Origin of the sequence: Micromonospora sp. WMMD964 (assembly GCF_029581455.1) — a bacterium.
Classification (GTDB): domain Bacteria; phylum Actinomycetota; class Actinomycetes; order Mycobacteriales; family Micromonosporaceae; genus Micromonospora.
In genome coordinates this window covers 5,029,526-5,087,196 of the sequence record NZ_CP120860.1, presented here as the reverse complement: position 1 = coordinate 5,087,196, position 57,671 = coordinate 5,029,526, and the positions used below count along the sequence as shown (strand labels likewise).

At 70.9% G+C, this 57,671-nt stretch carries 40 protein-coding genes (2 of these 40 running past the window's edge); 29 read left to right on the top strand and 11 right to left on the bottom strand.

Going from position 1 to position 57,671, the window contains the following annotated elements; all coding sequences use genetic code 11:
- The 3 genes in view from fdh to nrfD are tightly spaced (at most 3 nt apart) and all read left to right on the top strand, a layout consistent with a single transcriptional unit that may run on beyond the window.
- Positions 1–2,471, top strand: the 3' portion of a protein-coding gene (fdh, locus tag O7616_RS23280; RefSeq protein WP_282303927.1) for a formate dehydrogenase. 805 nt of this gene lie to the left of the window's left edge; 2,471 of the gene's 3,276 nt are visible here — the last part of the coding sequence; its start codon lies off the left edge, out of view; its stop codon occupies positions 2,469–2,471.
- Positions 2,472–2,474: 3 nt separating this feature from the next.
- On the top strand, positions 2,475–3,518 hold the full coding sequence (locus O7616_RS23275; RefSeq protein ID WP_282303926.1) for a 4Fe-4S dicluster domain-containing protein: 1,044 nt from the start codon (positions 2,475–2,477) through the stop codon (positions 3,516–3,518).
- The gene (nrfD, locus tag O7616_RS23270; protein ID WP_282303925.1) at positions 3,515–4,480 is read left to right on the top strand and encodes an NrfD/PsrC family molybdoenzyme membrane anchor subunit; all 966 of its coding nucleotides are present in this window, start codon (positions 3,515–3,517) and stop codon (positions 4,478–4,480) included. Before O7616_RS23275 ends, nrfD begins: the two co-directional genes overlap by 4 nt.
- 56 nt (positions 4,481–4,536) lie before the next feature.
- Here nrfD and O7616_RS23265 read toward each other — a convergent pair whose 3' ends face one another.
- Entirely contained in the window at positions 4,537–6,096 is a 1,560-nt protein-coding gene (locus tag O7616_RS23265) for an OFA family MFS transporter (protein WP_282307704.1), read from the bottom strand.
- Between the two features lie 263 nt (positions 6,097–6,359).
- A complete protein-coding gene (locus O7616_RS23260) occupies positions 6,360–6,884 on the bottom strand; it encodes a winged helix-turn-helix domain-containing protein (RefSeq protein WP_282303924.1) in 525 nt (174 codons plus the stop codon).
- Positions 6,885–7,167: 283 nt separating this feature from the next.
- Between O7616_RS23260 and O7616_RS23255 the strand changes: the two genes are divergently transcribed.
- A complete protein-coding gene (locus O7616_RS23255) occupies positions 7,168–11,550 on the top strand; it encodes a S8 family serine peptidase (protein WP_282303923.1) in 4,383 nt (1,460 codons plus the stop codon).
- 131 nt (positions 11,551–11,681) lie between these two features.
- Here O7616_RS23255 and O7616_RS23250 read toward each other — a convergent pair whose 3' ends face one another.
- Positions 11,682–12,278 carry a winged helix-turn-helix domain-containing protein gene (locus O7616_RS23250; RefSeq protein WP_282303922.1) on the bottom strand — a complete coding sequence of 199 codons (597 nt, stop codon included), beginning with the start codon at positions 12,276–12,278 and terminating at the stop codon, positions 11,682–11,684.
- A 269-nt stretch (positions 12,279–12,547) separates the two neighbouring features.
- Here O7616_RS23250 and O7616_RS23245 point away from each other — a divergent pair, with 269 nt between their 5' ends.
- From O7616_RS23245 to O7616_RS23230, 4 genes are read left to right on the top strand one after another with little or no spacing between them, the layout of a single operon-like run.
- Positions 12,548–13,528: a phosphatase PAP2 family protein gene (locus O7616_RS23245; protein ID WP_282303921.1), complete on the top strand. Its 981-nt coding sequence runs from the start codon at positions 12,548–12,550 to the stop codon at positions 13,526–13,528.
- Positions 13,529–13,544: 16 nt separating this feature from the next.
- Positions 13,545–14,240 (top strand): response regulator transcription factor, encoded by a 696-nt coding sequence (locus O7616_RS23240; RefSeq protein ID WP_282303920.1) that lies wholly within the window; start codon positions 13,545–13,547, stop codon positions 14,238–14,240.
- Positions 14,237–15,694, top strand: a complete 1,458-nt coding sequence (locus tag O7616_RS23235; RefSeq protein WP_282303919.1) for a HAMP domain-containing sensor histidine kinase — start codon at positions 14,237–14,239, stop codon at positions 15,692–15,694. The genes O7616_RS23240 and O7616_RS23235 overlap by 4 nt, the downstream gene beginning before the upstream one ends.
- On the top strand, positions 15,691–16,248 hold the full coding sequence (locus tag O7616_RS23230) for a hypothetical protein (protein WP_282303918.1): 558 nt from the start codon (positions 15,691–15,693) through the stop codon (positions 16,246–16,248). The genes O7616_RS23235 and O7616_RS23230 overlap by 4 nt, the downstream gene beginning before the upstream one ends.
- 18 nt (positions 16,249–16,266) lie before the next feature.
- Here the strand turns inward: O7616_RS23230 and O7616_RS23225 are convergent, their stop codons facing one another.
- Genes O7616_RS23225 through O7616_RS23215 form a run of 3 tightly spaced genes read right to left on the bottom strand, consistent with a single transcriptional unit; the run spans position 16,267 to position 19,567 of the window.
- Positions 16,267–17,289 (bottom strand): D-alanine--D-alanine ligase family protein, encoded by a 1,023-nt coding sequence (locus tag O7616_RS23225; protein ID WP_282303917.1) that lies wholly within the window; start codon positions 17,287–17,289, stop codon positions 16,267–16,269.
- Positions 17,286–18,428 carry an alanine racemase gene (gene alr / locus O7616_RS23220; protein WP_282258906.1) on the bottom strand — a complete coding sequence of 381 codons (1,143 nt, stop codon included), beginning with the start codon at positions 18,426–18,428 and terminating at the stop codon, positions 17,286–17,288. Before alr ends, O7616_RS23225 begins: the two co-directional genes overlap by 4 nt.
- On the bottom strand, positions 18,425–19,567 hold the full coding sequence (locus tag O7616_RS23215) for an acyltransferase (protein WP_282303916.1): 1,143 nt from the start codon (positions 19,565–19,567) through the stop codon (positions 18,425–18,427). Before O7616_RS23215 ends, alr begins: the two co-directional genes overlap by 4 nt.
- Positions 19,568–19,716: 149 nt before the next feature.
- Here O7616_RS23215 and O7616_RS23210 point away from each other — a divergent pair, with 149 nt between their 5' ends.
- Complete coding sequence (locus O7616_RS23210; RefSeq protein ID WP_269679329.1) at positions 19,717–20,589, top strand: LLM class F420-dependent oxidoreductase; 873 nt, start codon at positions 19,717–19,719, stop codon at positions 20,587–20,589.
- Positions 20,590–20,967: 378 nt separating this feature from the next.
- Here the strand turns inward: O7616_RS23210 and O7616_RS23205 are convergent, their stop codons facing one another.
- A complete protein-coding gene (locus O7616_RS23205; protein WP_282303915.1) occupies positions 20,968–23,229 on the bottom strand; it encodes a catalase in 2,262 nt (753 codons plus the stop codon).
- 184 nt (positions 23,230–23,413) lie between these two features.
- On the opposite strand from O7616_RS23205, the gene O7616_RS23200 reads away from it, so the two are divergent.
- From O7616_RS23200 to O7616_RS23150, 11 genes are all read left to right on the top strand, one after another.
- Entirely contained in the window at positions 23,414–24,304 is an 891-nt protein-coding gene (locus O7616_RS23200) for an alpha/beta hydrolase (RefSeq protein ID WP_282303914.1), read from the top strand.
- A gap of 132 nt (positions 24,305–24,436) precedes the next feature.
- Entirely contained in the window at positions 24,437–25,222 is a 786-nt protein-coding gene (locus O7616_RS23195) for an ATP-binding cassette domain-containing protein (RefSeq protein ID WP_282303913.1), read from the top strand.
- 58 nt (positions 25,223–25,280) lie between these two features.
- Positions 25,281–26,003, top strand: a complete 723-nt coding sequence (locus tag O7616_RS23190; RefSeq protein WP_282258912.1) for an ABC transporter ATP-binding protein — start codon at positions 25,281–25,283, stop codon at positions 26,001–26,003.
- A gap of 30 nt (positions 26,004–26,033) precedes the next feature.
- Positions 26,034–26,912, top strand: a complete 879-nt coding sequence (locus O7616_RS23185; RefSeq protein ID WP_282258913.1) for a branched-chain amino acid ABC transporter permease — start codon at positions 26,034–26,036, stop codon at positions 26,910–26,912.
- On the top strand, positions 26,909–28,009 hold the full coding sequence (locus O7616_RS23180) for a branched-chain amino acid ABC transporter permease (protein WP_282303912.1): 1,101 nt from the start codon (positions 26,909–26,911) through the stop codon (positions 28,007–28,009). Before O7616_RS23185 ends, O7616_RS23180 begins: the two co-directional genes overlap by 4 nt.
- 111 nt (positions 28,010–28,120) lie before the next feature.
- Complete coding sequence (locus tag O7616_RS23175; RefSeq protein WP_282303911.1) at positions 28,121–29,407, top strand: ABC transporter substrate-binding protein; 1,287 nt, start codon at positions 28,121–28,123, stop codon at positions 29,405–29,407.
- A 359-nt stretch (positions 29,408–29,766) separates the two neighbouring features.
- Entirely contained in the window at positions 29,767–30,378 is a 612-nt protein-coding gene (locus O7616_RS23170) for a TetR/AcrR family transcriptional regulator (RefSeq protein WP_282303910.1), read from the top strand.
- Positions 30,379–30,460: 82 nt separating this feature from the next.
- A complete protein-coding gene (locus O7616_RS23165; protein ID WP_282303909.1) occupies positions 30,461–33,253 on the top strand; it encodes a LuxR family transcriptional regulator in 2,793 nt (930 codons plus the stop codon).
- A gap of 47 nt (positions 33,254–33,300) precedes the next feature.
- Positions 33,301–34,449 carry an acyl-CoA dehydrogenase family protein gene (locus tag O7616_RS23160; protein ID WP_282303908.1) on the top strand — a complete coding sequence of 383 codons (1,149 nt, stop codon included), beginning with the start codon at positions 33,301–33,303 and terminating at the stop codon, positions 34,447–34,449.
- A 17-nt stretch (positions 34,450–34,466) separates the two neighbouring features.
- Positions 34,467–34,931 (top strand): MaoC family dehydratase, encoded by a 465-nt coding sequence (locus tag O7616_RS23155; RefSeq protein WP_282258922.1) that lies wholly within the window; start codon positions 34,467–34,469, stop codon positions 34,929–34,931.
- A gap of 565 nt (positions 34,932–35,496) precedes the next feature.
- The gene (locus tag O7616_RS23150) at positions 35,497–39,141 is read left to right on the top strand and encodes a hypothetical protein (protein WP_282303907.1); all 3,645 of its coding nucleotides are present in this window, start codon (positions 35,497–35,499) and stop codon (positions 39,139–39,141) included.
- Positions 39,142–39,244: 103 nt separating this feature from the next.
- Here the strand turns inward: O7616_RS23150 and O7616_RS23145 are convergent, their stop codons facing one another.
- From O7616_RS23145 to O7616_RS23130, 4 genes are all read right to left on the bottom strand, one after another.
- A complete protein-coding gene (locus tag O7616_RS23145; protein ID WP_282303906.1) occupies positions 39,245–40,387 on the bottom strand; it encodes a cellulose binding domain-containing protein in 1,143 nt (380 codons plus the stop codon).
- Positions 40,388–40,668: 281 nt separating this feature from the next.
- On the bottom strand, positions 40,669–41,964 hold the full coding sequence (locus tag O7616_RS23140) for a vanadium-dependent haloperoxidase (protein WP_282303905.1): 1,296 nt from the start codon (positions 41,962–41,964) through the stop codon (positions 40,669–40,671).
- Between the two features lie 109 nt (positions 41,965–42,073).
- Positions 42,074–43,081, bottom strand: a complete 1,008-nt coding sequence (locus tag O7616_RS23135; protein ID WP_282303904.1) for an acetylxylan esterase — start codon at positions 43,079–43,081, stop codon at positions 42,074–42,076.
- A gap of 21 nt (positions 43,082–43,102) precedes the next feature.
- Positions 43,103–44,140, bottom strand: coding sequence for a LacI family DNA-binding transcriptional regulator (locus O7616_RS23130; protein WP_282258928.1), 1,038 nt, complete (start codon positions 44,138–44,140; stop codon positions 43,103–43,105).
- 314 nt (positions 44,141–44,454) lie between these two features.
- Between O7616_RS23130 and O7616_RS23125 the strand changes: the two genes are divergently transcribed.
- The 9 genes from O7616_RS23125 to O7616_RS23085 form a co-directional block, all read left to right on the top strand.
- Positions 44,455–46,818: a glycoside hydrolase family 3 N-terminal domain-containing protein gene (locus O7616_RS23125; RefSeq protein WP_282303903.1), complete on the top strand. Its 2,364-nt coding sequence runs from the start codon at positions 44,455–44,457 to the stop codon at positions 46,816–46,818.
- A 9-nt stretch (positions 46,819–46,827) separates the two neighbouring features.
- Positions 46,828–47,811, top strand: coding sequence for an ABC transporter permease subunit (locus O7616_RS23120; RefSeq protein ID WP_282303902.1), 984 nt, complete (start codon positions 46,828–46,830; stop codon positions 47,809–47,811).
- Complete coding sequence (locus O7616_RS23115; protein ID WP_282258933.1) at positions 47,808–48,716, top strand: carbohydrate ABC transporter permease; 909 nt, start codon at positions 47,808–47,810, stop codon at positions 48,714–48,716. Before O7616_RS23120 ends, O7616_RS23115 begins: the two co-directional genes overlap by 4 nt.
- A gap of 52 nt (positions 48,717–48,768) precedes the next feature.
- Entirely contained in the window at positions 48,769–50,406 is a 1,638-nt protein-coding gene (locus O7616_RS23110; protein WP_282303900.1) for an extracellular solute-binding protein, read from the top strand.
- 118 nt (positions 50,407–50,524) lie between these two features.
- Positions 50,525–51,214: a YesL family protein gene (locus tag O7616_RS23105; protein ID WP_282303899.1), complete on the top strand. Its 690-nt coding sequence runs from the start codon at positions 50,525–50,527 to the stop codon at positions 51,212–51,214.
- Entirely contained in the window at positions 51,211–53,244 is a 2,034-nt protein-coding gene (locus tag O7616_RS23100) for a beta-galactosidase (protein ID WP_282303898.1), read from the top strand. Before O7616_RS23105 ends, O7616_RS23100 begins: the two co-directional genes overlap by 4 nt.
- Positions 53,241–55,379, top strand: coding sequence for an alpha-glucuronidase (locus O7616_RS23095; protein ID WP_282303897.1), 2,139 nt, complete (start codon positions 53,241–53,243; stop codon positions 55,377–55,379). Before O7616_RS23100 ends, O7616_RS23095 begins: the two co-directional genes overlap by 4 nt.
- Positions 55,380–55,641: 262 nt before the next feature.
- Positions 55,642–56,967 (top strand): PHB depolymerase family esterase, encoded by a 1,326-nt coding sequence (locus O7616_RS23090; protein WP_282303896.1) that lies wholly within the window; start codon positions 55,642–55,644, stop codon positions 56,965–56,967.
- Between the two features lie 39 nt (positions 56,968–57,006).
- A protein-coding gene (locus O7616_RS23085) for an endo-1,4-beta-xylanase (protein WP_282258940.1) crosses the window boundary here: on the top strand, positions 57,007–57,671 show its 5' portion. It continues 718 nt past the right edge of the window; 665 of the gene's 1,383 nt are visible here — the first part of the coding sequence; it begins with the start codon at positions 57,007–57,009; its stop codon lies beyond the right edge, outside the window.

Sequence of the window (57,671 nt, the reverse complement as noted above, 5' to 3'; positions counted from 1 at the left end):
GGGCGGGCACCGACATCGCGCTGCTCGGCGGGGTGATCCGCTACATCCTGGAGAACGAGCTGGACTTCCGGGAGTACGTGGTCTCCTACACCAACGCCGCGACGATCGTGACCGAGGAGTTCGCCGACACCGAGGACCTGCACGGGCTCTTCTCCGGCTTCCAGGAGGAGAACGCCTCGTACGACCAGACCAGTTGGCGCTACGAGGGCCACGGGCAGAACCAGACGACCCGGGACACCGAGATCCAGCGGGAGACCGGCGCCGGGCTGGAACACGAGTCACACGGCGCTCCCGTGGGCGGCGAGACCGAACGCGACGAGACGTTGCAGCACCCGCGCTGCGTCTACCAGATCCTGAAGCGGCACTACGCCCGCTACACCCCGGAGATGGTGGAACGGGTCTGCGGGATCCCGCAGGAGAAGTTCCTCGAACTGGCGCAGGCCTGGACGGAGAACTCCGGCCGGGACCGCACCGGCATGCTCGTCTATTCGGTGGGCTGGACCCAGCACAGCGTCGGGGTGCAGTACATCCGTACCGGCGCGATCATCCAACTCCTGCTGGGCAACATGGGTCGCCCGGGTGGCGGGGTGATGGCGCTGCGCGGGCACGCCAGCATCCAGGGTTCCACCGACATCCCGACGTTGTTCAACCTGCTGCCGGGCTACCTGCCGATGCCGCACCACGCCAACCACCCGACGCTGGACGCGTGGGTGGACAGCATCCGGCACCCGGGGCAGAAGGGTTTCTGGGGTAACGCCCGCACCTACGCCGTCAACCTGCTCAAGGCGTACTGGGGTGACGCCGCCACCGCCGAGAACGACTACTGCTACGGCTACATGCCGCGGATGACCGGGGACCACGGCACCTACCAGCAGGTGCTCAACATGATCGACGGGAAGGTCAAGGGTTACTTCCTGTTGGGTCAGAACCCGGCGGTCGGTTCGGCGCACGGCCGGGCGCAGCGGCTCGGCATGGCCAACCTCGACTGGCTCGTGGTCCGCGACCTGTTCGAGGTCGAGAGCGCGACGTTCTGGAAGAACGCGCCGGAGATCGAGACCGGCGAGATCGTGCCGGACGAGTGCCGTACCGAGGTGTTCTTCCTGCCGGCCGCGTCGCACGTGGAGAAGGAGGGCACGTTCACGCAGACGCAGCGGTTGTTGCAGTGGCGGGAGAAGGCCGTCGAGCCGCCGGGCGACGCCCGCTCCGAGCTGTGGTTCTTCTACCACCTGGGCCGGGTGATCCAGGAGCGGTTGGCGACGTCGACGAAGGCCCGCGACCGGGCGCTGCTCGACCTGGCCTGGAACTACCCGACGCACGGTCCGCACGCGGAGCCGAGCGCCGAGGCGGTGCTGCGGGAGATCAACGGGTACGACGTGGCGACCGGCCGCCCGCTGTCGTCGTTCACCGAGATGACCGACGACGGCTCCACCGTCGGCGGCTGCTGGATCTACACCGGGGTGTACGCGGACGGCGTCAACCAGGCCGCCCGTCGCAAACCGGGTGCGGAGCAGTCCCTGGTGGCTCCGGAATGGGGTTGGGCGTGGCCGGCGAACCGGCGCATCCTCTACAACCGTGCGTCGGCCGACCCGGACGGCAACCCGTGGAGTGAGCGCAAACGCTACGTGTGGTGGGACGCCGACAAGGGCGAGTGGACCGGCTACGACGTGCCGGACTTCGAGAAGACCAAACCGCCGTCCTACCGACCGGAGCACGACTCCTCAGGCGTGGCGGGCATCGCCGGCGACGACCCGTTCATCCTTCAGGGCGACGGCAAGGGCTGGCTGTACGCGCCCACCGGCGTCCTCGACGGCCCGCTGCCCACGCACTACGAGCCGGTCGAGTCGCCGGTGCGGAACCCGCTCTACCGGCAGCAGGCCAACCCGACCCGCAAGGTCTACACCCACCCGATCAACACGCTCAACCCGAGCCCGCCGGAACCGTACAGCCAGGTGTTCCCGTACGTGTTCACGGTCAGCCGGCTCACCGAGCACCACACCGCCGGTGGGATGAGCCGGACGGTGTCGCCGCTGGCCGAGTTGCAGCCGGAGATGTTCGTCGAGGTGTCCCCGGAATTGGCGGTCGAACGCGGTCTCACCCATCTGGGCTGGGCGCACCTGATCACCGCCCGGGCGGCCATCGAGGCGAAGGTGCTGGTGACGGATCGGCTCACCCCGTTGCGGGTGGACGGGCGGATCATCCACCAGCTCTGGCTGCCGTACCACTTCGGTTTCGAGGGTCTGGTGACCGGCGACTCGGCCAACGACCTGTTCGGCATCAGCCTGGATCCGAACGTCCTGATCCAGGAGAGCAAGGTCGGCACCTGCGACATCCGATCCGGGCGTCGCCCGAGAGGCGCGGAGCTGCTGGCGCTCCTCGTCGACTACCGGCGGCGATCCGGTGACCTCAACCCGCACTACCCACCGATGGTCACGACCGACTCCGCGGACAGCGGCTTGGACCAGGAGGTCTGACCCATGCCCCACGCCAACGCCCTGTACGGCCCGTTGGACCCGGCGCCGGACGCGGGCTATGTGAACGCGCCGCCGCGGATGGGGTTCTTCACCGACACGAGTGTCTGCATCGGGTGCAAGGCGTGTGAGGTGGCGTGCAAGGAGTGGAACGGGGTGCCGGAGAGCGGGTTGGACCTGCTCGGCATGTCGTACGACAACACGGGTGCGTTGACCGCGAACTCGTGGCGGCACGTGGCGTTCGTCGAGCAGCCCCGCCGTGCCGGTCTGGCGTCCCCGGCGTTCGCCGACACCCCGGACGGGCCGCCGGTCAGCCCGGTCACCGCGGCGGCCGGTGCGTCGACCAGCGCCGACACCGGTACCGACCCGGGCCTGCCCACCGGTTCACCCGAGGCGGCGGCCCGGATGTCGGCCGGACCGGAGTTCCTGGGGATGCCGGGTGCGCAGCCGCCCGGTCGAGGGTCCGGTGCGGAGGGGCGTACCGATTTCCGGTGGTTGATGATGTCGGACGTCTGTAAGCACTGCACTCACGCGGCGTGTCTGGACGTGTGTCCGACGGGGTCGTTGTTCCGGACGGAGTTCGGGACGGTGGTGGTGCAGGAGGACATCTGCAACGGGTGTGGGTACTGCATCTCGGCGTGTCCGTACGGGGTGATCGATCAGCGTAAGGGTGATGGTCGGGCGTGGAAGTGCACGTTGTGCTACGACCGGCTCGGTGCGGGGATGACTCCGGCGTGCGCGCAGGCGTGTCCGACGGAGTCGATCCAGTACGGGCCGCTTGACGAGCTGCGGGAGCGGGCCGCCACGCGGGTGGCGACGTTGCGGGGGCGGGGGGTGTCCGAGGCGCGGTTGTACGGGCACGACCCGGACGACGGTGTCGGCGGTGACGGGGCGTTCTTCCTGCTGTTGGACGAGCCCGAGGTGTACGGGCTGCCCCCGGACCCGGTCGTGACCACCCGCGACCTGCCGAAGATGTGGAAACGCGCCGGGCTGGCCGCCCTGGTGATGACCGCCGCCACGGTGGTCGCGTTCCTGGGCAGGCGGTCATGACCCGCGGCGGCGAGCACCTGACGGTGCCGGCGGCCGACTTCACCTCCTACTACGGCCGCCCGATCCTCAAACCGCCGGTGTGGAAGCGCGACATCGCCGGTTACCTGTTCACCGGAGGGCTCGCCGCCGGGGGAGCGCTGATCGGCGCGGGCGCCCAACTGACCGGGCGGCCCGCTCTGCGGCAGGTGGGGCGGTGGACGGCGCTGGGCGGCGTCGGCGCCAGCGCGTACCTGCTGGTGCACGACCTCGGACGACCGGCCCGGTTCCACCACATGCTCCGGATCGCCAAGCTGACCTCGCCGATGTCGGTCGGCACCTGGATCCTCACCGCGTTCGGCCCGGCAGCCGGCGTGGCCGCGGTCGCCGAGCTGGCAACCCGACTCCCCGATCACGGTGTGCTCGGTCTCGCCCGCCGCCTGGCCCCACCGGTCGGCGACATCGCCGGCCTGGCCGCCGCTGCCACCGCCCCGGCACTCGCCACGTACACCGGGGTGCTGCTCGCCGACACCGCCGTACCGGCGTGGCACGACGCGTACCCCTTCCTGCCGTTCGTCTTCGGTGGCAGCGCGCTCGCCGCCGCCACCGGGGTCGGTCTGATCGCGACGCCGGCCGCCCAGACCGCCCCGCTGCGGCGACTCGCGGTCGTCGCCGCGACCGTCAAGTACGCCGGCGGTCGCCGGATGGAGCGGTTGGGCCTGACCGGTGAGCCCTACCGGCAGGGGCGCAGTGGTCGGCTGGTCCGGGCGGGAGACGTGCTGCTCGGCGTGGGCACCGTCGCCGCGCTGTTCAGCCGGCGCAGCCGGGTCCTGGCCGCGCTCTCCGGCGCCGCTCTGGTGGCGTCGTCCGTCGCCACCCGGTTCGGCGTCTTCGAGGCCGGCATGGCGTCGGCGCGCGACCCGAAGTACACGGTCGTGCCGCAACGGGAGCGACGCGACGAGAAGGGGTCGGCGACCCGGCTCTGAACGGAGAGGACGGCGCCCCCTGCGTGGGCGCCGTCCTTCCGAGCCGCTTCGCCGCGTCAGCCGGTGAACAGCTTCGCGGCGGTGATCAGGGTCTGGACGATGCCGTACCCGAGGAGCACCGCGATCAGCAGCCAGGACAACCAGAGCCGCCCGGTCTGGCTACCGACGCGCGGCGGCGCGGGCGGCTGGCTGTCCCGCCCGAGAGCGACCGGCTCGGTGACAGTTGCCTTCGCCACGGGCGAGGTCGGCCCTCGGTTCGGTTCGTGGAACCGCTCGGGCACGGAGCGGACCAGCAGGTTCGCGATGAACCCGATGGCGAGGATGCCGACCATGGTGAACAGGGCGGGCCGGTACGCCGCCGCGGTGAGGGTGCCGGGCTTGCCCTGCGTGTCGAGGATCCCGTTGACGATCAGCGGGCCGGCGACACCCGCGGCCGACCACGCGGTCAGGATCCGGCCGTGGATGGCCCCGACCTGGAAGGTGCCGAACAGGTCACGCAGGTAGGCGGGCATGGTGGCGAAGCCACCGCCGTAGAAGGAGATGATCGCGGCGGCGATCAGCACGAAGACCGCGGTCGCGGAGTGGCCCGCGACGGCGAGCAGCAGGTACAGCACCATGCCGACGCCGAGGTAGACCATGTAGATCGGTTTGCGGCCGATGAGGTCGGACGTCGTCGACCAGACGAAGCGCCCCGCCATGTTGAACAGCGACAGCACCCCCACGAAACCGGCCGCCGCCGTCACCGAGACCGTGGTGGCGGTCCCGTTGTCCCGGAAGAAGTCCTGGATCATCGGGCTTGCCTGCTCCAGGATGCCGATGCCCGCGGTGACGTTGCAGAACAGCACGATCCACAGCAACCAGAACGATCGGGTACGCACGGCATTCGACGCCGACACGCTCGCCGTCGTCACGAGAGGCCGGGTGGCGACGCTCGCGGGGTCGAACCCGGCGGGCCGCCAGTCCGGCGCCGGTACCCGGACGTTGAAGGGGCCGAACATCATGATCACGAAGTATCCGATGCCGAACGTGACGAAGAGCGCCACGAGGGCGTGTCCCGAGGCCACCGCCGCGGGGTTGTCGGGGTTGTAGCCGGAGTCGTAGAGGGAGAGCAGTTGGCGCGCGAGCGGGCCGGCGACGAGGGCGCCGCCGCCGAACCCCATGATGGCCAACCCGGTGGCGAGGCCGGGCCGGTCCGGGAACCACTTGATCAGTGTGGAGACGGGCGAGATGTAGCCGATGCCGAGCCCGATGCCACCGATGACGCCGTAACCGAGGTAGAGCAGCCAGAGCTGTTGGGTCGCGATGCCGAGCGCGCCGACCAGGAACCCCGTGGCCCAGAAGCACGCGGAGACGAACATCGCCCGCCGCGGTCCGTTCCGCTCCACCCAACGGCCACCCACCGCCGCGGACGAACCCAGCATCACGATGGCGATACTGAAGATCGCCCCGATCGCCGTCTGACTGACGTCGAAGTGCGCGATGAGGGAGTTCTTGTAGACACTCGTGGCATAGACCTGACCGATGCACACGTGCACGGCCAGGGCCGCGGTCGGGATGAGCCAGCGGCTGTATCCCGGGGGAGCGACAGTGTGCCGGGGATCGAAGACCGACAGCATGGGCATCCCACACCTCCTGCGGCTGAGTAGGCCGGCGGCGGTGCAGGGCTGTCCGTCCGGTCGTTGACCGAGCGGCACCGCCACGGTGGCGGCCCGGTGCACGCCTGCGGCAGCCGTAGTCCGGCTGCATCCTCACGTTACGTGTCAGTGAGTTCACAGCCTGTCATTACCGTAAAACGCAGGTGCGGAGACGTCAGCCCGCCCCGTGTCCCTGCTGATCTTCAGGTCGTACCCGACCCTTGATCAGTTCATGGGTCGGGGCGTCAGGCGCGTTCGACCCGGGCCTGCTGGTGGTCGGTCAGCCGCAGCCCGACACCTCGAACGACGTCGATGGTGGCCCGGGTGCCGAGGTCGTGCAGCTTGCGGCGCAGCCGCTTCACCAGCGACTGCACGTCCGCCTTGCGCTCGCGCCCCTCGTCGCCCCAGACCGACCGGTGCAGCTCCGCGTAGCTCCAGACCCGGACCGGCTCGGTGATCAGGCAGGTCAGCAGGTCGTGTTCCAGCCGGGTGAGGTCGACCTCGCGCTCCCCGCAGCGGGCGCTCGACCGGGCGGAGTCGATGACCAGCGCGGTGGCCGACTCGGCTGCGGCCGCGGCCATCTGCCGCGGGGTGGCGATCAGCCGGCGTAGCTCGTCGAGGTCGGCCACGAGCAGCAACGGAGCGATGCCGTCGAGGCGCTCCGCGAGCCGGATGCGCTCGGCCGGCGACGACGTCACCGCGATCAGTAGCGGGAACGGCTCGTCGGCCGGGCCCTCCCTGTTCGACGTCGCATCGTCGTCCTCGGCCACAGCACCGCCCGGGATCGATGGGCATCCCTGCCCGGCTCTCGTCATGGTCCTGACAATGATTGGCAAAGCGCGTCACCGGATCAGCAACTCTTAGCGACAAGTTGCTCACGGCAAGTTCTTGATCGTCCTTTCTTCTCGATCATAGTGTCCACTCGGGCAACCGGCGTGACCCGCGCGGTGCATGGGGAGGTCCACCCATGGCCCATCTTCACCCTGGGTCGTTCTGAGGGAGGCAGCACCGATGTTCAGACGTCCACAATGGCGGCGCACAGCCAGATCACTGGTGAGCGCCGGTGCGGCGGCGATCCTCGCCGCGACATGCTTCGCCACCGTCGGGTCGGCAGCGCAGGCGGCACCGGGCGGCGGCATGCAGGCGGGCGCCCCGACCGGCGACAAGATCCGACCCGAGCTCGCCAAGCAGCTACAGGCCAAGAGTGAAGGGGACTTCTGGATCCGGTTCAAGGACCGGGCGGACCTCAGCAAGGCCAGCGCCATCAAGGACTGGTCGAAGCGCGGCACCGCGGTCGCGGACGCCCTGCGCAAGACCGCCGCCGCGAGCCAGGGCAAGATCCGGGCCGACCTCGACAGCTCCGGCACCCGGTACCAGACCTTCTGGGCCACCAACGCGATCAAGGTGAGCAGCGGCTCCCTGGCGATGGCCCAGAAGTTCGCCGGTCACTCCGAGGTCGAGGGCCTCTACGCGCCGGTCGCCTACAAGGTGCCGGAAACCACCAAGGGCACGGACGAGAAGACAGTGAACGCCCTCGAGTGGGGCATCGCCAACATCAACGCCGACGACGTGTGGGCCCAGTACGGCGTCAAGGGCGAGGGCATCACCGTCGCCAACATCGACACCGGCGTGCAGTTCAACCACCCGGCGCTCGTCAACTCCTACCGTGGCAACAACGGCGACGGCACGTTCGACCACAACTACAACTGGTTCAACGCGGCCGGCGCCACCGGCGCCTGTGCGACCGCCCCCTGTGACGGCGACGGCCACGGCACGCACACGATGGGCACCATGGCCGGCTCCGACGGCGCGAACCAGATCGGCGTCGCGCCCGGGGTCACGTGGATCGCGGCGAACGGTTGCTGCCCCAGTGACGCCGCTCTGATCGAATCCGGCCAGTGGATGCTCGAACCGCTGGACCTCAACGGCCAGAACGCGGACGCGAGCAAGCGTCCGAACATCATCAACAACTCGTGGGGCACGCGGGACCCGTCCAACGAGCCGTTCATGGAGGACGTGACGGACGCCTGGGCCGCGTCCGGGATCTTCGGCACCTGGTCCAACGGCAACAGTGGGCCGGCGTGCCAGACGAGTGGTTCGCCGGGCAGCCTCGCCAGCAACTACTCGACCGGCGCGTACGACGTCAACAACAACGTCGCCGGCTTCTCCGCCCGCGGCGTCGGGCAGAACGGTGAGATCAAGCCCAACATCTCGGCCCCGGGCGTGAACGTCCGGTCGAGCATCCCGGGCAGCGCGTACGGCAGCATCAGCGGCACCTCGATGGCCGCGCCGCACCTCGCGGGCACGATCGCGCTGCTCTACTCGGCGGCGCCCTCGCTGATCGGTGACGTCGACGCCACCCGTGCGCTGCTCAACGGCACGGCGATCGACAAGGCCGACGACCAGTGCGGCGGCACCGCCGCCGACAACAACGTCTACGGCGAGGGCCGCCTGGACGCCCTCGCGCTGCTCGACGCGGCCCCGACCGGCGACATCGGCACCCTGGCGGGCACGGTCACCGACGCGGCCACCGGCGCCCCGATCGCCGGCGCGACGGTGACGCTCACCGGACCGGCCGCACGGGAGTTGACCACCGGCGCCGACGGCAAGTACTCGACCCAACTGCCCACCGGTGACTACCAGGTCGCCGTGGCGGCCTTCGGCTACGGCGGCACCACGAAGACGGCGACCGTCGCCAAGGGCGCGATCACCACGCTCGACGTCGCGTTGACGCCGGTGCCCAGCGTCAACGTCACCGGGTCGGTCACCGACGGCTCGGGCCACGGCTGGCCGTTGTACGCGAAGGTGACGGTGACCGGCGTGTCCGGCGTCTACGACTACACCACCCCGTCGAACGGCCGCTACAGCATCAAGCTGCCGGCCGGGCAGACCTACACCCTGAAGTACGAGTCGCAGTACCCGGGATACCAGACCGTCACCAAGCAGGTGGTGGTCGGCGCGGGTAACGCCACCGCGAACGTCGCCGTGCCGGTGGACACCGACACCTGCACCACCGCCCCCGGCTACACGTTCGGCTCCGACGGTGAGTACGAGACGTTCGACGCCCCGACCACCCCGGCCGGCTGGACCGTCGTGGACAACGCGGGCAGCGGCCAGGTCTGGAAGTTCACCGACGACGGTGACCGGGGCAACCTGACCGGCGGCAGCGGCGGCTTCGCGATGATCGACAGCGACGACTACGGTGCGGGCACCAGCCAGGACACCTCCCTGGTCAGCCCGGTGGTCGACCTGACCGCCGTCACCGCCCCGGTGATCCGGTTCAACCAGGACTTCAACCAGCTCAACGACGACACCGCCGACGTCGACCTGAGCATCGACGGTGGTGCCACCTGGACCAACGTGCTCCGGCAGGAGACCGACGTCCGGGGTCCGAGGGTGACCGAGATCCCGATCCCGCAGGCGGCCGGCCAGGCGCAGGTGCAGGTCCGGTTCCACTACTACGACGCCTCGTACGAGTGGTGGTGGGAGGTCGACAACGTCCTCATCGGCAGCCAGATCACCTGTGTGCCGCTCGACGGCGGTCTGGTCGTCGGCAACGTCCGCGACAAGAACGACGACAGCTACGTCAACGGTGCGACGGTCACCAGCAAGGACCGGCCCGCCGAGAAGGCCGTCACCGTGGCGACCCCGGACGACCCGGGGCTGGCCGACGGCTTCTACTGGATCTACTCGTCGCTGACCGGCGCGCACGATTTCACGGCGACCGCCGGCAACTACGTCAGCCAGACCAAGTCGTTGGACGTCGAGGCCGACTGGGCGACCACCGCGAACTTCCAGCTCGCGGCCGGCCGGCTGTCGGTGACGCCGACCGAGCTGAGCGCCACGCTCCAGATGCCCAACGGCAAGGCGAGCAGGACGTTCACGGTGACCAACACCGGTGGCGCGCCGGTCGAGGTCAAGTTCAGCGAGCGGGACAACGGATTCGAACTCCTGCGGGCGGACGGGTCCACCGTCACCCGGCAACAGGTGCTCGGCGGCAGCGGCGCTCCGGAGCAGCGGCTCACCGTACCGACGTCGTTCGCCGCCAAGGCGTCCGGCAAGGAGGCCAAGGCCACCGCCGCCGCGACCGGCCCGCAGGCCGCGCCGTGGACGGACATCGCCAACTACCCGGCGAACGTGATGGACAACCGGGTGGTGAACCTGGACGGCAAGGTGTACTCGATCGGGGGTGGCGACGGTAGCGCCTCCACCACCAAGAACTACGCCTACGACCCGGCCGCCCAGACCTGGACGGCGATCGCCGACCTGCCGGGCGCACGCAACGCCCTGACGGTGGGCGTCGTGCAAGGCAAGATCATCGCCAGCGGCGGCTGGGGCGACGAGGGTCCGGACGCCGCCACCTGGTCGTACGACCCGGGGGCCGACACCTGGACCGAGCTGGCCGACAACCCGGCACCCCGGGCCGCGGCCGGTCAGGGCGTCGTCGACGGCAAGCTGTACGCGGTCGGTGGCTGCACCACGGCCAACTGCACGCCGATGTCGAACAGCGTCGTCCGGTACGACCCGGCCACCGACACCTGGGCGACGATGGCCAACTACCCGAAGTCGGTGGCCTTCGCCTCCTGCGGCGGGATCGACGGCATCCTCTACTGCACCGGTGGCAACGACGGTTCCGCCGCGCAGAAGTCCAGCTACGCCTTCGACCCGGGGGCCGACACCTGGACCGCGATCGCCGACGCGCCGGCCGACAACTGGGCCAGCTCGTACGCCGTGGCCAACGGCAAGCTGCTCGTCGTCGGTGGTTCGCAGGGTGGGGCCATCAGCAACGCCGGCTTCGCCTTCGACCCGGCCGCCGGCTCGTGGTCCAACCTGCCGAACGCCAACACCGCCCGTTACCGGGGTGGCGCGGCTTGCGGCTTCTACAAGATCGGCGGTTCGTCCGGCAACTTCAACGCGGCGGCCAACAGCGAGGTGCTCCCGGGCTTCGAGGGTTGCGCCGAGTCGGCGGCCGACGTCAGCTGGATGACCATCGACAAGTCGTCGGCGACCCTCGCACCGGGTGCGAAGGTCACGGTCACCGTCGGCCTGACGGCGGACGTGGACCAGCCGGGCACCTACTCCGGCTCGATCGGGATCACCGAGAACACGCCGTACTCGGTGGCGCCGGTCGCGGTGACCATGACCGCGAACCCCCCGAAGACCTGGGGGAAGCTCATGGGAACGGTCATCGGCAGCAGCTGCCAGGGTGCGACCTCGCCACTCGCCGGGGCGGTCGTCCAGGTCGACTCGTGGGCGGCGTCGTACACCTTCGCCACCGACGCCGAGGGCAAGTACGCCTACTGGGTGGACCGCCGCAACAACCCGCTCACGATGATCGTCGCCAAGGACGGGTGGAAGCCGCAGACCCGCCAGACGAGGATCAACACCACCACTCCCACCGTGGAGAACTTCGGGTTGGTGCCGATCAAGTGCTGACGCCCGAGCGGTAGCGCACAGTCCGGCCCGCCTGGTTTCGACCGGGCGGGCCGGACCCTGTTCGGGGATCAGACGGACAGGGCCGGACTTGAGAGGATCAGACCGGACAGGGCCGGTCCGCGTTGAGAAAATCAGACCGGGGCGAGCCGGAAGCCGACCCCGCGTACCGAGTGGATGGTCGTCGCGGCGTTGAGTCTCGCGAGCTTTCCGCGCACCCGGCGGACCACCGAGTGCATGTCGGAGCCCCGGCCGAGGTGCCGGTTGCCCCAGACCTCCAGGTGCAGACGCTCGTAGGTCCAGATCTGCCCGGGCGCGTCCACCAGACAGAGCAGGACGTCGTGCTCCAACCGGGTCAGGTCGATCTCCTGGTCACGCCACCGCAGCACCCGGCGGTCGGAGTCGACGGTCAGGTCCGGTGGCGGCTGCTGCGGGCTCGGCACCACCTCGGCGAGCACGGCTGCGGGCTGCGGGGCCGGGCCGAGCGCGGCTGCGGATCGTGGGGCCGGGGCGAGCGCGGTTGCGGACTGTGCGGCATCGGCGAGCACCGGCCCGTCCTGCGGGATCACCGCCGGAGTCGTCTCGACCACGCCGAGAAACTCTCGGGCCTGCCGGACGGTCGAGACGATCAGAAAGGCGTCACTGCCGCCGAGTAGCCGCGCCAGTTGTCGGCGCTCAGCCGGTGAGGACGCGATGCCGATGACCAGGCTGTCGACTGGAATTCCCTGCATTCCCCCAACCCCTTCCGGTTCCCCAGCTCACTCCGGATGGATTTCTCGCACCGACCACCGAGACATCGATCGGTGTCCTGACCCTAGTGGTGGCTGATCTCGGCGGGGTAAAACATAGTTGCATGTAAGCATCTGAATGCTTCTGCTCCGTCGAGGCCCACCGGCCCTTCCGACGACGATCCGCCTCCCGCAGGCGGCGCGGGCAGTTGTGACAGAACCAAGACAATCCCAGTACGGCACCCGGACGTGCCGGGACGAGCATGGCCGACATGACCATCGGATCGTCGTACCCCGTGGGGCGGTCGACGCCCGGCCCGCCGCCGGCGCGACCCCGGCCACCCGCCGGCGCGGCGGTGACGTCGGGTCTTCGGCTGCTCGCGGCGGCGCTGGGTGGTCTGCTCGCATTGGCGCTCACCGCTGCCGTCTTCGTCCGGACGTACCCCGGTCAGTGGCTGGACGGTCTGCTCCTGCCGCGCGCCGAGCGGGGTGGGGGATACGAGCAGCAGACCGTCCTGGTGGGGCCGGCCAAGGCCGTGCTGGCCGGCTTCGGCAGCCCGAGCCTCCTCGTCGCCCTGCTCGGCGCGGTGCTGCTGGTGGGTGTGCTCCGCCGCCGACTGGTGGCGGGGGTCGTCGGTGTGGGAATGGTGGTCGGCGCGGTGGTGGCGGCCGGCGCGCTGAAGTCGGCGCTGCCCCGCCCGGATCTCCAGATCGAGAGTTCGACGACCCACAACAGCTTTCCCAGCGGCCATGTGGCGGCGGCGACGGCGCTGCTGCTGGCGTTCATGCTGGTGCTGCCCGGTTGGGCTCGACGCTTTCTGGCGGTGCCCGGTGCCGCCGGTGTCTCGGTGATCGCCTCGGCCACGATGATCGCGGGCTGGCACCGGTTCAGTGACGTGCTCGGCGGCGTACTGCTGGGGGTGGTGTTGTTCTGCCTGGCCGCCGCCGCGTTGACGGGCCTGCGGGGGGACCGGGACGTGGATGCCGGACCGGACGGCGGGAGCCTGTGGCGCCGGTTGGGCGAGATGGCGGTGAGCCTGGCCGCGCTGGTCTGGGCACTCGTGGTCGTGGTGCCCTCGCTGGCGGCCTCGGTGCAGCGCGGCGCGCTCGTCGCCATCGTGGCGGCGGGTGCGACGACGATGTTCCTGGTGGGTTCGGTGGTGTTCCTGGTGCGGTCGGCGGACTTCGTGGTACCGCTGCGAGCCGACCGTGCCGGGCGGCCGTCGCCGACCGATCACCAGAAGATCTCATGATGGGATACTTGACGACATGTCCCAGGTCCTGCTGATCGAAGACCACCAGACGGTGCGCGACGGGCTTCAGTTGGCGCTCACCCGACAGGGCCACACGGTGCACGCGGTGGAGACCGGGGAGCAGGGGTTGGAGCGGCTGCGCACCACCGCGTCCGACGTCGTGGTCCTCGACCTGATGCTGCCCGGGATGGACGGGTTCGAGGTCTGCCGCCGGATTCGGCAACTCGGCGACCTGCCGATCATCATGCTGACCGCGCGCAACGACGACATGGACGTGGTGGCGGGGCTGGAGGCCGGCGCCGACGACTACGTGGTCAAGCCCGTGCAGGCCCGGGTGCTCGAGGCGCGGATCCGCGCGGTGCTCCGACGGACCGGCGGCGAGTCGCGCCGCGCCGGTGGCGAGCGGCCCGGCCTGGAACAACACGGCGCGCTGACGATCGACCGGGCCGCGCTGGTGGTCAGCAAGGACGGCGTGCCGGTCGGCCTCGCCCCCACCGAGCTGCGTCTGCTGCTCGAACTCTCGCACACGCCGGGCCAGGTGCTCAGCCGCCAGCAACTGCTGGAGGCCGTCTGGGAACACGGGTACCTCGGCGACTCGCGGCTCGTGGACGCCTGTGTCCAGCGGCTGCGCGCCAAGATCGAAGTCGACTCGTCGACGCCGGTCTTCATCCAGACCGTGCGTGGTTTCGGATACCGGTTCGGGCCGCTGTGACACTGTGGCGCCGCGCCGGCACCCGGGTCTCGGGCTTGCGGGTCCGACTGCTCCTGGCGTTCGTGCTGCTCGGCGTGACCACCGCGGCCGTCGTGGCCAGCGGCAGCTACGTCCAGGCCCGGACGGTCATCCTGCAACAGGCGCAGGACGCCGCGGTGAGGTCGCTGACCGACCAGCTCAGCAAGTACTACCCGATAGCCCAGTTGCCGCCGACCCAGGACGACCTCGACATCCTGGCCCAGCGTCTCTCCGACCGGGACACCACCACGGTGGTCGTCTACCGCGACCTGCGGTCGCCGAATTTCGAGGTGGCCGACGCGCTCACCCCGGAGCTGCGGCAGGAGGTCGGCGACGGCCGGATCGCCTGGCAGCGGGTCGCGCTCAACGGGGAACCCAAGCTGCTCATCGGCACCCAGTTGGCGCTCGAACGACCCGACGGCACCTCCCGACCGTCCGGGCTGGAGGTGTACTCGATGCGCAGCCTCCTGCCCGAGCAGCAGAGCATCGACCAGCTCGCCACCCGCGCCTGGCTGACCGGAGGGCTGTCGCTGGTCCTCGCGGTCCTGCTGGCCCTGTTGGCCGCCGGCAGCGTGCTGCGACCCGTACGCGAGTTGGGCCGGGCCGCACGCCGCCTCGGCGAGGGCGACCTGACCACCCGGCTGACCGTCCGGGGCGTGGACGAGCTGGCCGATGTGGCACGGACCTTCAACGACACCGCCGGGACGCTGGAACGGCAGGTGGGGGAGCTGCGACGGATGGAGTCCGACGCACGCCGGTTCGTGGCGGACGTCTCGCACGAACTCCGTACGCCGTTGGCGGCGATGACCGCGGTCACCGACGTGCTCGACGAGGAGGCGGAACACCTGCCCGGGGACGCGGGCCGCGCAGCCCGGCTGGTCAGCCGGGAGACGCAGAACCTCACCCAGCTGGTCAACGACCTCATCGAGGTCAGCAGGTTCGACTCCGGAACCGCCCGGCTCGCCCTGGACGACGTGGACGTGGCCGCCGCGGTGAGCGCGACCCTGCGCATCCGCGGCTGGACCGACCGGGTCCGCGCGGAGCTGCCGCCCGGTGTCGTGGCCCGGCTCGACCCCCGCCGGCTGGACGTCATCGTCGCCAACCTGGTCGGCAACGCCCTGCGGCACGGTGCCGAGCCGGTGTCGGTGCGCCTGAGCGCCGACGAGGACTGGGTCACCGTCGAGGTGGCCGACCGGGGGCCGGGACTGGACCCTGAGGTGTTGCCGCACGTCTTCGACCGTCTGTACAAGGCCGACACCGCCCGAACCCGGTCTGAGGGCAGCGGCCTCGGCCTCGCCATCTCCTGGGAGAACGCGCGCCTGCACCGCCACGGTGAGCGGCGGGGAAGTCTCGTCGCCGGAAACGACCCCGGAGGCGGCGCGGTGTTCACCCTCCGCCTGCCCCGGGACACGGCGGACGACGGCGGTGCCCGGTGACCGGCCGGCGGACGGGCCGCGCTCTGGTCGTCGGCGGGCTGCTCGTCGCGGTGCTCACGGCGGGGTGCGGGGTCCGGCCCAGCGCCGTCATCACCGGTCGCGCCGCGGTCAGCGGCCCCACCGAGGGCATCGGGGTCTACCTGCTCGCACAGGGCGAACTCGCGCTGGTCCTCCGCCAGCCGAAGGCGACCCAGGCCGGTGCCGCGCCCGTGGTGACCTGTTCACCGGCATCCTCGGACGGCTCGTCCTGCCAGCCGGCCCAGGCCGTCGCCCTGCTCGCGGCGGGTCCGAGCGGGGAGGAGCGGGCCAGCGGCCTGACCAGCGAGGTGCCCGCCGGGCTCGTCCCGGTCACGGTGACGCCGGACGGGCGGGGATTCGGCCTCACCGTGACGACGACAGCAGCGGTACGGACGTTGTCGGCCGACGCGGTCGACCAGATCATCTGTACGGCGACCGACGCCGCCGCCCAGGTCGGCCTGATGAGCTCTCTCGTCCCGGTGACCATCGTCGGACCCGACGGCACCCGGCCGCCTCGGCGGTGCCCGGTCAGGTGACCGGGCACCCGCCACCGCTCACACCAGGTCGGCCACCCGCGTCGGCCGGGGAAGACCGCCGTGACGGCCCCGGTCCTCGTCGGCCAGCGCGCCGTCGATCAGGATGTCGATCAGGTCGACGAACCCGAGGCCGGCCTTCTGCCAGATCTGCGGGAACTGCGACGCGGCGGTGAAACCGGGGAACGTGTTCACCTCGTTCACGATGGGCTCGGGCGACCCCTCGGCGGGCAGGAAGAAGTCCACCCGTAGCAGCCCACGGCAGTCGAGGGCGTGGAAGGCGCGGATCGCGCGGTCCTGGAGGACCTCGGTGGTCGCCGCGTCCAACGCGGCGGGGATCTGGAAGATCGCGCCGCCGTCGTACTTCGCGTCGTAGTCGAAGAAGCCGGCACCGGTCACCCGGATCTCCAGCGGCGGACCGGCCTCCACCCGGCCGTCCGGGTGCTGCAGGACCGCCACGTCGATCTCCCGACCCCGGGCCCCCTGCTCGACGAGCACCTTCGGGTCGACCTGTCGGGCCCGCTGCAGCGCGGCGGGAACCCCCGACCAGTCGTCCACCTTGACGACGCCCAGGCTGGACCCGGCCCGCGCCGGCTTGACGAAGACCGGCAGGTCCAGACGTCGCCGGTCGTCAGGCGACAGGTCCTCGCCCGGCCGCAGGGTCACCCCCGGGCTGACCCGCAGCCCCTCGGCGGCGAGGAGTCGTTTGGTGACGCCCTTGTCCATACCGGCGGCGCTGGCGAAGACGCCGTTGCCGACGTACGGAACCCCGAGCCACTCCAGCAACGACGCCACCGTGCCGTCCTCGCCGTACGGGCCGTGCAGGGCGGGGAACACCACGTCCTGGGCGCGCAGCACGCGCAACGCCGCAGGCAGTGGCGTCGGGCGTCCGTCGACGTGCCAGCCGCCGGCACGGTCGATGAGCACCTCGGTGACCTGGTACCGCTCACGGTCCACGTGGGCGAGGATGCTCGCCGCCGAGCGGCAGGACACGTCGTGCTCGCCGCTCTGCCCGCCGTACAGCACTGCCAGTCGGGTTGTCATGAAATCCGTGCCCTTCCGTGGTGGTGGTCGCGGGCCACCCGGGCCCCGATGCCGGTCAAGATCTCGTGTGGGTTGGTGTCGGCCCAGCGGGCCCATTCGACGACGGTCGGTGGGTTCCGGTCTGCCTCGGTCGGACCGAACACCACGACCGGGTCACCGATCGCCACGGGGAGGTCCCCGACGTCGACCACGCACTGGTCCATGGCGATGCGCCCGACGATCGGGCACCGCCGACCGGCGAGCCACACCCAGGCGCGGCCACCCGCGGCGCGGGGGAGGCCGTCGGCGTACCCGAGCGGCAGCAACGCCAGGGTGGTCGGTGCGCCGGTCACGTGCTCGGGCCCGTAGGAGACGCCGGTGCCGGCCGGCACCCGTTTGACGTTGACCACGCTCGTCCGCACCGTCATCGCGGCGTGCAGCCCGAACTCGCCCGGTCCGGTCGCGCCGAACGGGTCCACGCCGTACAGCGCGATCCCGATCCGGCAGATGTCGAAGCGGGTCCGGGGCGCCGACAACGCGGCCGCCGAGTTGGCCAGGTGGACCAACTCGGGGTCGAGGCCGGCCGACCGCGCGACCCGCAGCGCGTCCTCGAAGGCCGTCACCTGGCGGTTCAGCTCGGGAGCGCCCGGCACGTCCGCGTCCATGAGGTGGGACCACACCCCACGCACCCGGATCCCGCCCTCCCGTTCGTACTTGCGAGCCCAACCGACCAACTCGGGCCAGTCGTCCCCGGCGGCCCCGTTGCGGGACAGACCGGTGTCGGCCTTGAGCTGCACCATCGCCGGTACGCCGAGCAGGTGGACCGCGTCGGCGACGGCGTGCAGGTGCGTCGTCGTCGACACGCCGACGTCGACACCAGCGTTGATCAACTTACCGAAGTCGTCGGTCGGGCTGTGCAGCCAGCTCAACGTGGGCGCGGTCACACCCGCCTCGCGCAGGGCCAGCGCCTCGCTCGCCGACGTCACCCCCAACCAGCTCGCGCCCGCCCGAAGCGCCGCCCGGGCCACCTGCACCGCGCCGTGGCCGAACCCGTCGGCCTTCACCACCGCCATCAGGTCGGTGCCGGTGACCGACGCGATCGTCCGCACGTTGGCGGCGATCGCGTCGAGGTCGACGAGCGCCTCGGCCAGCGCGCTCATCGGGCCGCCTGCGCGCGCCGGGGGCCGGGCAGCGCGAACAGCCAGCCCGCCCGGACCGCCAGCAGGCCACGGTGCACGGCCAGGCTCAGGCCGATCACCAGGCCGGTCAGCAGAATCGGGTATCCGAGCACGATCAGGTCCTGAGCGGACGCGCCCAGCTCGGAAACCGGTACGAGCGTCAGCCGGTGCAGCAGCGCCAGGACCGGCATGTGGACGACGTAGATCGGCAGGGTGATGCGGCCGAGACTAGCCAGCGGTCTGCTGAGTGCCGACCAGCGAGCCAGCCTGGCAGCGGCGGTTATGCCGAAGATCACTGCCACGACGGAGACCGCCGGCCACACACCGAACCACTGCTGCGCGCCGGCCGCCGCCATCGCGGCGAGCGCGAGGACGTAGGCCCCCGAGGTCAGCAGCAGACGGCGTCGGCTGGCGGTGTCGGCCCACCGCTGGATCTGCGGTCGCAGGTACAGGCCGGCGAGGAAGAACACCAGGTTCTGGTAGAGGCCGCCCCGGTTGCCCGGTGTGTCGAGCAGGCCGGCGGCGGCGACCGTGGACAGCACCGCGGCGGGTACGAGCACCAGCGCCCGGGGGGCCCGACGGGTCGCCTTGGCGATGGTGAAGTACACCGCCAGGGCGTACAGGTACCAGAGGTTGGACGGCGTGATGGTGAGCTGCTCCAGCACACCGAGGGCGGAGGTGGCGCGGTCGGTCGGGAGTTGCGGGGCGGCGGCGAGGATCGCGGTGTGGATCAGCAGCCAGAGGGTGTACAGGTAGAGGAACCCGGCGACCCGGCTGCGGGCCACGACCCGCCAGGGTCGTCGGGCGGCGTTCGCCGCGAAGACGCCGGAGATGGTGAAGAACAGCGGCATCCGCAGCGGGAGGAACTGCTCACCCAGCGTCCCCCACAGACCCGGCACCGGTACGCCGACGTGCCAGTCGATCTGTAGGTAGTCCTTCACGATGACGTGCCACAGGACGACGAGAACGATGCAGGCGCCCTTCGCGGCGTCGGCCCACTCCGCCCGCTGCGATCGTCCCTCCGTGCGGGTCGTCCCGGTCCGGTGCCGGTGGCGGAACCGGACGCGCGTCTCGTCGGGCGGCAGCTCGGCGACCCGGGACCCGGTCAGCTGTTGGATCATTCATCGCAAGGTGCCAGCCGGATATCCGCACGTGATCCACGGATTGTCATGAACCGGTAATAGAGGCTGCCGGACCCGACTCGCAGGCAGCTCCGAGCCGCCCCGTGCTGCCGCCGGACGGGACTAGGCTCGTTTCGGAGGTGCCGACCATGAAGCTCGGACTGCACTACTGGAACTACTCGACCCCGGCCGACCCGACCGCCATCGCACCGACGTTGGCGGAGACGGCCACCACCGCCGAGCAGGCCGGCGTCGCGTCGTTCACGGTGATGGACCACTTCTTCCAGATGGACGCGGTCTTCGCGGCCGAGGAGCCGATGCTGGAGGCGTACACCACGTTGGGTTTCGTCGCGGGGCAGACGCAGCGGATGACACTGGGTGTGCTGGTCACCGGCGTGATGTACCGCTACCCGGGGTTGCTCGCCAAGACCGTCACGACCCTCGACGTGCTCTCCGGCGGGCGGGCCCGCCTCGGCATCGGCGCCTCCTGGTACGAGCGGGAGCAACTCGGGCTGGGTGTGCCGGTAGTCCCGGTGGCCGAGCGGTTCGAGCGGTTGGAGGAGACGCTGCGCATCTGCCGGCAGATGTGGAGTGCCGACGACGGCCCGTTCAACGGCAAGCACTACCAGCTCGCCGAGACCATCAACTCGCCGCAGCCGTTGAGCCGGCCGCACCCGCCCATCATGATCGGTGGTGGGGGTGAGAAGAAGACACTGTTGCTGGTGGCCCGCTATGCCGATGCCTGCAACCTGTTCGGTCGCGGTGGGATCGACGACGTCGCCCGCAAGCTGGACGTGCTGCGCGGGCACTGCGCCGCCGAGGGCCGTGATTACGACACCATCGAGAAGACTGTGGTCGCCTCCCGGGCACCGCTGGACGACGTCGACGCGTTCCTCGCCGAGGTGTCCGAGTACGCCGCGCTCGGCGTGAGCGAGGTGCAGGTGACACCGGATCGGCACCCGGTCGAGTTCGCCCAGCGCCTCGGCGACGAGGTGTTGCCGCGGTTGGCCGACGTCGGCTGATCCCGCTCGACCGCCCCGGCCCCGAATTGCTTCCGGTCTAGCGTTGCCCGCCGTGCTCTCCGACGCACAGATCATCGAACAGGCCCTGGACCGGACCGAGGCAGGGTACGTCTTTCCGGAGAAGGTGGTGGACGTCGACGCCGCGATCCGGCGCCGTCTCGCGGCAGGTGAGTACGACGACCTGGCCGGGCCGATTCCCGTGGACCATCGGTGCCTGAGGTTCCGGAGTGGACCCTTGATCCACACGGGTGCGGCGAAAAGGCGGTATCCGAGTGCCGGGGACACCCCCACATCGGCGAAACGGAGTGGATCAACCCGCAGACGGGCGAGGGCTGCCCTCCCGCTGGAAGGCAGCCCTCGCTGGTGCTCGGCGCTGGGTCAGGCCACCGAGGCCGGGAACCGTTCCCACACCCGGTGTGCGGCCATCAACTGCTGCACCGCCGTCAGGGCCTCGGCGCCGGAGCCCGCCGCGACGACGCCGGGGGTGCCGGCCACACCTACCTGTTCCAACACGCTGACGCCGGCGCCCCAGGCGCCGATCGCCTTGGCGTGCCGCCAGCACTCCTCGACGAGCAGCAGCACGCGGGGATCCACGGCTGCCGGGCCGGGACGGCCGGCCTTGTCGTCGCGGGCGGGGAGGGCGTCCGGTGCGGGCACCGGCGCCCCGGCCAGCAGGACCGCGTCGAACTCGACCGAACGGCCGGTGGCGAAGGTCCGCTGCACCGGCAGGTCGGCCACCATGCCACCGCGCGGGGCGATGAGCAACGGCACCATGCCGGCCTCGAACACGGCCCGGCGGACCTCGTGGACACCGTCCAGGTCACCGTCCGGGTCGACGACGATCCCGACGGTACGACCGTCGCTCGGCCACTCCCGGCCGACCTGCGACAGCGCCGGGCTGGGCGGCACGTCGGCGAGCGGCACGCTGGGCTGCGGCGCGGGCAGGCCCAGACCGGCGGCGACCTGCTCGCACAGCACCGGGTCGATGTTGGCGAGGCTCCGCAGTTGGCGCTCCTTGATCGCCTGGTGGTAGCACTTGCCGAGCTCGAAGGTGTACGCCCGGATGATGTGCTCCTTCTCGACCGGCGACATGCTCGCCCAGAACAGGCGTGCCTGGCTGTAGTGGTCGTCGAACGAGGCCGGGTTCGCCCGCACCTTCGGCGCCTGCGCCACGGTGACCGGCACGTCGACGAACGCCTGCTCGGCGTCCCCGGCGGGGAAGGGGTTGCCGCCGTCGAGCGAGTTGGGTCGGTACGGCGCGACGCCCGCGTGCACGGCGTGCTGGTGGAACCCGTCACGCAGCATGTCGTTCACCGCCGCGTGCGGGCGGTTGATCGGGATCTGCGAGAAGTTCGGCCCGCCCAGGCGGGTGAGCTGCGTGTCGACGTACGAGAAGAGGCGGCCCTGCAACAGCGGGTCGTTCGTGACGTCGATGCCCGGCGGGAGGTGACCCAGGTGGAAGGCCACCTGCTCGGTCTCGGCGAAGAAGTTCGTCGGCGTCCGGTTCAGGACCAGCTTGCCGACGGGCTGCACCTCGGCCAACTCCTCCGGCACGATCTTCGTCGGATCGAGCAGGTCGATGCCGGCGAAGGTCTCCTCGGGAGTGTCGGGGAAGACCTGGATGCCGAGCTCCCACTCCGGGTACGCGCCGGCCTCGATGGCGTCGTAGAGGTCCCGGCGGTGGAAGTCCGGGTCCATGCCGCTGAGCATCTGGGCCTCCTCCCAGGTGAGGGAGTGCACGCCCAGCTTCGGCTTCCAGTGGAACTTGACCAGCACCGTCTCGCCGGCCTCGTTGACGAGGCGGAAGGTGTGCACCCCGAAGCCCTCCATCGTCCGGTACGAACGAGGGATGCCGCGGTCGGACATGTTCCACAGCGCGTGGTGCTGCGCCTCGGTGTGCAGGGAGACGAAGTCCCAGAAGGTGTCGTGGGCGCTCTGCGCCTGCGGGATCTCCCGGTCCGGGTGCGGTTTGCCGGCGTGGATGATGTCGGGGAACTTGATGGCGTCCTGGATGAAGAACACCGGCATGTTGTTGCCGACCAGGTCGAAGGTGCCCTCGTCGGTGTAGAACTTCGTCGCGAAGCCACGGGTGTCGCGGACCGTGTCGGCCGAACCACGCGAGCCGAGCACTGTGGAGAAGCGTACGAAGACCTCGGTCTCCCGCCCCTTCTTCAGGAAACCGGCCCGGGTGACCGCCTCGGCGGTGCCGTACGCGGTGAACACCCCGTGCGCGCCGGCGCCCCGCGCGTGCACGACCCGCTCGGGGATGCGCTCGTGGTCGAAGTGCGTGATCTTCTCGCGTAGGTGGTGGTCCTGGAGCAGCACCGGGCCCCGCGGCCCGGCCTTGAGCGAGTGGTCGGTGTCGCGCAGCCGCGCCCCGTTGGCGGTCGTGAGGTAGGCGCCCTGCTGACCCTTCGCGGTGGTCGGCGCGCCGGTCTCCGCGCCGGTCGGCGTACGCGTCTGCGGCGCACCCTGTTCCGGCTTCGGCGGCAGCGGGTCGTGCGGCGTCGTCGGTTCCTCGACGGTCGGCGGCGCACTTCCGGGCGCGCCCGGGACATCCGGGGTCAGGGCGTCGGCGATCTTGCCCGAGGCGGTCTTCACGGCGTTCTTGACCGCCTCGGCGGGCTTGCTGGAATCCACGTGGCGAACCTCTCCATGGCACGGATGCGGGCGGGCGTCTGCCCTGCTACCCCTGGTCAGGGGGCCGAAACACGACTGATCACGGCAAATGCCGCCACGACTGGTGATTTTGCCGATGCGGCGACCGGCTGAGCGGCCAAAACTGACACACGTCGATATCCCTCGACCCTAGGGAGTGCCCGACGTGTCCTCACCAACCACCACCCGTCCCCGTTCCGTCGCCGCCCGGCTCGGTCTGGCCGCCGCTCTGGTCGCCGGCGTCGTCCTGGCCGGACCGTCCGGTGCCGCCCAGGCCGCCGGCCCGTACGAGCGGGGCCCCGCTCCGACCACCGCGATCCTGGAAGCCAGTCGCGGCCCCTTCGCCACGGCGTCGCAGAGCGTGTCCTCGCTCAGCGTCACCGGCTTCGGCGGCGGTGTCATCTACTACCCGACCAGCACCAGCGAGGGCACCTTCGGCGCCATCGCCATCTCACCCGGCTACACCGCCTCGTGGTCCAGCATCAGCTGGCTCGGGCCACGGATCGCCTCGCACGGTTTCGTGGTGATCGGCATCGAGACCAACACCCGCCTGGACCAGCCGGACAGCCGGGGCCGGCAGTTGCTCGCCGCGCTGGACTACCTGACCCAGCGCAGCTCGGTGCGCAGCCGGATCGACAGCAGTCGGCTCGCGGTGGCCGGTCACTCGATGGGCGGCGGGGGCAGTCTGGAGGCGGCCTCGTCGCGGCCGTCGTTGCAGGCCGCGGTGCCACTGGCGCCGTGGAACCTGGACAAGAGCTGGTCCGAGCTGCGGGTGCCCACGCTGATCATCGGCGGCGAGAGCGACAGCGTCGCGCCCGTCGCGACGCACTCGGTGCCGTTCTACAACAGCATCCCGTCGTCCGCCGAGAAGGCGTACCTGGAGCTGAACGGGGCGAGCCACTTCTTCCCGCAGACGACGAACACGCCCACCGCCCGGCAGATGGTGGCCTGGCTGAAGCGGTTCGTCGACGACGACACCCGCTACGAGCAGTTCCTCTGCCCGGGCCCGAGCGGCTCGGCCATCCAGGAGTACCGCAACACCTGCCCCAGCGCCTGATCACGGTCCCGGGGCGGTCGCCGACGGCGGCCGCCCCGTCCGCGTGGTCGGGCATCGAAGGTCTTGACGCGATACCCGAGAAACGTACACTGCGAGTGTAAATAAACACCCGCCACGACAGAGGGATGGGTGATGGAGCGCGGCCTCGAACTGCACCACATCGGCGTCCGTTTCGGCGGCCTCACCGCCCTCGACGACGTCTCGCTGCGGGTGCCACCCAACCGGGTGGTCGGCGTGATCGGGCCCAACGGCGCGGGCAAGACCACCCTGTTCAACGTGATCTGCGGTTTCGTCGCGCCGGAGACCGGTTCGCTCACCCTCGACGGTCGGCCGCTACGCCCGCGCCCGCACCGGTTGACCCGGCTCGGCATCGCCCGCACCCTCCAGGGCACCGGGCTCTTCACCGGTCTGAGTGTGCTGGAGAACGTGATGACCGGCGCCTCGCACACCGCCCGTGCGGGGTTCGTCCCGGCGCTGCTCGGGCTGCCGGCCAGCGACCGTGACGAGCGCCGGCTGCGCCGACACGCCCTGGACATCCTCGACGGCCTGGGCATCGCCGCGCACGCCGAGGCCGCACCGACCACACTGCCCTTCGCGGTACGCCAGCGGGTCGCCCTGGCCCGCGCGCTCGCCGCCCGGCCCCGGCTGCTGCTGCTCGACGAGCCCGCCGGTGGCCTCGGCGCCGACGACATCGCCGACCTCGCCGAGCTGATCCGAGAGCTTCCCCGCCGGGACGACGAGCCCTGCGCGGTGCTGCTCGTCGAGCACCACATGGACCTGGTGATGGCGGTCTGTGACGAGCTGGTGGTGCTCGACTTCGGCCGGGTGATCGCTTCCGGCACCCCGGACGAGGTCCGCGACGACCCGGCGGTCACCGACGCCTACCTCGGCGCCACCGTCGAGGAGGTCACCCTGTGAGCGCGAGGAGTGAGCCGGGTTTGCGAGCCCCGCAGTCGCGAACGAAAGGTGGCTCAGCGTGACCGGCACCGATCTGCTCGTCGTGCGAGGGCTGGTGGCCGGGTACGGCGCCGCGCCCGTGTTGCAGGCCGTCGACCTCACCGTGCCGGCGGGCACGATCGCCGCGGTCGTGGGCGCCAACGGTGCCGGCAAGACGACCCTGCTCCGGGCACTCTCCGGCATGATCCGTCCGGCCGCCGGTCAGGTGCTCCTGGCCGGGGAGGACCTGCGGGGTACGCCGGTGGAGCAGCTCGTCCGACGGGGCATGGCGCACGTGCCGGAGGGGCGGGGTGTGATCAGCGAGCTGACCGTCGACGAGAACCTGCGGCTCGGCGGGCTGTGGCGGCGCGACCGGGCCGATGCCGGGCGGGCGCTCGACGAGGTCTACCAGCTCTTCGAGCCGCTGGCCCGACGCCGCCGGCACCTCGGCCACCAGCTCTCCGGCGGTGAACGGCAGATGCTCGCGCTCGGCCGGGCCCTGGTGGGCCGGCCCCGCCTGCTGCTGCTGGACGAGCCGTCGCTGGGCCTGGCGCCCCGGGTGGTCGCCCGGACGATGGCCCTGCTCCGCCAGCTGCGCGACCGCACCGGCCTGACCGTGTTGCTGGTCGAGCAGAACGTCCGCAGCGCCCTCGCCGTCGCCGACCAGGGTGTCGTGATGTCCCTCGGCCGGGTGGTGATCGCCGCCCCGGCGGCGAAGCTCCGCGACGACGTCGACCTGCGCCACGCGTACCTCGGTTTCTGACCACCACCTCGTCCCCCGGAGGGAGGACTGTTGGACCGCTTCGTCTTCCTCACCGTCGACGGCCTGTCCCGGGGCGCGGTGTACGCCGCGTTCGCGTTGGCCCTGGTGCTCATCTGGCGGGCGGCGCGGGTCGTCAACTTCGCCCAGGGGGCGATGGCCGTCGCCGCCGCCTACGTCGCGTACAGCGTCGCCGCCGCGACCGGCTCCTACTGGCTGGGTTTCGGGGTCGCGATCGTCGCCGGCCTGCTGCTCGGTGCGCTGGTGGACCGCGTCGTGATGCGACACGTCGACCACGCCTCACCGCTCAATCCGGTGATCGTCGCGCTCGGGCTGGTCCTGTTGATCCAGGCCGTGCTGGGCATGGTGTACGGCAACGAGTTCCGTCCCGCCGAGGCGCCCTTCAGCAGGTCCGCTCTCAGCGTGGGTGGCGTCGCCGTGCTGTCGCCGTACGACCTGTTCGTCTTCGCCGCGATCGGGGTGGTGGTCAGCGGCCTCGCGTGGATGTTCGCGCGTACCCCGGTGGGGTTGCGGATGCGCGCGGCGGCCTTCGCACCCGAGGTATCCCGGCTGCTCGGGGTGAACGTCGGTGGCATGTTGACCCTCGGGTGGGCGTTGGCCTCCGGGGTGGGCGCGTTGGCCGCGATGCTGGTCATTCCGACCGAGCTGGGCCTGCACCCGCACGCGATGGACCTGGTGTTCGTCTCGGCGTTCACCGCGGCGGTGGTGGGCGGGCTGGACAGCCCACCGGGTGCGGTGGTCGGCGGCCTGGTGGTGGGTCTGCTGCTCTCCTACGTGAGCGGTTACGCCGGCAGTGACCTCACGCCGCTCGCGGTGCTGGTCCTGCTGCTGGCGGTGCTGCTGGTCCGGCCCGGCGGGTTGTTCGCCCCGGTCGCGGCGAGGCGGGTGTGAGCGCCACGAAGGCGGCGGTGCCGCCGAAGCACCGGCCGGACGGCGCCGCCGAACGTCCCGTTGACCGGCGACGTGGCTCGACCCTGCTGCGCCACCTCGCGGTGGTGCTCGCCGTCGGCGTGGTGGTGGTGGGGGTCAGCTACGCCGTCGAGCCGTTCCGCAACTACCAACTCGCCACGGTGGCGGCCTACCTCTGCGCGACCGCCGGGCTGACCGTCCTCACCGGCCTCAACGGTCAACTGTCGCTGGGGCACGGGGCGTTGATGGCGACCGGCGCGTACACCGTGGCTCTGTGTCAGAACGCGTTCGCCGACCGGGGGATGACCGGCGGCTGGCTGTTGCCGCTCTCGCTGGTCGCGGCGATCGTGAGCACCGTCGCGGTCGGCGCGGTGGTGGGTGTGGCCGCAGCCCGGCTGCGGGGCCCCTACCTGGCCGGGGTGACCCTCGCGGTGGCCGTCGTCGTGCCGGCGCTGGCGGTGACCTTCGACGGTGTGTTCAACGGCGAGCAGGGGCTGTCGGTGCCGGTCGAGCCGCCACCGTTGGCGCTCGGGCCGTATTTCCCCTACGAGCGGTGGCAGCTCTGGCTCACCGCCGCGGCGGCACTGCTCGCCCTGTTGCTGCTGGCGAACCTCATCCGCAGCCGGTACGGGCGGACCTTCCGGGCGGTCCGGGACGACGAGGTGGCGGCCCGTCTCGCCGGCATCCACGTGGCCCGCACCCAGGTCCTCGCGTTCGTGGTCAGTGCCGCCACCGCCGGGCTCGGCGGGGCGTTGCTGGCGGTCCTCGCGCAGAGCGTCTCCCCGGGGGCGTTCTCGCTGACCCTGTCGCTCTTCCTGTTGATGGCTGTGGTGATCGGCGGTCTCGGCCGTCTCACCGGCGCGTTGTGGGGGGCCGTCCTGCTGGTCGCGCTGCCCGATATCACCCACTCGGTGACGGAGTTGTTCACGCTCTCGCCCGCTGTGGCGCAACGGCTGGAGGGCAACCTCCCGCTGGCGATCTTCGGCCTCACCCTGATCGTCGTCATGATCGCCGCGCCCGGCGGCTTGCAGGGACTGCTGTCCCGTCTCGGTCGGCGCCTGCGGGCCCGGCGTTCCTGAGCTGTTCTCCAGCCGGCCCCGGTCGGCAGCGTTCCCCAGCCCGGCCCCGGCCAGGCGTCCCACCACCCACACCGTTCCCGCAAACCGGACCGAGAAAGGTCGGTGTTCTCCATGCACCGTTTGGCACAACGTGGTCTCGCGCTCGCCAGCACCATCGCCCTGTTGGCCGCCGCCGCTGGTTGCAGTGGTGACGACGGTTCCGGCCCCGGCGGGGCATCGGTGCCGGGCGTCACCGACACCGAGGTCGTCGTCGGCACCCACATGCCGCTCACCGGGCCGGCCTCGGCCGGCTACTCGAAGATCGCCCCGGCGACGAAGGCGTACTTCGACTACGTCAACGCCAACGGTGGTGTGCACGGCCGGAAGATCACCTACAAGATCATGGACGACGGCTACAACCCGGCCAACACCCAGCAGGTGGTCCGTCAGCTCGTCCTGCAGGACAAGGTCTTCGCCATCCTCAACGGCCTCGGCACGCCGACGCACACCGGCGTGCTCGACTTCCTCAAGAGCAACCGGGTGCCCGACCTTTTCGTCGCCTCCGGCAGCCGCAGCTGGGACCAGCCGGACAAGTATCCCGGCACCTTCGGGTTCAACCCGGACTACACGGTCGAGGGCAAGATCCTCGCCGACTACGCGAAGCGGGAGCTGGCCGGGCAGAAGGTGTGCTTCCTCGGCCAGGACGACGACTTCGGCCGGGACAGCCTGGCCGGTGTGGAGAAGGTGCTCGGCGCGGGTGCGGTGGCGGTGAAGCAGACGTACGTCACCAGCAACACCAACGTCGCGCCGCAGATCGGCGCGTTCAAGGCGGCCGAATGCAAGGTCGTCGTGCTCGCCACCGTGCCCGGCTTCACCGCGCTGTCGATCGGCACCGCCTCGCGGCTGGGCTACAAGGCGCAGTGGCTGGTCTCCAACGTCGGCGCCGATTACCAGACCCTGGCCAAGCAGCTCGGCGCCGCCGCTCCGATGCTGGAGGGCATGGTCGGCACCAACTACCTGCCGATGCAGAACGACACGGCCAACCCGTGGATCCAGCTCTTCACGAAGGTCAACAAGGAGCACAACGGGGACGCCCCGTTCGACGGCAACACCGTCTACGGCATGTCGGTCGGCTACCTCTTCGTGCAGGCGTTGCTCGCCGCCGGCAAGGACCTCACCCGGGAGAAGATCATCGACGCCGTGCAGAAGGGCGGTTTCCAAGGCCCCGGTCTGGTGCCGCTGCGCTTCTCCGACAAGGACCACTCCGGGTACGGCGGGCAGCGCCTGAGCCGGGTGAGCGGGGGAGTGCAGAGCTACTTCGGGCCGGCGTACGAGACCGACGAGGCGGACGGGCCGGTCAACGAGTACACCGTCACGCCGGCCGCGCCGCCGGCGAACGGGGTGCCGACCGTCTCCTGAGGACCGGTGAGCAGCCGTTCGACCGGGCGTGGTCTCCAGTTGACCGTGCCCGGTCGGACGGCTGTGCCCGCGCCTTCCGGCTGATCGTCCGGAACGTTGACCGTCACCGATCCGCCCTCCTACTATCTGCACTGTGGATGCATATTCGGGACGGCTCGTACGCCGTGGCGTGATCGTTCTCCCGGCCTCCGTCGACGCCACCCGGGTCACCGGGGCGGCCGTCGCCCGCGGCGGCGGCGTCCCGCCTGCCGCTCGGGTCGGATGACCGTGCCGCCGGTCGGCCCGGAACCGCTGATCACCGCCTGTCTAGACTCGGCGGTGCGTCAGGAGGCGCCGTGGTGGTGAGGAGGCGGGGGCGGATGGACGGGGTCGAGGTAGCGAGTCGGGTCGACGGGCGCACCGCCCGTGCCGAGCGCACCCGTGCGGCCATCGTCGAGGCGCACCTCGCGCTCATCGGTGAGGGTGACCTGCGCCCGACGGGAGAACGCATCGCCGAGCGGGCCGGGATCTCGCTGCGGACGCTGTGGACCAACTTCAAGGACATGGAGACCCTCTTCGAGGCGAGCGGCGCGGAGGTGCTCCGCCAGCAGGACGCCGCCTACCGGCCGATTCCGACCGGGCTGCCGCTGGCGAAGCGGGTCGACGCGTACTGCCGGCAGCGGGCCCGGCTGCTCCAGCTCATCACGCCGTCGGCGCGGGCCGCCCAGATGCGGGAGCCGGTCTCCGACCAGTTGCACCGCAACCGCCTCAAGCACATCGACCGGGTGCGCGACGAGGTCGAGGAGCTCTTCGCCCCCGAGCTGGCCCAAGCCGGTGGCGGGCGGCAGCAGCTGCTCAACGCCCTGGTGGCGGCGAGCATGTGGCCGGCCTGGTCGATGCTGCGCTACGGCCTCGGCCTCGGCGTGGACCAGGCCCGCGCGGTGATGACCCGGACGGTGGGCGCCCTCTTGGCGGAGGTCGCGGCCGACTGACACCGGCCCGGTCCGACATCGCCGGCTCTTTCCATCCGGTTACCGATGGGTGACACTGGCAGGCATGGTTACTGCATCAAGAGTGCAACTAACCGTGCTGCGTGGCCGGGACGACGAGTGCCGGTCGGTCCGGAGCCTGCTCGACGACGTGACGAACGCCGGCGGTGCCCTGCTGCTGCACGGCGAACCCGGATCGGGTCGTACGGCGCTGGTCGGGTACGCCCACCGGTACGCCCCGCGCTGCACCGTGCTCGCCGGGAGCGGGCTCGCCGAGGAGGCCGGCCTCCCGTATGCCGGTCTGCAACGTCTGGTCGACCCGGTGCTCGACCGGTCCGCCGCCCTGCCGCACGAGCAGCGCCGGTTGCTGCGACGCGCGCTGTCCGGCGACGGATGCCCGGCCGACCGTCGACTCACGCTGTCGATGGCGGTGCTCGGGTTGGTCACCGCGGCCGCCGGGGACCGTCCGCTGCTCGTCACCATGGACGACGTCGACCGGGGCGACCCGCAGACCGCCGAGGTGCTGGCCTTCGTCGCCCGCCGACTGCGGCACCTGCCCGTCGCCGTCCTGCTCACCGCAGGCGTCGCCGCCACCGTCGACGGGATACCCGCGTACCGACTGCGCGCGCTGACCGAGCAGGAGAGCGCCGCGCTCCTCACCGACCGGCTGCGGTCGTCGACCGGGCCGGGGAGAGCCGAGTGCCCCGCCGCGTCGGTTCTGACCGCCCTGGCCGGTATCGGCGGCGGCAACCCGCAGGCACTGGCGGACCTGGCCGGAGTCCTCACCCCGGGTCAGTGGCGAGGTGAGGAGCCGCTGCCCGCGGCACCGCCGCCGGACGGCGCTCTGGGCCGCGCGTACCGGGCGCGGCTGGATCGGCTGCCACCGGAGACCCGGCGGGTGCTGCTGCTCGCCGCGCTCGACGAGGGCGGCGAGCCGGGCACGCTGATCCGGGCCGCCGCAGTCGCCGGCGCCGAGATCGAGGCGCTCGCCCCGGCGGAGGTGGCCGGCCTGGTCCGGGTCGAGGCCCGCGGCGTCACCTTTCCCCAGCCGCTGGTACGCACGATGATCGGGGCCACCGCGCCGCTCGCGGAACGGCGCGCGGCGCACCGACTGCTCGCCGGGGTGATGGTCGCCGACGGACAGCGGTTGCGCCGGGCGATGCACCTCGCCGCCGCCGCGGCGGGTGTGGACCCGGTGCTCGCCGACGAACTGGAGGAGGCCGCGCTCGGCGGCGTCGGCGGCTGGGCCACCGCGTCGGCGGCGTTGTGCCGGGCCGCCGAACTCAGCGACGAACCCACCCGGACGGCTGCCCGGCTGCTGACCGCAGCCCGCTACGCCTGGGCCGGGGGCCAGCCCGACGTGGCGCGACTTCTCCTCGATCGCCTCCGCCCGGTGTGCACCGACCCGGACGTCCGAGGTCGCGCCGACCTGCTCCGCGGTGAGCTGGAGCTACGGTGCGGCACCGCGACACGTGCGTCGGCCCGGCTGCTCGCCGCCGCCGAGGCGGTGACCGACACCGACCGCGCGCTGGCGCTGTCCGGGCTGGTCCGAGCCGGCGAGGCGGTCTGCTTCGCCGGTGACCAGTACCGGTACGCCGAGGTCGGCCGCCGGGCGTCGGCGATGCGGCGGCCGGACGACCCGCCCGCCATGGAGCTGATGAGCAGTCTGGTCGCCGGAGTGGCCGCGACCCTGCGGGGTGACCACGAACGAGCCGGACCGGCCCTGCGTCGCGCGGTCGTGCTGGGCGGTCGGCTGACCGGCCCGGCGATGACCCCCACCGCGCTCAGCTGTGCGGCGGCAGCCGGGCTGGTGGTCGCGGTGGACGGCGCGGCCCACCGACTCGCCGACCGGGCCGTCGCGGTGGCCCGGGAGCGGGGCGAACTGTCCATGCTGTCCCGCGCGCTGGAGCTGCGGGCGGTCGCCGAGTACTGGTTGGGACGCCACGAGGCGGCGGCGGAGACCTCCCGCGACGGGCTGCGGGTCGCCCGCGCCACCGGGCAGGTCAACTGCGCCGACGTCCACCTCGGCATGCTCGCCGTGCTCGCCGCCGTACGGGCCGACCGGGACACCAGCCTGCGACGGATCCGCGAGATGGGCGAGGCGCCGACGCCGGGCAGCCGCCCGCACGCGCTCGCCGGTTGGGCCCTGGCGGTGCTCGACCTGGTCGACGGTCGGCACGCCGAAGCCGCGGACCGGTTGGCGTCGTTGGCCCGGCTCGGCACCGGGCGCGGTCAGGTGCTCGTGCAGGTGATGGCCACCCCGTACCTGGTGGAGGCGGCGGCGCACCTGCCCTGCCGACCGGCGGCGACGGCGGCGCTCGCCGTGTTCGACAGGTGGGCCAGCAGCACCGCGAGCCCGTTGCGTCGGGCCCTGTCCGCCAGATGCCACGCGCTGCTCGCGCCTCGCGGCGGCCCCGAGGCCGAGCAGGAGTTCCAGCGGGCGCTGCGACTGCACCCGACCGAGGCCGGCACGTTCGAGCGGGCACGCACCGAGCTGCTCTTCGGTCAGGAACTGCGCCGCATCCGACGCCCGCGCGACGCGCGTACGCACCTGCACCAGGCGCGCGAGATGTTCACGCTGCTCGGGGTCGGCTGCTGGGCCGAGCAGGCCACCACGGAGCTGCGGGCGGCCGGTGAGTCGGTCGGCCCACCGGATTTCCCGGCGGCGCGGCTGCTGACCGGGCAACAACTGCGGATCGCCGAGATGGTCGCGGAGGGCGCGACCAACCGGGAGGTCGCCGCCCGGATGTTCCTCTCCACCCGTACGGTCGACCACCACCTGCGCAATGTGTTCCACCGGCTGGGCATCCGCTCGCGTACCGAGTTGGCCCGCGCGTTCGCGACCGGGCGCCACGTCGGGCTGGCCTCCGACCGCTGACCCGTCCGGTCTGGACGCCATTAACTATCACCGCTAGTTTATTGGCCATGGAGCTCACCCTCTCCACCGAGCAGGCGGCGGTCCGCCAACTGGCCGCCGAGTTCGCCGACCGGGAGCTGTTGCCGCACGCGGCCACCTGGGACCGGCGCGAATCGGTCGACCCCGCCATCGTCGGCATGCTGGGTGACCTGGGCTTCCTCGGCTTGACCATCGCCGAGACCGACGGCGGCTCCGGTGGCGACCACCTCGCGTACTGCCTGGTCCTGGAGGAGCTCGGCCGGGGCGACTCGGCGGTGCGCGGCATCGTCTCGGTCTCGCTCGGCCTGGTCGCGAAGTCCATCGCCGCCCACGGCTCGACGGCGCAGCGGGCCGAGTGGCTGCCCCGACTCTGCGCCGGCACCGCACTCGGCTGCTTCGCGCTGACCGAACCGGACAGCGGCTCGGACGCGGCGGCACTGCGCACCCGGGCCGTCCGCGACGGCGCCGACTGGTTGCTCACCGGCACGAAGACGTTCATCACCAACGGCACCACCGCCGACGTCGCGCTGGTCTTCGCCCGCACCGGCGGCCCCGGGCACCGGGGCATCACCGCCTTCCTGGTGCCCACCGACAGCCCCGGGCTGACGCGACGGGAGATCCACGGCAAGCTGGGCCTGCGTGGCCAGGCCACCGGCGAGTTGCGCTTCGACGAGGTACGCGTGCCCGACGCGGCCCGCCTCGGCGTCGAGGGCAGCGGGTTCCGCCTGGCGCTGTCCACCCTCGCCAAGGGGCGGATGTCGGTGGCCGCCGGTTGCGTCGGCATCGCCCAGGGCTGCCTCGACGCGGCGGTCGGCTACGCGGGGGAGCGGACCCAGTTCGGCAAGCCGATCGCCGGGCACCAACTCGTCCAACAACTGCTCGCGGCCATCGCCGTGGACACCGCCGCCGCCCGGCTGCTGGTGTGGCAGGTGGCCGACCTGATCGACCGCGACCAGCCGTTCGCCACCGAGGCGTCCATGGCCAAGCTCTTCGCCAGCGAGGCCGCGGTCCGCGCGGCCAACAACGCGGTCCAGGTGTTCGGTGGGTACGGCTACATCGACGAGTACCCGGTCGGCAAGTACCTGCGGGACGCGCGGGTCGCCACCCTCTACGAGGGCACCAGCCAGATCCAGCAACTGCTCATCGGACGCGCGCTCACCGGCGTCAACGCCTTCTGACTGCGAGGAGACCAGGCATGAGAGTCTTCGACTCGTTCGAGGAGTTGACCGCGGCCGTCGGCGAGACCTTCGGACCCGGGCCGTGGCGACGCGTCGAACAGAGTCGCGTCGACCTCTTCGCCGACGCCACCGACGACCACCAGTGGATCCATCTCGACCCGGTCCGGGCCGCGGCCGGGCCGTTCGGCGGAACCATCGCCCACGGCTACCTGACCCTGTCGCTGCTGCCGACGCTGGCCGGTCAGCTCTACCGGGTCGAGGGCGTGACGATGGGGGTCAACTACGGGCTGAACCGGGTGCGGTTCCCCGCTCCGGTCCGGGTCGGGGCCGCCGTGCGGGCCACCGTCACCATCGCCGAGGTGTCTCCGGTGAGCGGCGGTGTCCAGGTGGTCGCGACGGTCACCGTGGAGAGCGACAGCGGTGGCAAACCCGTCTGCGTCGCCGAGACGGTGAGCCGCCTCTACCGCGCCGCGGAGCAGTGAGGCCGGTGGTGTGTTCCGGCACCTCCTCTTGACCACGTCCGCAGGCTGAGGGACGGCGACGGGACCCGTCGCCGCCCCGTACTGGCAGCATGCCCTTCGGTCAGGGCCTGCGGAGGCTCACCGCGCCGCCGCGAATCCTGTTGGGTCAGAGGTGTCTTCCTCGGTGGCGGGGTTGTAGAGGTCGACGGGAGGTCGTTCCCTATTCTTCTCCGTGGAGCGTTCCTTGTGCCGGCCGGTGGATCGACGTCGCCTCGATAGCGAACTCGTTATCGAACACCCCCCCTCGTCTATTCGGGATCGCTTGACACCCCCCGATTCCAGGACGGTCATCAGTGCGCGAGTAAATGCGTCGATGCCGATTCCTGGTGCGTGTCACGCGTCCCTCCACCCATCCTTCGTGCCGTCGATCGTCCTGGGCTGTCGGACCCGGCCGCACCCCCGGTTGCGCTGTGGCCGCAAGCCGACACGGGCCGATCGGCGTTCACGGGACTAGATATAGTCCATGATGGATTGTCTGCCAATCACGTCGTCAGGCTGACAAACAACTCTGTGACCGGGGGGCAACGTGGGCAGACCTGAGCGGCCGCTCAACCCGGAGGCGGGCGAGCTGGGGCGGTTCGCGCTCGGCCTACGCCGGCTGCGGGCAGAGGCGGGTTCCCCGACCTACCGTCAACTGGCCAGACGTGCGCATTTCTCGGTGACGACCCTGGCGAAGGCGGCCAGCGGCGAGACCGTGCCAAGCCTTCAGGTGACACTGGCGTACGTGGCCGCCTGTGGCGGCGATCCGACCGAATGGACCGAACGGTGGCACCGCCTGGTCGCAAGCCTGACGTCCGCCGAGACGGTGGGGGGCAGCCGAGGGCCGTACTGGGGAATGGCGGCGTTTCAGCCGGAGGACTCAGAATGGTTCTTCGGACGCGAGCGCCTGGTGGCTCAGCTCGGTGAAATGCTCACCCGCCTCCGGTTCGTCGCGGTTTTCGCCCCGTCCGGAGCGGGCAAGTCATCCCTGCTACGAGCGGGCCTGATAGCGACCGTGGCCGAAAACCCCGTCAAGGGCCGGCCGGCCTGGATCACGGTGCTGATGACGCCCGGCGAACATCCGATCGAAGAACTCGCGATCCAGCTCGCCGACGGACGAGATCTGGCTCGCGACACGGTCCAGCGCGACCTGGCCGATGATCCGTCCAGCATCCGCGCAACGATAGAGCGGATTCTCGGTACCCGTCCATCGGTCGGGACCATGCTCATCGTGGTGGACCAGTTCGAGGAGCTGTTCACGCTCTGTCGCGAGGAGGAGGAACGGTCGGCGTTCATCGCCGCGCTGCTCGCCGCGGCGGAGGTCCCCAGGGCGCGCGTGGTGCTGGGAGTGCGGGCCGACTTCTATGGCCGGTGTGCCGCCTACCCGGCCCTGGTGGCCGCTCTCCACGAGCACCAGCTGCTGATCGGCCCGATGGACGACGAGGATCTGCGCCGGACGATCACCGGGCCCGCCGAGCGCGCCGGGTTGCTGGTGGATCCGGCGTTGGTGGCGATGGCCGTGGCGGACGTCGGCGGTCAGACGAGCGCGCTACCGCTGCTGTCCCACGCACTTCTGGAGACGTCGCGCCTGCGACAGGGCAAGCGGATCACACTGGCCCACTACCGCGAATCGGGCGGCGTGAACGGCGCCATCACCCGTACCGCCGAAGGGGTGTACGCGCAGTTCGACGAGGGGCAGCGAGGGCTGGCACGAGACATCTTCCTGCGTCTGACCGCCCTCGGTGACGGCACCGAGGACACCCGACGCCGGGCACCCCTGGCCGAGTTGATCGGCGGGGTGGACCCATTGGCCGCGGCCGAGGTGCTCGGCAGGTTGACGGCCGCACGGCTGGTCACGGCGGACGAGAAGGGCGTCATGGTGGCCCACGAGGCCCTGATCCAGGAGTGGCCCCGGCTGCGCCGCTGGCTGACCGAGGATCGGGAGCTGCTGCGCTCCCACCGCCGGCTGACGGAGGCCGCCGCCGAGTGGGATCGCCACGACCGGGTGGACGGATTCCTGTATCGGGGGGTCCAGTTGGCGCTCTGGGGAACGCGCCAGGTGATGGACCTCAGCGACCTGGAACGGGACTTCCTGGAGACCAGTCGGGCCCGAGAGGATCGGCGCCGGGCAGCCCGACGGCGGCGGACCAGCGTGGCATTGACCGGGCTCGCGGCAACCGTCGTCGTGGTGAGCGTCCTCGCGGCGGTGGCACTGGTGCAGGCGGACCGGGCGGCCGCCGAGAGAGACCTCGCTGTTTCCCGGCAGCTGACGGTTGAGGCCAATAACCAACTGCAGATCGATCCGCAGCAGGCGCAGCGCCTCGCCAGACGCGCTCTGGCCACACGTCCGACCGTCGGTGCGGAGATGGTGCTCCGCCAGGCTGCCGTCGACGACCGGCTGCAGGCGATTGTGCCGATGAGCAGCAAGAAGGCGTTGGGCGTGGCGTTCAGTCCGGACGGGCGGCGAGTGGCGGCCACCGGGGCGGACGGCGAGGTGCGGGTGTGGACCTGGGCCGGGCACGGCGTCTCCGGACCGGGCCTGGCCCTCACCGGCGGTCCCGACGGACAGGTCTGGAGCCCGATGTTCAGCCCGGACGGGAAGCGACTGGTCACCGCCGGCTCGGACGGCACCGTCCGGATCTGGCAGGTCGACGGAACCGCCGGGCCCATCGTCCTACGCGGGCACGAGGGCCCGGTCTGGGGAGTGGCCTTCAGCCCCGACGGTCGGTCGGTCGCCAGTGCCGGCGAGGACACCACCATTCGGGTCTGGGATGCCCGCGGCGGCGGCCGACCGGTGGTGCTGCGTGGGCACGGCAAGGTGGCGGTCGGTGTGGCCTTCAGCCCCGACGGGCGCCGGTTGGCCAGCAGCAGCCACGACGCGACGGTTCGGCTCTGGGATCTGGCCGCGCGATCCACCAGAACGATTCTCACCGGGCCGAGGGAGGCCACCAGGACGTTGGCGTTCAACCAGGACGGCACCCGCCTGGCCTGCTCCAGCGCCGACGGTACGGCGTGGGTGTGGCCGCTGACCGGGTCGGCGGCCCCGGTGGTGCTACGTGGGCATGAGGGCACTGTGGAAGGGCTCGCGCTGAGCCCCGACGAGCAGTGGATCGCGACCACCAGCGACGATCTGACCGTACGGATCTGGAGCGCCAACGGCGCTGGTGACCCGTTGGTGCTGCGCGGCCACACCAACCGGGTCTGGGCGGTGGCGTTCAGTCCGGATGGATCCCGGGTGGTGAGCGCGGCCGATGACGGCACGCTACGGATCTGGGATCCGGGCAGTGACCGGCTGATTCTGCGGGGCCACAGGAAGGCCACCTGGTCGGCCGCGTTCACCCCGGACGGGCAGCGGGTGGTCAGCGGCGGCGAGGACGGCACGGTGCAGGTCTGGAACCTGGCCACACCGGCCGTACCTCGGTTGCTCGGCCGCCACGACGGCGACGTCTACGGTCTCACGGTGAGTGCGGACGGGGCGAGTGTGGCCACCGGCGGCCGCGACGGCAGCGTACGAGTCTGGGACCTCGCCGGCAGACACGCTCCCGTGGTGCTTCGCGGCCACGAGAAGCAGGCGTGGATCGCCGACTTCAGCCCTGACGGCCGGCGTCTGGCCAGTGTCAGTAACGACCGAAGCCTGCGAATCTGGGACCTCACCGGCCGGAGTGCCCCGGTGGTCCATCGGGCCGCCGAAGAGATCCGGTACGCCGCCTTCAGTCCGGACGGCGAGAAGGTCGCCACCGCTGGTGCGGAGGGCGCCCTACGGATCTGGGACGCCCTCGGCACGGCCGAACCACTGCTACTTCCCGGTCACGAGGGGCTGGTGTGGGCAGTGGCCTTCAGCCCGGACGGGCAGCGGGTGGTCAGTGCCGGCTTCGACGGCACCGTGCAGATCCACTCCGTCGCCGGCGGCATCCCGCCGATGGTTCTGCGAGGACACGAGGGGCCCGTCTGGCACGTGTCGTTCAGCCCGGATGGGCAGTGGGTGCTCAGTTCTGGAAAGGACGGCACCGCACGGCTGTGGCACGCTTCGGAGGCCGCGCAGTCGGTGACGTTCGGGGGTTTCGGCGCTTCCGTGGAGACCGTCGACTTCAGCCCGGACGGCGGGCGGCTCGTCTCGACGCATGACGACGGCACCGTACGCGTCTGGCCCTGCCGCGCGTGTGCCCCGGTCCAGAATCTGCTGGAGTCGTGAAGAGGAATGTGCACGGCGTCGATGCGCAACCGGGTGTCTGGTCGACGATCGGGTGCGGGAGGCGGTGCCGGGCCACCGGGACCCGGCACCGCCACCGGCGGTGTCAGGCGACCGTGCAGGCGGTGCCGTTGAGGGTGAACGCGGACGGGCGGCCACTGTTGCCGGTGTGAGTCGCCTGGAAGCCGATGTCGACGGACGTGTTCGGCGCGATCGTCGCGTTGTAGGAGACGTTGCGGGCGGTGACCGCGCCACTGGACGGGGAGTAGCCGGCGTTCCAGCCGCTGGTGATGCTCTGCCCACTGGGCAGCGTGAACGCCAGGGCCCAACCGTTGACCGGCGTGCCGCTCGTGTTGGTCACCGAGATGGACGCGGTGAGACCGCTGTTCCAGGCGTTCACCGTGTACGCGACACGACAGTCACCCGACGGGGCGGGCGTCGTCGGCGGGGGAGTGGTGGGCGGAGGAGTGGTCGGCGGGGTGTCGCCGCCGATGCTTCCAGGCACCGCCCGGAGGGCGTCGTACCAGGTGGCGGCCATCTTGCGGTAGCCGGTGGCGTTGGGGTGCACGCCGTCGGCCAGGTCGCTGAGCGTCAGGGCGCGGTACATGTCGACGAGGTGTACGCGCTTCCCGGCGGCCGCCCTGCTCTGCACGATCCCGGGGATCGCGTTGTTGTACCCCCGGACCTGGTTGTCCGCGCCGGACTTCGGAATGATCGTGGCGACGAACACGTCGGCGTTCGGGGCGGTGTCGGTGATCCGGTCGACGAGGGTGGCCAGCCGACCCGGGGCGCCGGACGTGTCACCGTACATGTCGTTGGTGCCGATGTGCAGCAGCACGGTCCGGGGGTTCGTGGCCCGCAACCAGTTGACGACGTTGGCGTCGATCTGGGCGATCGTCCACCCGGAATGCCCCTGGTGGTCGTGGTCGCCGAGACTGGCCGGGCCGTTGAACTGCGAGCCGACGAAGTCGACCCGGTAACCGCCGGCGGTGAACCGCTGCCACAGTTCGATCCGGTAGCCGCCGGGGACGTTGAACCCGTCGGTGATCGAGTCACCGAGCGGCATCACGCGGACGCCGCCGTTGGACTCCGCGTTCGCCGGACTGGTCGCGATCGGTACGGCGGAGATCATGGCGGCGACGGTGGCCAGGGCGGACCACCACAGGCGAGCCCGGCAGGGCCGCGACATCGTGGCAGCGGCGGCGGTGGGTGCGGGAGGGACGGGACGGCCGAGCATCGAACTGCTCATGGAGATTCCTCTGGTGGGGTGCGCGGCAACGGCGGCCGCCGACGGGACGGCTGCCACCCTGACGCGGTACGCGGAGGTGGGCGTCGCGTCACGACCAGAAGCCCGGACGTCTGCACTGGTGGTCGTGGCGCGGTGGCTCGCATCGGTCGGGCGTGGCGGGCCGATGGGCCGTGACGGAGGTGTGCCCTGCACCTCGCCGACGCACCATAGCGGGTTATCGCTGACACCGGCAATGCGCCGAGCCCGCGACTGGCCGGCAGTGCGGACGGAGTCGCGGCCGGCTACTTCAGCGGGCGGAAGTAGTGCCGGATCGCATAGCGGGAGACCTCCTCGCCGATTTTCGCCCCCTCGACGTCAGCGGTGCGGAAGTGGACGCCGCCCCAGACGCGTGCGCCGATGAGTTCGTCGAGCGCTTGCGCGAAGCTGGTGAACTGCCGGGTCGTGCCGGAGTCGGCGCTGGACCCGCTGAACGTGATGTCGTCTCGGCCGAAGAAGTGTCGGTACAGCGACATCCGCGCACCGGTGCCGCAGGCGTGGCCGGAGGGGTACTCGGGGAAGGGCGGCGTGACGAGCAGCGGCTGCCAGCCGGGGTCGGCGGTCGTCCTCGGGTTGCCGTCCGTGCCGGCCAATGGAATCGCGGTGACCGGACGCCAGTAGCTCCAGACGTCCTTCTGGCTGAAGCACGCCACGCCGGAGTCGGCCACGATGAGGTCGGTCATCGCGAAGAAGCGCGCGGTCTGCAGGGCGTCCAGCTGTCGGGTGGTGGCGAGCTGTCGCTTGATCTCCCAGGAGGCGGATCGCCGGTCGTGCCACCAGATCGCGGCCTCCGTCTGGTCCTGCGTGCGCGCCGTGCTCGTCGCGGAGCCGAACTCCTTCACCTCGTTGAGGTCGCGGGCGTAGGCGCTGCTGGTCAGTCGCGGCGGCTCGGGGGCGCGGAACGTCGACGCGCGGGGGATGAGGAACGGCCGCATGTGGCCGGTCCAGGCGCCCTGGGACAGGAACAGCGGCGGCGTGGGTCGCCACTGGCCGGGCGTCGTCCCGTGGCGCCACTGCTGGTCCCCGAACGCGCCGTCGTCCTGCCGTGCGGTGACCATCGCGGCCGCGGCTCGCGCCCCGATCCTGATGCCGCCCTGCTTCGACCGTCCGTCGCGGATCGTGGCGAGAGCCGCGTCGTACTGTGCCCGAAGCCGTTCCCGCTGATCGGGAAAGAGCGCGGCGAGTACGTCATGGGCGGCGCTGGCGACGGCGGCGTCCACCGACTCGGTCCCGCTCGACGGCGGTGCGGTGAGGTACGGCTGGTATGGGGTGCCGGCGATGGCGTTCAGCGCGTCGTAGACGGCCCCGTTCACCATTGCGAAACTGCGCACCTGCTCGTTCGGTTGCTGAGCCGCGACATCCCAGATCGCCGTCTGGGCATTCAGGTCCCAGGTGATCACCGGATTGGCGCGTGCGGTGTCGGGGACCGCGGCTGCGGGCACCGGCCCGGTCATGGTGGCGACGACCATCGCGCCGAGCGCGATCGTCGCGGGAATGGCGCGTGATCGGATCAGGTGACGTGATTGCGGGCGGCTCCTCATGATCTCCCCCGTCGGTCGGTTGTCGATGCCGGCTGTCGAACGCAGGCGGCGTGCGAGGCGCAATCGATGACGACCGAAAATAACATCGATGGCTCTTGATCGGCGGTGGTCACACCGCGGATGCGTGGGTGGGATGGAGCACCGCGGCGAGCCAGCGCAGTTGACGTCGGACGTGGACCGCTTCGCCGCCCTCGTGGCCGTTGAACGGGTACACGTGGATCTCGCGCTCCGGCGGGGCCGGTCGACCGTTGGCGACACCGTAGTGGTTGTAGGCGGCGAAGGCGGTTCGCGGCGGGCAGACGGTGTCGCGTCGGCCGACCCCGAACTGCGCCGGTGCCGTCGCCCGCCGGGCGAAGGCGACAGCGTCCACGTAGGACAGCGTGCGCCACACGGCCTCCTCGGCCTCCCGATGCACGGCCAGGTAACGGGCGATCTCGCCGTACGGCGCGAGGTCGGTGAGCTGGACGGCGCTTCGCATGTCGCAGAGGAACGGCGCGCTGGTCAGCACCGCGGCGAGGTCGTCGACGAGACCGGCCACCGCCAGGGCGAGGCCGCCGCCCTGGCTGTTGCCGACCACGCTGACCCGGTCGGCGTCGACCCCGGGCAGGGCGCGGACCGCCTGCACCGCCCGGACCGCGTCGGTGATCAGACGGCGGTAGTGGTAGTCGCGCGGATCGAGGATCCCCCAGGTGACCGGCCAGGGCCCGCCCGGCGCACCGTGCCGGTCGGGGGTGTCCCCGGCGCCGTACTGCCCCGCCTGGCCCCGGTTGTCCATCAACAGGTGCGCGTACCCGGCCACCGGCCAGGTCAGCCGCTCGTGCGGCAGGCCGCGGCCCCGTCCGTAGCCCGCGTACTCGACCACGGTCGGCAGTGCCTCCCCGACACCGGCCGGGCGGGTGTACCAGGCCCGCACGGGGTCGCCACCGAAGCCGCTGAACGTGACATCCCAGGAGTCGAGCAGCCGCAGGTCGGTGGGCTCCGGACGGACGTCGACGAGCACCGGTCGGGTCGCCGCCTCGGCGAGCGTGTCCCGCCAGAACGTGTCGAAGTCGTCGGGCTCGGCGACGTCCGGGGCGTACCGCCGGAGCTCGTCGAGGGTGAAGGCGGTGTAGGGCACGGGTCCTCGCAGGGGCCGGGGTCAGTGCGGGTCGGCGGGTGGTGCGGTGCTCTCCCGGACGACCAGTTCGGTCACCAGGTCGATCCGGCTGGTCGCCGGCTCGTTGCCTCTGGTCAGGTCCAGCAACATCTGGGTGGCGATGCCGGCCATGTCGCGCAACGGTTGGTTGATCGTGGTGAGGGCCGGGTCGGTCCAGGCGGAGACGGGCAGATTGTCGTACCCGATCACCGAGAGGTCCTCGGGCACTCGCAGCCCGCACTGGCGGGCGGCCCGGAGCACCCCCATCGCCTGGATGTCCGAGCCCGCGAAGATCGCCGTGGGTCGGTCCGGTCGGCGGAGCAGCTGGAGGCCGTGGGTATGCCCGGCGCCGGCGGAGAAGCCGCCGTAGCGGACCAGTTCGCGGTCGACCACCATGCCGGCCTCCTCGTGGGCCGACTGGAAGCCGGCGGCCCGGGCGCGGCTGCACAGCACGTCGGGTGGTCCGGAGATCACCGCGATCCGCCGGTGACCGAGGTCCAGGAGGTGCCGGGCGGCGAGCAGACCGCCGTTCCAGTTGTTCGAGCCGACGGTCGGCACGGAGGCCGAGGTCGCGCTGTCGGTGTCGACGACGACGAACGGAATGCCCTGGCGTCGCAGGTGTTGTTGCTGGGCCTCGGCCAGATGGGAGAGGACGAACACCACACCCAGGGGGCGGTCGACGAGCAGTGCCTCCAGCCATCGGGTCGGCGGGCGGTGCGCGCCGTCGAGTTGGGCCACCGACAAGCCGACGCCGGCCGCGGTCGTCACCGCCTCCACGCCGCGCAGGATCTCCATCGCCCATCCGGTGTCGAACTCGTGGAACACGAGTTCGACGCGTCCGCTGCCGGTCGACGGCCGGCGGGCGCGGCGCTGGTACTGGTGGCGGTCCAGGCTCGCCTCCACCCGGGCTCTGGTGCCGGGAGCGACGTCGCCACGTCCGTTGAGGACCTTGGACACCGTCGCGACCGAGACGCCGACGTCGTTGGCGATCGTCGCGATGGTGGTGGAGGTGGGTGGGTCGAGTGGGCGGTGCTCCGTCATCGCAGCCTCACGCAACATCCGAAAGTTTCGGCAGACCCTAACACGATCGTCCATTCCCGCCAGTCGATGCTGTCGCCGCCTCGACCGTCCCGCCCACCCCGTGGTTCGTGAGCAGTCGATGCGCTGGAACGAGTCAGGGCGTTCCGCAACCGATCGGCGAAGGTCCATGGCAGCCCTTGACACTCATCGATGGGGCACTTAGGTTGCCGAAAAGGTTACGCGGGGTTCCGGAAAGTTTCGGATCGTGGGAATCGTCGGCTGTGAACCGAGCTCCGTGGGGGCGCGGGAGGTGGCCGGAGCTGAGGGGTCGTGGCATGAGAAGTCAGTTGCCCGGGGACGGCGGCGCCGAGCCGTGGCGCGATTCGCGGCTGTCGCCGCCCGAGCGGGCCGAGGCGCTCGTGCCCATGATGTCGCTGGAGGAGAAGGTCGCCCAACTCGTCGGGGTCTGGGTCGGCGCCGACGCCACCGGTGAGGGCGTCGCACCGCACCAGTCCGACATGATCAGCGAGACGCCGCAGTGGGACAGCGTCATCCGGTACGGGTTGGGCCAGCTCACCCGACCGTTCGGCACCGCGCCGGTCGACCCGGTGCTCGGCGCCCGGTCGCTGGCCGCCTCGCAGGCGCAGATCGTCGCCGCCAGCCGGTTCGGTATTCCGGCGCAGGTGCACGAGGAATGCCTCACCGGGTTCGCGGCGTTCCGGGCCACCGTCTACCCGACCCCGCTCGGCTGGGGCGCGTCCTTCGACCCCGACCTGGTCGAGGCGATGGCCGACCGGATCGGGCGCTCCATGCGCGCCGCCGGTGTGCACCAGGGCCTCGCCCCGGTGCTGGACGTCACCCGCGACTACCGCTGGGGCCGCACCGAGGAGACGATCGGCGAGGATCCCTACCTGGTGGGGACGACGGGTGCCGCGTACGTGCGGGGCCTGGAGCGGGCGGGCGTGGTGGCCACACTGAAACACTTCGCCGGCTACTCGGCCTCGCGGGGCGGCCGCAACCACGCACCCGTGCCGATGGGCCCCCGGGAGTTGGCCGACGTCATCCTGCCGCCGTTCGAGATGGCGTTGCGCCACGGCGGTGCGCGCTCGGTGATGAACTCCTACGCGGAGATCGACGGTCTGCCCGTCGCCGCCGACCCCGGCCTGTTGACCGGGCTGCTGCGCGACGAGTGGGGCTTCACCGGCACCGTCGTCGCCGACTACTTCGCCGTTCGTTTCCTGGAGACCCTGCACGGGGTCGCCGCCGACGCCGCCGACGCCGCCCGGCTCGCCCTGCGGGCCGGCATCGACGTCGAGCTGCCCACAGTGGACGCCTTCGGCGGGCCGCTGGTGGAGGCGGTACGTCGCGGTGAGGTCGACGAGGCACTGATCGACCGTGCGCTGCGGCGGGTGCTGATCCAGAAGATCGAGCTGGGTCTGCTCGACGAGGGTTGGCGGGCGGTGCCCGACGACGTGGCCTCCCTGCGGTTCGACGACGAGGTCAGCCAGGACATCGCCGTGCGCCTGGCGCGGGAGGCGGTCGTCCTGCTGCGCAACACCGGCGTCCTCCCGCTGGCCGTCGGCAGCCGGGTGGCAGTGGTCGGCCCGCTCGCCGACGATCCGATGGCCATGCTCGGCTGCTACACGTTCCCCAACCACGTGGGCGTGAACCACAGCGGGTTCGGGCTCGGCCTGGACATCCCCTCGTTGCGTGACGAGTTGGCCCGACGTGTCCCGCTGCTCACCCACGTACCCGGCTGCGGCATCACCGGCGAGGACACCTCGGGCATCCCGGCCGCGGTCGCCGCGGCGGCCGACGCCGACGTGTGCGTGCTCGCCGTCGGCGACCGGGCGGGGATGTTCGGCCGGGGCACCTCGGGCGAGGGCTGCGATGCTGTCGACCTGCGGCTGCCCGGTGTGCAGGCCGACCTGGTCCGGGCCGTTCTCGCCACCGGCACCCCGGTCGTCCTGGTGCTGATGGCGGGCCGCCCCTACGCGCTCGGGCCGGAGTTCGACGCCGCGGCGGCCGTGGTGCAGGCGTTCTTCCTCGGCCAACTCGGCGGGCAGGCGCTCGCCGAGGTGCTCACCGGCGAGGTCAACCCCTCCGGGCGGTTGCCGGTCAGTGTGCCCCGCGATGCGGGCGGGATGCCGAGCACCTACCTGTCACCGCCGCTCGGCCGGCGCAGCAAGGTCTCCTCGATCGACCCGACGCCGACCTACCCGTTCGGCCACGGGTTGAGCTACACCACCTTCGAGTGGTCCGACGCCACCATCGTCGAGGCGGCGGACGAGCCGGCGGTCTGGCCGGTCGACGGCGAGGTACGGGTGCGGATCACCGTCGCCAACACCGGTGACCGGGCCGGCACCGAGGTCGTGCAGCTCTACCTGCACGACCCCGTCGCGCAGACCACCCGCCCGGTGGTCCGGCTGGTCGGCTACACCCGGCTGCCGTTGGCGCCCGGCGAATCGGCGCACGTGACGTTCGGGGTACCGGCCGACATCGCCTCGTTCACCGGGCTCTCCGGCCGACGCATCGTCGAGCCCGGCGACGTCGAGCTGCGGTTCGGCCGGTCCAGCGACGACGTGGTGGCGAGTCTGCCGCTGCGGTTGACCGGCACCGAGCGCCAGGTCGGCCACCAACGGGAACTGCTCACGTCGGTGCGGATCGAGCCCCTCGTGGCCGTTCCGCAGTCCGTGTAGGAGGCCGTCGTGACATCCACGTTGCGGCCACCCCCGCCGGCGCCGCCACGCTCGCCGGCGGTTGCCAGCCCCGCCCATCCGCCGCGACGGCGCCGGACCTGGCGGCAGGCGCTGCGCCGGGACTGGCAGCTCTACTCGCTCGCGGTCCTGCCGCTGCTGTTCTTCCTGATCTTCCGGTACCTGCCGATGCTCGGGAACATCATCGCCTTCCGCCGTTTCAAGCCGGGCGGCAGCATCTTCGGTGAGTACTGGGTCGGGCTGCGGTACTTCCGGATGTTCTTCACCGACCCGACGTTCTGGGACGTGTTCACCAACACGCTGGTGCTCGGAGCGCTGACCCTGCTGGTCTGCTTCCCGCTGCCGATCGTGCTGGCGCTGCTGCTCAACGAGGTTCGTGCCCGCCGGTTCAAGCGGTTCGTGCAGTCCGTGTCGTACCTGCCGCACTTCCTGTCGATCGTGATCGTGGCGGCGATGATCGCGCAGTTCACCTCGGTCGGCGGTACGGCCAACCAGATCGTCGGGCTGTTCGGTGGTGACCCGGTGGCGTTCCTGCAGAAACCGGAGTGGTTCCGCACCATCTACGTCTCGTCGGAGGTCTGGCAGACCGTCGGTTGGGGCACGATCCTCTACCTCGCCGCCCTCACCACCATCGACGAGGACCTGTACGAGGCCGCCCGGATCGACGGCGCCAATCGGCTGCGGCAGACCTGGCACGTCACCCTGCCCGGCATCCGGCCCACCATGATGACGCTGCTGATCCTCAACATCGGCAGTTTCCTGGCGGTCGGGTTCGAGAAGATCCTGCTGCTCTACAACCCGCTGACGTACCCCACCGCGGACGTGGTCTCCACCTACCTGTTCCGGATGGGCTTCCAGTCCAGCAACTTCAGCTACGCCGCCGCCATCGGTCTCTTCGAGGCGGTGATCGGGCTGGTCCTGGTCCTGTCGGCGAACATCATCTCCCGTCGCACACTGGGGACGAGCCTGTGGTGATTCTCGGCGCGAATCGCGACGCCCCGAAGACGCGCGGCCCAGACGACAGCCGGGGTTACCGGATCTTCCGAATCGTCAACACGATCGTCCTGCTCGGCGTCGTGTTCGTGACGCTGTACCCGTTCCTCAACATCGTGGCCCGCTCGCTCAGCGAAGAGGCGTACATCCTCGCCGGGAAGGTGACCATCGTTCCGCGCGGGTTCGACCTGACCGCGTACGAGCTGCTGATGTCCGACGGGCTGTTCTGGACGAACTACCGCAACACCGTGGTCTACACGGTCGTCGCCACGCTCATCTCGATCGTGTTGACCACCTGCTACGCGTACGTGTTGTCGAAGCCCCAGCTCAAGGGGCGCGGCCTGCTGGTCGGTGTCGCGCTGTTCACCATGTTCTTCTCCGGCGGTCTGATCCCCAACTACGTGCTGGTCACCAGCCTGGGGATGAAGAACACCATCTGGGCTGTGGTGATCCCCAACGCCATCAGTGTGTTCAACCTGCTGGTCATGAAGGCGTTCTTCGAGAGCCTGCCGACCGAGTTGGAGGAGGCAGCCGCGGTCGACGGGCTGAACACGTACGGAATCCTGCTGCGCATCGTGCTGCCGCTGTCGAAGGCGATCATCGCGACGATGGTGCTCTTCTACGCGGTCTCCTTCTGGAACTCGTGGTTCACCGCCTTCCTCTACATGGACGAGCAGGACCTGCTCCCGGTGACGGTCTACCTCCGCAATCTCATCGCGGGCGCCACGAGCGCCGAGTCGGCCGCCGCCGACGCCGACAAGGTCCAGGCCGCGGCCACCCTCCAGGCCGTGACGATCGTGCTCACCACCCTGCCCATCCTGGCGGTCTACCCCTTCGTCCAGCGGTACTTCGTCCGCGGCGTGATGCTCGGCGCGGTGAAGGGATGACGTCGGCCGGCACACCGCTTCCACCGAAACCCCACCACCGAAAGGACGAGCCATGCTCCACAAGACGTGGCGCCGCGTGGCGGTAGCCACCGCGGGTCTACTCGCGCTCTCCCTCATCTCCGCGTGTTCCGAGGACCCCGGCGAGTCGAAGGACCTCTCCGAGAACCGGGTCGGCGCGATGGAGAAGTACGGTGTCGGCGACCAGTTCAAGGCCACCGAGGCGCTCTCCTTCTCCACTCTCTACAACAACCACACGTTCTACCCGCTCAAGGACGACTGGCTGTTCTGGTCCGAGTTGACCAAGCGGACCAACGTCAAGATCGAGCCGGTCGCCGTCCCGCTGAGCGACTACGAGCAGAAGCGCAGCCTGTTGATCGGCGCCGGGGACGCCCCGCTGATCATTCCGAAGACGTACCACCCGCAGGAGGACGCGTTCGTGTCCTCCGGGGCGATCCTCCCGGTCAGCGACTACCTGGATCTGATGCCCAACCTCAAGGACAAGATCACCAAGTGGAGCCTCCAGCCGGAGATCGACAACCTGCGGCAGGCCGACGGTAAGTTCTACCTGCTGCCCGGCCTGCACGAGAAGCCCACCCAGGACTACACGGTGCTGGTGCGCACCGACATCATGCAGGAGCTGAACCTGCCCACCCCGAAGACCTGGGACGACCTGTACGCGGTGCTCAAGGCGATGAAGGCGAAGTACCCGGACGTCTACCCGTACTCCGACCTCTTCAGCAAGCCCAACCCGACCGGCGCCCTGCTGGGCATCCTCGGCTCGTCGCACGGCACCTACGCGGGCTGGGACTTCCAGCACGCCACCTGGGACGCGACGGCGAAGAAGTTCACCTACACCGGCTCGTCGGAGCAGTACAAGCAGGTGGTCACGTACCTGCACAAGCTCGTCTCCGAAGGGCTGCTCGACCCGGAGAGCTTCACCCAGACCGACGACCAGGCACGCCAGAAGCTCGCCAACGGCAAGTCCTTCGTGGTCACCGGCAACGCGCAGACCCTGGTCAACAACCACCGCCCCGACCTGGCCAAGACCCTGCCGAACGCGAAGATGGCCAAGATCCCGCTGCCGATCGGCCCGGCCGGCGAGGTGAACCCGTTCCCCCGGCTGGAGAACGGCATCATGATCTCCTCGAAGGCCCGGGAGAGCAAGAACTTCGTGGCCATGATGCAGTTCATCGACTGGTTGTGGTATTCGGACGCCGGCCTGGAGTTCGCCCGCTGGGGCGTCGAGGGCACCACCTTCACCAAGGACGCCTCCGGCAAGCGCACGCTCGACCCCGGCATCGACTTCCTCGGCCTCCACCCGAAGGCGCCCAAGCACCTGCAGAAGGACTTCGGCTTCCACAACGGCGTCTTCGCCTACGGCGGCACGCCCGACCTGGTCCGTGGGTTCTTCTCCCCGGAGGAACTGGAGTTCCAGAAGGTGATGGACGCCCGCAAGCCGAGGGCGGTCCCCCCGCCGCGCCCGTTCACCGACGAGGAGCGCGAGCAGGTGTCGCTCTGGGAGACGCCGCTGAAGGACTTCGTCACCCAGAACACGCTGAAGTTCGCCCTCGGCCAGCGGCCCCTCAGCGAGTGGGACGCGTACGTGGCCGAGCTGAAGGCCAAGAACTCCGAGCAGTACATCGACCTGGTCAACAAGGCGTACGAGCGGTTCCAGAAGAACAACGGCTGATCGGCGCGGTGTCCGGTCGGGCGGGGTCACCCGCTCGACCGGACGCCCCGTCGACCACCGGCCGGTGCGACGCGCGCGACCCGCCCGCCCTCCGGCGAAGCGACCAGAAGGAGCGACAGTGAGTGGGGCGGCCCAGACCTGGCGACAGTTCGGCGACGGACCACTGTCGCGGATCAGCGCGCGGGTCTACATCCTGCTCGTGGTCGAGCTGCTGCTCCTGCTCACCGCAGTGCCCGGCCTGCTTCCGTTACTGCTGCTGGACCGCGACCCCAGCAACCTGCCGTTGGTCGCCCTGCTCCTGGTGCCGGTCGGCCCGGCGACCTCCGCCGCCCTGTACGCCCTGCGCCACCAGCGCCCCGACCTGACCGACCTGCGCCCGGCCGCCACGTTCTGGCGCGGGTACCGGACCAACCTGTCCGGCGCGCTGCGCGTCTGGACGCCGACGCTGCTGTGGCTGACCGTGCTCGCCATGAACCTCGCCTACCGGGACGCGGTCGGCCTGCCCGGCTGGTGGACGGTGCCGCTGGTCCTGCTCGCCGTGGCGGTGACACTCGCCGCGGCCAACGCCCTGGTGATCACCTCGCTGTTCGACTTCCGCACCCGGGACGTTCTCCGGCTGGCCGTGCACTTCCTCGTGCGTACCCCCGGAGTCACCGTCGGCACCGCGTTGCTGCTGGCGGCGGCGACCGGCGTCACCGCGGTCTTCTCGGAGGCGGTGCTGGTGCTGCTCGCCTCGGTCGCGGCCCTCGCGCTGCTGCGCGTCGGCGACCCGATGGTCGAGCTGATCCGGAAGGAGTTCACCTCATGAGCCTGCCCGTCACCGCGAAGGTGCCCTTCGGGGGCGACTACAACCCGGAGCAGTGGCCCGAGGACGTGTGGAAGCAGGACCACCGTCTCTTCGACAGCGCCCGGATCGACCTGGTCACGCTCGGCGTGTTCGACTGGGCGCTCACCCAGCCCGCCGAGGACGTGTACGACTTCTCGTTGCTGGACCGGATCGTGGAGCGGGCCGCCGCCGAGGGGCGCGGGATCTGCCTGGCGACCGGCACCGCGGCTCACCCGGCGTGGTTGGCGAAGGCGTACCCGGAGGTGACCCGCACCGACTTCGACGGTCGCAAGCACCGGTTCGGCCGCAGACACAACTCCTGCCCCAGCTCGCCGGTCTACCGCCGGCTCTCCGTCGAGCTGGCCCGCCGGGTCGCCCGTCGCTACGCCGACACCCCGGCGGTCGTGGCGTGGCACGTGGGCAACGAGTACGGCGGCGCCTGCTACTGCGAGCTGTGCGCGGACGGCTTCCGGGGCTGGCTGCGCAACCGCTACGGCACCCTCGACGACCTGAACGCGGCCTGGTACACGACCTTCTGGTCGCACACCTTCACCGACTGGGAGCAGATCGAGCCACCGTCGGCGTTGACCGAGCACTGGCGCGGCCCGGACCACACCGCGTTCCCGGGCATCACCCTCGACTACCTGCGGTTCTCCTCCGACGCGATGCTGGCCAACTTCCACGACGAGAAGGCCGCCATCCGGGAGTCCAGCCCCACCCTGCCGGTGACGACCAACTTCATGGGCATGTACCGGCCGATCGACTACCACCGCTGGGCGGCGCACCTGGACTTCGCCTCCTGGGACAACTACCCGCCCGACGACGAGTCGGCGGCCCGGATGGCGCTGACCCACGACCTGATGCGAGGGCTCAAGGACGGCCAGCCGTTCTGGTTGATGGAACAGTCCCCGGGCGTGACCGCGTGCCGCGACGTCAATCCGCTGAAGCGGCCCGGTCTCATGCGGCTGTGGAGTTGGCAGGCGGTGGCGCACGGCGCCGACGCGGTGCTGTTCTTCCAGCTGCGCGCCTCCCGGGGCGCCAGCGAGAAGTACCACGGCGCGGTCATCGGCCACTCCGGCCGCTCCGACACCCGCGTGTTCCGGGAGGTCGCCGAGCTGGGTGCCGAGTTGGACCGGCTCGGCTCGGCGTCGTTGGGCGCGCGGACGCCCGCCCGGGTGGCGCTGCTCTTCGACTGGGACAGCTGGTGGGCTCTGGAGATCTCCGACGGCCCGTCCCGACTGGTCCGCTACCAACAGGTCGTGCTCGCGTACCACCGGGCGCTATGGGACGCCGGGGTGGACCTGGACGTCGTCGCGGTGACCGCCGACCTGTCCGGCTACGACGTGGTCGTCGCGCCGGCCCTGCACATGCTCAAGGGCGACCTGGCGCAGCGCCTGGAGGACGTGGCGGCGCGCGGCGGGTCGGTGCTGACCACCTACCTGTCCGGTCGGGTGGACGAGAACGACCAGGCCTTCCTGATGGACGTGCCGGGCCCGCTCGGGCAGCTGACGGGTGTCCGGGTCGACGAGTGGGACGCCCGTGGCCCGGAGGTGGTCAACCCGGTCCGACTCGGTGACGGTGCCGAGGCTGTCGAGGTCGAGGCGCGGCTGCTGTTCGAGCTGGTGATCCCGCAGGGCGCGCAGGTGGTCGGCACCTACCAGGCCGACTTCTACGCGGGCACACCGGCGGTGACCCGCAACTCCTTCGGCGACGGTGACGGCTGGTACGTGGCGACCGACCTGGACCAGACCGGGGTCTCCTGGGTGGTCCGGCAGGTGCTCGCGCGGCACGACGTGATCGGGCCCTACCCGGACGTCGCGGACCTGGAATCCGCCGTCCGGGTCGCGCCGGACGGCTCGCGGCTGCTGTTCCTGCTCAACCACCGCGCCGACGCGGTCGAGGTGCCCGCCCGTCGCGGCGGGGTCGACCTGCTCACCGGTGACCGGATCTGGACCGGTTCGACGATGCGCCTGCCGGCGTACGGAGTCGTGGTGTTGAAGGAGGACTGGTGAACGCCGACGAGTCGGTCCACCTGGAGCAACTGATGTTCGTCGACGATCCGATGGAGACCGAGGAGCCACGCGTGCACCCGGCCTGGCTGCCCCCGGAGGCGTTCCGGTCGCTCGGCGCGCGCCGCGTCCTCGTCCACGGTGACGGGTTGATCGTCGACACCGTGCTGCACGAGGTGTCGCGGGCCTGCGCCCGCTACGGCGGGCGGGTGTGGCATTCCCCCTCCTGGGACGTCGACGTCGACCTCGTGTTCGCCGTGCGCGGCGCGGACGAGTTACCCAACTCGGTGGTGCGGTCGGCGCGGGCGGCCGGAGAGGCGGCGCTGACCGAGCTCGGCGACGCCGGGCCGCTCGGCGACGAGGGCTTCCTGCTCACCCGCGACGGTGACGTGACGGTGGTGCTGGCCGACGCGCCCGCCGGCCTGCTGTACGGACTGTTCCACGTGGTCCGGCTCTGCGCGGCGGCCTTCGACGCCGAGCGTCCTGCCGAGCGGCACCGACCGGCGCTGCGTCGGCGGATGCTGGACCACTGGGACAACGTGGCCGTGCACCCGGTGATGGGCCAGGTCGAACGGGGGTACGCGGGCGGCTCGATCTTCTGGCAGGACGGCCGTCCGCGTGGTGACCTGGCCCGCATCCGGGAGTACGGGCGACTGTTGGCCGCGAGCGGTGTCAACGCGATCTCGGTGAACAACGTCAACGTCGCCCGGACCGAGGCGCTGCTGCTCACCGACCGGCTCGGCGACGTCGCCGAGATCGCCGACGTGCTGCGTCCGTACCACATCCGGGTGCACCTGTCGGTGACCTTCGCCGCGCCGGTGGTCCTCGGCGGCCTGGCGACGGCCGATCCCCTGGACGAAGGGGTGCGGGCCTGGTGGGCCGCGACCACCCGCGCGGTGTACGACCGCATCCCGGACTTCGGCGGCTACGTGGTGAAGGCCGACTCGGAGGGGCAACCCGGCCCGTTCACCTACGGGCGTGACCACGCCGACGGGGCGAACATGCTGGCCGAGGCGCTGGCCCCGTTCGGGGGAGTGGTGCACTGGCGGGCGTTCGTCTACAACCACCACCAGGACTGGCGGGACCGGTCCACCGACCGGGCGCGCGCCGCGTACGACCATTTCGCCCCGCTCGACGGCCGCTTCCGCACCAACGTGGTCGTGCAGGTGAAGTACGGTCCGGTGGACTTCCAGACCCGGGAACCGGTCTCCCCGGTGATCGCCGCGATGCCGGCCACCCGGGTGGCGGTGGAGTTCCAGGTCACCCAGGAGTACACCGGCCAGCAGCGGCACGTCTGCCACCTCGGCCCGTGGTGGAGCGAGGTGCTGCGGTTCACGCCCTGGGGTCCGGACGGGCGGGCGGTGGCCGACGTGGTGGCGGGGGAGTCCGGCGCGGGCGGCGGCCTGGTGGCGGTCGCCAACGTGGGCGACGACCTCTTCTGGACCGGGCACCCGTTGGCGCAGGCCAACCTGTACACGTTCGGCCGGCTGGCCTGGGACCCCCGGCGGGACCCCACGGCGGTCCTCGACGAATGGATCATGCTGACCTTCCCGCCGTCGGCGACCGCCGACCCGGACCTCGTGCGGCGGACGCTGCACGAGGTCATGGACGACTCGTGGCGCACCTACGAGCGGTACACCGCCCCGCTGGGCGTCGGCTTCATGGTCAATCCCGGCGACCACTACGGCCCCGGGGTCGACGGGTACGAGTACACGCGGTGGGGCACCTACCACTTCGCCGACCGCGACGGTGTCGGCGTGGACCGCACCCGCGCGTCGGGCACCGGGTTCACCGGCCAGTACCCGCCGCACTGGGCGCAGGTGTACGAGTCGCTGGAAACCTGCCCGGACGAGCTGTTGCTCTTCTTCCACCACGTCCCGTACGGGCACGTGCTGCACAGCGGGTCGACGGTCATCCAGCACATCTACGACACCCACTTCGCCGGCGTCGAGGAGGTGGCCGCGATGCGGCGGCGGTGGCGGGCGCTGAACGGGATGATCGATCCGGCGGTGTACGAGCGGGTCGCCGAACGCCTCGACGAGCAGGTGCGGTGCGCCACCGAGTGGCGCGACCAGATCAACACGTACTTCTACCGCAAGTCCGGCGTGCCCGACGAGCGAGGGCGGGACATCTACTGACCCTCCCGTCGGTCGTCCGGCATGTTCCGAGAACATCCCGGTAACTGGTCGCCGATTATCGTCGGCGATGACCTCCGTCGATGCCGTCGAGCCCGCAGGTGATCCCGGAAACCGTTGCGGCGAAAGGTTTCCGGAAGTCTTGACAATCGAGTCTGCTCGATTGAAGCTGACTTGGTCACGCGAGCCGCGGTCAAGGTCGGGCGAAGGGCAGTCCTCGACTTGAGTCCCCTTCCACGCGCCTTTTTCGCAAGGGATCGCGACCATGACACTGAAGACCCGGATGCTCGGCGTCGCCATGGCGGCCGTCACACTGGCCGCCGCCGCGTTGACGTTCGCCGCGCCGGCGTCGGCGGCGACGCTGACGCAGGTGACCAACTTCGGCACCAACCCCACCAACCTGCAGATGCACCTCTACGTCCCGGACCGGGTGGCGTCCCGGCCGGCGATCCTCCTGGCCATGCACTACTGCACCGGCACGGGCCCCGCGTTCCACTCCGGCACGCAGTACGCGTCCCTCGCGGACCGGTACGGGTTCATCGTGATCTATCCGTCGGCGACCCGCAGCAGCAAATGCTGGGACGTGTACTCGCCCCAGGCGCTACGCCGTGGCGGCGGCAGCGACCCGGTCGGGCTCATGTCGATGGTCGACTACGTGCGACAGCGGTATTCCGCCGACCCCGCACGGATCTTCGCGACCGGCACCTCGTCCGGGGCGATGATGACGAACGTCATGCTGGGCGTCTACCCGGACGTGTTCGCGGCCGGCGCGTCCTTCGCCGGGGTGCCGTTCGCCTGCTTCGCCACCGGCGGCACCTCCGAGTGGAACAGCCAGTGCGCGAACGGGCAACTCATCAGGACCGCACAGCAGTGGGGTGACCTGGTCCGCGAGGCGTACCCGGGCTACACCGGCCAGCGGCCCCGGATGCAGATCTGGCACGGCACCAACGACGACACGCTGCGCTACCCGAACTTCGGTGAGCAGCTCAAGCAGTGGACCAACGTGCACGGGCTGAGCCAGACTCCGACGTACACCGACTCCCCGCAGTCCGGCTACACCCGCACCCGGTACGGCAGCAGCGGCCCGACGGCCCCGGTCGAGGCGATCAGCATGCAGGGCGTAACCCACAACATCCCGGTCGACGCCGCGCAGGTGATCCGCTTCTTCGGCCTCGACGGCACCGCGCCGCCGACGACCCCGCCGCCGACGACCCCGCCTCCGACGACTCCGCCGCCGACCACCCCACCGCCGACCACTCCACCTCCGAGCGGTGGTGCCTGCCGGGTCGGCTACACGGTCAACGCCTGGAACAGCGGGCTCACCGCGAGCGTGACCATCACCAACACCGGTTCCGCCGCCGTGAACGGGTGGGCGTTGACCTTCACGCTGCCCAGCGGACAGCGCATCACCAGCGGCTGGAACGCCCAGTACGCCCCGACGAGCGGCGCGGTCACCGCCCGCAACGTCTCCTACAACCCCACCATCGCCCCGAACGCGTCGGTCGAGATCGGCTTCCAGGCCACGCACGAGGGCGGTACCGGCAAACCCTCGTCGTTCGCCCTCAACGGTGCCGCCTGTTCGGTGTCCTGATTTTCCTTCCCACCCACCACACAGAAGGAGTCGCCCGAGATGAGAAGGACCAGATGGAAGGCGGCATCGAGAGCCGCCATGGCGCTGACCGGCGTGGGCGCCCTCGCCGCCGGCATGGCGCTGTTCATGACGGCACCGGCCGCCGCCGGCACGACCCTGGGCGCGTCCGCCGCCGAGAAGGGTCGGTACTTCGGCGCGGCGGTGGCGGCGTACAAGCTGTCCGACTCGGCGTACACGACGATTTTGAACCGTGAGTTCAACTCGGTGACGCCCGAGAACGAGATGAAGATGAACGCGACCGAGCCGCAGCAGGGGCGGTTCAGCTTCACCGACGCCGACCGGATCGTCAACCACGCCATCAGCCGGGGCATGAGCGTGCGGGGGCACACCCTCGCCTGGCACTCGCAGCAGCCGGGGTGGATGGAGAGCATGAGCGGCAGCGCGCTGCGCTCGGCGATGCTCAACCACGTCACCCAGGTGGCCACCTACTACCGGGGCAAGATCCACTCGTGGGACGTGGTGAACGAGGCGTTCGCCGACGGCAGCTCCGGCGCCCGTCGCGACTCCAACCTGCAGCGCACCGGTAACGACTGGATCGAGGCGGCGTTCCGGGCGGCCGACGCGGCCGACCCGAACGCGAAGCTGTGCTACAACGACTACAACACCGACAACTGGACGCACGCGAAGACGCAGGCCGTGTACAA

What these genes read in the sequence shown, in the direction of transcription:
- O7616_RS23275 (WP_282303926.1), top strand. Translation starts at nt 2,475, where the DNA reads ATGCCCCACGCCAACGCCCTGTACGGCCCGTTGGACCCGGCGCCGGAC.
- nrfD (WP_282303925.1), top strand. Translation starts at nt 3,515, where the DNA reads ATGACCCGCGGCGGCGAGCACCTGACGGTGCCGGCGGCCGACTTCACC.
- O7616_RS23265 (WP_282307704.1), bottom strand. Translation starts at nt 6,096, where the DNA reads ATGCTGTCGGTCTTCGATCCCCGGCACACTGTCGCTCCCCCGGGATAC.
- O7616_RS23250 (WP_282303922.1), bottom strand. Translation starts at nt 12,278, where the DNA reads ATGCAGGGAATTCCAGTCGACAGCCTGGTCATCGGCATCGCGTCCTCA.
- O7616_RS23245 (WP_282303921.1), top strand. Translation starts at nt 12,548, where the DNA reads ATGACCATCGGATCGTCGTACCCCGTGGGGCGGTCGACGCCCGGCCCG.
- O7616_RS23240 (WP_282303920.1), top strand. Translation starts at nt 13,545, where the DNA reads ATGTCCCAGGTCCTGCTGATCGAAGACCACCAGACGGTGCGCGACGGG.
- O7616_RS23225 (WP_282303917.1), bottom strand. Translation starts at nt 17,289, where the DNA reads ATGACAACCCGACTGGCAGTGCTGTACGGCGGGCAGAGCGGCGAGCAC.
- alr (WP_282258906.1), bottom strand. Translation starts at nt 18,428, where the DNA reads ATGAGCGCGCTGGCCGAGGCGCTCGTCGACCTCGACGCGATCGCCGCC.
- O7616_RS23215 (WP_282303916.1), bottom strand. Translation starts at nt 19,567, where the DNA reads ATGATCCAACAGCTGACCGGGTCCCGGGTCGCCGAGCTGCCGCCCGAC.
- O7616_RS23210 (WP_269679329.1), top strand. Translation starts at nt 19,717, where the DNA reads ATGAAGCTCGGACTGCACTACTGGAACTACTCGACCCCGGCCGACCCG.
- O7616_RS23195 (WP_282303913.1), top strand. Translation starts at nt 24,437, where the DNA reads ATGGAGCGCGGCCTCGAACTGCACCACATCGGCGTCCGTTTCGGCGGC.
- O7616_RS23175 (WP_282303911.1), top strand. Translation starts at nt 28,121, where the DNA reads ATGCACCGTTTGGCACAACGTGGTCTCGCGCTCGCCAGCACCATCGCC.
- O7616_RS23170 (WP_282303910.1), top strand. Translation starts at nt 29,767, where the DNA reads ATGGACGGGGTCGAGGTAGCGAGTCGGGTCGACGGGCGCACCGCCCGT.
- O7616_RS23160 (WP_282303908.1), top strand. Translation starts at nt 33,301, where the DNA reads ATGGAGCTCACCCTCTCCACCGAGCAGGCGGCGGTCCGCCAACTGGCC.
- O7616_RS23155 (WP_282258922.1), top strand. Translation starts at nt 34,467, where the DNA reads ATGAGAGTCTTCGACTCGTTCGAGGAGTTGACCGCGGCCGTCGGCGAG.
- O7616_RS23145 (WP_282303906.1), bottom strand. Translation starts at nt 40,387, where the DNA reads ATGAGCAGTTCGATGCTCGGCCGTCCCGTCCCTCCCGCACCCACCGCC.
- O7616_RS23140 (WP_282303905.1), bottom strand. Translation starts at nt 41,964, where the DNA reads ATGAGGAGCCGCCCGCAATCACGTCACCTGATCCGATCACGCGCCATT.
- O7616_RS23130 (WP_282258928.1), bottom strand. Translation starts at nt 44,140, where the DNA reads ATGACGGAGCACCGCCCACTCGACCCACCCACCTCCACCACCATCGCG.
- O7616_RS23125 (WP_282303903.1), top strand. Translation starts at nt 44,455, where the DNA reads ATGAGAAGTCAGTTGCCCGGGGACGGCGGCGCCGAGCCGTGGCGCGAT.
- O7616_RS23110 (WP_282303900.1), top strand. Translation starts at nt 48,769, where the DNA reads ATGCTCCACAAGACGTGGCGCCGCGTGGCGGTAGCCACCGCGGGTCTA.
- O7616_RS23100 (WP_282303898.1), top strand. Translation starts at nt 51,211, where the DNA reads ATGAGCCTGCCCGTCACCGCGAAGGTGCCCTTCGGGGGCGACTACAAC.
- O7616_RS23090 (WP_282303896.1), top strand. Translation starts at nt 55,642, where the DNA reads ATGACACTGAAGACCCGGATGCTCGGCGTCGCCATGGCGGCCGTCACA.